Genomic DNA, 57,671 nt, shown 5'->3' with positions numbered 1-57,671 from the left:
CAGATGTATGTAATATTCCTGACCCTCTACCGTTTCAAGGGTCTGCGCTTCGTAAAGCTCGTTTCCATTGAGCATACGTTTTTTGAACGCACCATCGTACCCGTTGCGATTAGACAGCAATTGCAGCAGACTCTCAATGTCACTCGCCGATGAACCTGTGTCAAAGGTCAGTTCTCCTGAAATGCCGGCCGGCTCTTTTTTCTCTCCAAAACGTACGACCTCAAAGTCGTTTCCGTTTCTTTCGTAGCCCATCTCCGCCATTTTTGCGTTTTCAGGAAACCAGAAAGTGTACTTCCCTGTTTTTGAATGAAAGACGTGGTACCCGTCTTCCGTTTCCCCACCTTCCTTTATAAACTCCCGTGTAAACTCATCTTGAAAAGCTTCTGTATCAGGCACTTTTTCCTCTGAGCACCCAGCTGCAAGCAAAATAAACAATATAAAATAGAAATAACGCATGTTCGTCTCCTGTATTTCAATTTCCTTAATTTACAATTTACACATACCAATTCCCCAGTGGCAGGTATGATGAAACTCCTTTATTATCTCTTTTTTCCAGAAATGAGAAAATCCCGCATTGTTCCTAAAATGCGGGATGGGACTTTCTTCTTTAGTTTCGTTTGAATTCGATCGGGCCTTCGTCCATTTTGAAGGTGCCGTCCGGATAAAGCATGGGGGACCGTTCGGATCCGCTTTTTGAATAGGTTTCGACGTGGCTGACGCTCATGCTGGACGGATCCGTGAAGTCCAGGTGGGCAATGGCGACCCAGTAAGCGAACCAGTTTTTGTGAAAGAGAGGGGCTGTGACGACCTGACCCTGGTGGTTGTCTACGACCGCCCGAGCTTTCATGGATTTAAAGCTGCCGAATCCATTTGAGATGGCGCTGTAGGCGGCAAAAAGGGCGTAGCGCAGCTCTTCAGGTTTATGAATGATGATCGTTTCGCTGCCCGCTAGTTTTGAATCGCCGTCAAGCGTGATGAAAGGTGCCTGGTTCGCCTTGCCGAGTTCCTTATAGTAGACTTTTCCGGACTCACCGTTTTTCAGGACGTAAAAGCAGTAGAGGTCGAGGTCTTTTTTGCTGTCCCATTTGAGGACAGTTGTAACTCTGGCTGATTTTTTGATGGAAACGGTCTGCTTTTTTTCAAGATTGATCTTAAGGGGCTGGACGGGTTCGGGCTCTTTAGGAGGCGGTTCCTCTATGGCGGCTGCTGCTTCTTCCTGCGGCTCGTCTTTTACCTCAATGCCGAAGTTTGCGCACAATCCTTCCAGTCCATTGTGAAAGCCGCTGCCGATGGCGCTGAATTTCCATTCTCCATTATGCGCATAAAGCTCACCTGCCACAATGGCCGTTTCAAGCGAAAGCTCTTCTCCGCATTCAAATCGGATAAGCTCAGCACCGGAGGCGTCTTCAACCTGAAGATAAATGCCGCTCACATCTTTAAAATGATGGCCGCGTTCAGCGCCTTCGTGAATAGTTAGTGTAAACGCGATTTTCCGGACATCGTCTGGGATAGAGGAGAGGGAGATCTTCACTTCTTCCTGACTTCCTCCGCTTCCTGCAGAATGCTCCACTGCTCTGTTTCGGCTGAGCTGCTGTCCGTAAAAAATAAAATCCTCATCCTGTCCGCATGTGCCTTTTTCCCCCAGCAGAAAAGCCGCTCCGTCAATTTCCATGTCCGGATTTGCTGATTGAAAGCCCAGTCTGACAGTCAGACGGTCAATCTGTTTTCCTTTCGTGACATCCGCTTTTTGTCCCCTTTGTACAAGCACGTTTTCTCCTCCTATTTATCTGCAAGCTGTAAAAGGGATTCTTTTACTGTCTGCACCCCTTTTATACAGTCCGGCAGAGAGGTCCACTCTTCAGGAGAGTGGCTTTTTCCGTTTTGGCTCGGCACAAAAATCATACCAGATGGAACGTATTTTCCAAGTGTCATTGCATCATGCCCTGCACCGCTCGGCAGTGAGAGCGTCGAAAGGCCGCTTTTTTCTGCCGCTTGCCGGATGATGTCCTGAATGTCATCCGGGACAATGACCGGCGCAATGGAAATGCCGTCTCTGATTTCAACTGTCAAACCGCGGGATTCTGCAATGGTCTGTGCGGCTTCCTTCATTGATTGTATCACAGCATCCCGGGCCTCACGGTCGATATCCCTTATATCAGCCACTGCTTCTGTCCGGCCGGAAATCACGTTTGTGCCGTTTGGAAAAACGTTCAGTTTGCCGACTGTCGCAACCGCTGTTTCGCTGAATCTTCGGGGCATTTTTTCAACAGCCAGAATCAATTCGGCTGCCGCGGCTACTGTATCCTTTCGGAATTCCATCGGCGTGTTACCTGCGTGGTCGGTTTCGCCGATAAACGTGAAGGATGTCCAGGAAGGACCGGCAATGCCGCTGACAACGCCAATGTCATTCCCTTCTGATTCAAGCCGCTTTCCCTGCTCGATGTGAAGCTCGAGAAAGGCATAGATTTCTTCAGGAGCTCTCACATCCTCAGCTATCCTGTCAGGCTGATGGCCGTTCCGGATCATTTCATCATATAAAGAGCTGCCCTGTTCATCGTGAAAGGTTTTGTAATCCTCGGGGCCCGCTTCCCCCATCATCGCCCTGCTGCCGAAAATGCCGTTTTTAAACCTGGCTCCTTCTTCATCCACAAAAACCGCGAGTTCAATGGAGCGCTTATGTTTGCCGTTTTTTGCAATGGCCTTCATGGCAAGCAGGCTGCTCAGGCAGCCGAGCGGACCGTCAAATGCCCCTCCGTTCGGCACGCTGTCGAGGTGGGAGCCTGTCATCACAACGGGAAGCTCAGGCGACGTTCCGCGGAGGGTTCCAAACAGGTTGCCCACAGCATCCTCTTTCACCTCAAGACCTGCTTCCTCCATCCAGGAACGAAACAGCGCTTTTGCTTTGTTTTCTTCATCTGTATAAGGAAATCTTGTAACTCCGCCTTCTGGTGTTTTTCCTATTTCAAAAAGGGCAGACAGTTTTTCTGCAAGCTCCAGAGGATCAATTCCTTCATAAGAAGGGGTCTGATCCAGTTCCTTCAGCAGTCGTTCTTTTGAAAACATGCGCTCAGCTCCTATCAGTTATTTAAATGAATGTCTGCACCCGGACCGAGCGGAATGCCGAGGTAGTACCAGGCGATAAAGAACAGGATCCAGGCGATTCCGAAAAAGATTGTGTACGGAAGCATCACGGAGATAAGGGAACCGAGACCCATGTTTTTATCAAACTTCTTGGCACCGGCAAGCAAAATGGCGAAGTAGGCAAACATCGGCGTGATCGGGTTCGTGATGCTGTCCCCGATCCGGTAAGCCACTTGTGTGAATGCAGGATCATACCCGAGAAGCATAAACATCGGAACAAATACCGGCCCTACAATGGCCCATTTAGCCGATGCGCTGGCGATGAACAGGTTCAGCGTACCGCAAAACAGGATAAACCCTATCAGCAGCGGCAGGCCGGTAAGTCCGAGGCCCTTTAGCAAATCTGCTCCCGAGATGGCCATGATGATTCCTAAGTTGCTCCAGTTGAAATAGGCAATAAACTGGGCCGCGAAAAAGGCGATTGCCATATACATTCCCATTGTGCCTAATGATTTAGCGATTTCCTGTGCGATATCTTTATCCGACTGAATCGATTTCGTGGCTATGCCATAGGCAAGGGCCGGGAACAGGAAGAGACCCATGATGATCGGCACAAGGGAATTCATAAATGGTGATGTAATGACCGCACCGTTTTCACCGCGCAGCCAGCCGTTTTCAGGAACGATGGTGACAGCAACAAGCAGCAGGAAAACAAGTGTGGCAGCACCCGCATAGCGGAGCCCTTTCGCTTCCTCAGGCGACAGCTTGTCCATCGGCATACGCGGTCCTTTGTATTCAGGCAGACGCGGTTCTACAACCTTTTCTGTCACCCAGATGGCAAGCGGAACGAAGAACAAACATGACCCTGCAAGGAAATACCAGTTCATCGCAGGATTGGTCTGAAAGTCCGGATCAACAATCTCGGCTGCTGACTGTGTGAAGCCTGCAAGCAGGGCATCAAGCATATTCACAATTAAGTTCGCACTGAATCCTCCTGCAACAGAAGCGTAAGCGACGACCATACCTGCAATTGGATGTCTTCCTACACTCATGAAAACAAGCGCGGCGATCGGAGGCAGCACGATAAATCCTGCATCCCCTGCCATATTGGCAAGAAGACCTGCAAATACGATAGAAAACGTAATGATCCCCTTTGGTGCTCCGAGCACAAGCTTTCGAAGGAGGGCTGAAATCAATCCAACTCCTTCTGCAAGCCCAACACCGATCATGGTCACGAGCACAAGGCCAAGCGGCGGGAATTCCGCGAAATTTTTCACCATATTCGTCATGATTTTCTGAAAGCCTTCTTTCGTCAGAAGACTGACAGCCTCCACCGTTTCTTTTGTGGCAGGGTTAACTGCCTTAACACCCAGTACAGATGCAAGATGTGAGGCGAGAATAACGATCACCGCAAATAAAATAAACAGGGTGACCGGGTCGGGAAGTTTGTTCCCCGCTTTTTCTACTCCGTCAAGCATTCGGTTAAAGATGCCGCGGTTCTTCCTGTTTTGCACTGATGATGTGATTGGTTCCATAGACACCCTCCTGAATACTGAAAATTTTAATATTTCTTATTATAAAGTTTTCTTCTGTTTGCGCAACCTTAAAAAGCCTTTTCGGAAGCGCTTAATCCCTTGTCCCGCAGGCGAGCATATTCTTTTTGAAAAATTCTGCTTCATTTTCAAAAATATAGGGTAGAAAGTAGGATAACAGATACAACACAAGAAAAGGGGAATTCGGGATGGAACAGAATCACACGATGATGCAGTTTTTTGAATGGCATGTAAGGCCAACCGGCACACATTGGAACAGACTGAAGGAGCTTGCGCCTGAGCTGAAGGAAAGGGGCATTGACTCTGTCTGGATTCCGCCGGTAACAAAAGGGCAGTCCGGGGATGATGTCGGATACGGCGTCTATGATCTGTATGATCTCGGCGAATTTAATCAAAAAGGCAGCGTCCGTACAAAATACGGCCTGAAAAAAGAGCTGATCGCCGCCATTGAAGCGTGCCATAATGTCGGCATTAACGTATACGTGGACCTCGTCATGAACCACAAGGCCGGGGCGGATGAAACCGAGCTGTTTAAAGCCATTGAAGTGGACCGGGAAAACCGGACAGAAGAGCTGTCCAAACCTAAAAATATTGAAGGCTGGACGAAATTCACCTTCCCCGGAAGAAAGGGAAAGTATTCTGATTTCGAATGGAATTTCGAGCATTTTAACGGGACAGACTATGATGCAAAAAATGATAAAATCGGTGTATTCAAAATCGTCGGGGACAACAAAGACTGGAATGACAATGTCGACAGCGAGTTTGGAAACTATGACTATCTGATGTTTGCAAACCTTGATTATGACAATCAGGACGTTCAGGATGAGATGATTTCATGGGGCAAGTGGCTGGCGGATACGCTGAACTGCAACGGCTACAGACTCGATGCGATCAAGCACATCAACCATGAATTTGTTCACAGGTTCGCAGAAGAACTGTATGAAGACCGCGGCGATGACTTCTTTTTTGTCGGGGAGTTCTGGAAGTCCGACTTAAAGGCATGCCAGGATTTCCTGGATAAAATCAATTACAATATGAGTCTCTTTGATGTGTCTCTTCATTACAAGCTTCATGAAGCTTCGCAGGCAGGGAAGGATTTTGACCTCTCAACAATCTTTGAGGATACGCTTGTAGGATCCCACCCGAATCATGCGGTCACATTTGTTGATAATCATGATTCCCAGCCGGATGAAGCGCTTGAATCATGGGTAGAGGACTGGTTTAAACAAAGTGCCTACGCGCTGATCCTGCTCCGCGAACACGGCTACCCGTGTGTTTTCTACGGAGATTATTACGGAATTGACGGGGACAACCCTGTGGAAGGAAAAAGGGAAGCGATTGACCCGCTCCTTTATGTGAGACGAACGAGAGCCTACGGCGAGCAGGAGGATTACTTCGATCATCCGAACACCATCGGCTGGGTGAGACGCGGTGTGGATGAATTTGAGCGTTCCGGCTGTGCGGTCGTCATTTCAAACGGAGACGACGGTGAAAAACACATGTGCGTCGGTGAACACCATGCAGGCGAGGTATGGGTCGACATGACCGGCACGCGCGAAGAGCACATTACCATTGAGGAAGACGGCTTTGCGGTTTTCCCTGTGAATGGGCAGAGTGTATCTGTTTGGGCGCGTCCAGAAGAAGATGTAGAATAAATATAAAAACAGCCGGTCTCTCTTGAGATCGGCTGTTTTTTGGATGAGATTTGGAAAAATTCAAGTAAATCTGTATGCCCGACAAGTAATGTGCCTTGTTTTTCAAGTAACGCTGATTCTTTTTCAAGTAAGACGTGGATTTTTTCAAGTAAATGTATCTCTGCGGCCCAACTGAGCTAATTTCCAATAAAAATGCTGCAGATCTTCGTGCTAAACCGCGTCCAAAATCATCGTTACCTTGAAAAGATCGCCATCAACATCAATCTCAAGCTGGCCACCATGCAAATCGACTATCGATTTGGCAATCGTCAGGCCAAGACCGGATCCTTCTGTATGACGTGATGAATCCCCGCGCTTGAACCGTTCAAACAGCTCATCCGTGTTCTCGCTCAGCTCGTATTTTGTCACGTTTTTAAACGAGATGACCGCCTGGCTGCCTGACTGCTTCATGGTGATATAAACGCGCGTGTTTTCCATGGAGTATTTAAGAATATTTCCGAGCAGATTTTCAAACACTCTCCACATTTTCTGCCCATCGACTACCGCATACACCGGTTCATCCGGATATGTTACCCGAAAATGCAGACCTGATTCACTGATCGCTTCGTTGTACTCGGCAAGCGCCTGCTGCAGAAGCTGGGAGACGTCAACCTTCTGTTTGATGAGCTCAATGCTGCCGCTTGCCATTTTTGAAGCTTCGAATAAATCTTCAATCAGAATCTTCAGGCGTTGGGACTTGCGGTCAATGATTTCTATATAGGAAGCTCTTTCATCCTCGGTTAAAGCAGGATTTTTCAAAAGATCGGTGTAGCTGATAATCGAAGTGAGCGGTGTTCTGAGATCATGGCTGACATTTGTAATCAGCTCCGTTTTCAGACGCTCGCTTTTCACCTGCTTCTGCTGCGACGTTTTTACGCCGTGCTTTAAAGCATTCATATTTGACGCAAGTGCAGCCAGTGCTGATTTCCCTTTTACAGGAAGGTCTGTTTCCAGATTGCCGAGCATAATCTCATTTGAGTTTGCGACAATCTGATTAAAATAGCCGATGCGCTTGAACATAAACAGCACTGCCGGAATACCGATCAGGATGAAAGCAGGAACGTAAATGAGCACAAAGGCAGGCTCAAAAAGAACGGCAACGACTCCAATACCAAACCCAAATACAATGCCAAGCAGAATGACCAGCTGAATACCGACCTTCTGAATCAGAAAAGCATCTGCAACCGCTTTTGACAATCTGTAAAGAAGAGTCGTTTTCCATTCTTTTTTCAGATTTCCTTCGTTTTTCATTTGGTGAACAAGAAGGAAGGATTGAATGATCAGGGCAGAGATGAAGCATGCTCCCAAAATCAGAAAGATAAAGGAATAGAGCCATTCGTATCCATAGCGGAACGGATAGTAGTCGATTACTCCAAACAAGGAAAACATACTTCCGATAAACGCAATTCCGGCAAGCACAAACCTGACATCCAGCGGCAGACGGTTGTATCTGTCAGACCAGACGCTTTTCAGAATCGGATCAAACAGACGGCGTCTTCTTAAAAGAAGAACACTGATCAACAGCGCCAGCACTCCGCTTATAGAGTGGACATAGTAGATCGTCTGTGATTTTTGAAAATCACGAAGCTCGATCATCACTTCACTGTCTGACGGTGCGTTTTTAGGCAGGGCAATCTGGCCGGTGAATTTCTTTTCCTGAAGGCCATCAAATGAATTCAAAAATTCTCCGCTGCCGAAATAGTTGAAACCGTCAGTCGCATAAATATATCCTCTTGCTCCCGAATAGTTCTCAACATGGTACATGTCTTTTTTAGTAAAGAATGCTTTTGGATCATCCTTGGCGGATAATGGAAGGTTTGTATAAACCTCTTCTGAATTGATGCTTTTTAAATAATAGACAAACAAATCTTTATTGGCTTCATATTCAGCCTGAGTATATTTATAATTTTCTTCAAAAAACCGGTCAATTTCTTTCTGTTTATCTGCCAGAATCTTTTCCCTGACATGCTCATCATCTTTGAAATTCTTAGTGATATCCGCAATCTTTTTATTCTTTTCTTCCGTCAGGACTTTTTCAACTTCGGTGTTGCCGTTTTCCTTGGCAGCTGAAATATCCGAATCATACTGTCCTTCAATATTCATGATCTGCTCGCTTAAACTTCCGTATCTGTAGCGGTGTTCCTCAATCTCTTCCGCAGAAACGTTGATATTCTTTTTGGCTTCTTCTTTTGTCAGGCCGTTCAGTTCATATAAGCTTAAAAGATTCGCAAAGTAGTTTACACGTTCCTGATATTCAACAGATTGAAAATAGTTTTTGAATAAGTATTTATCTCCATTGGCTATACCGGTAAAAACCCCGCTGATTCCGTAGGTCAGCATCATGATGATGAAAAAAAACGCCAGACTACTTCTCCATTTTGTACCCAATTCCCCATACCACCTTTAAATATCTAGGATTTTTAGGATCGATCTCAATCTTCTCCCTGATTTTGCGGATATGGACAGCAACCGTTTTTTCGGCGTTGTAGCCCGGCTCATTCCATACGCGCTCGTAAATTTCATTAATGGAGAACACGCGGCCCGCATTCAGCATCAGCAGCTCGACAATGCTGTATTCAATCCGGGTCAGCTTGACATTCTCGCCGTTTACCGTTACTTCTTTGGCTGATTGATCCAGGGTCAGTCCGTTCAAATCAACGGTTTTATGTGCACCTTCATACGTGCCTAGCGTCACAAAGCGGCGAAGCTGGGATTTGACTCTCGCAATCAGCTCCATCGGGTTGAACGGCTTTGTCACATAATCATCCGCTCCGACCTGCAGGCCAAGAATTTTATCGGTATCTTCGCTTTTCGCACTTAAAATAATGATCGGTATGTTCTTTTTCTCGCGGATTTTAAAGGTTGTGGAAATACCGTCAAGACGCGGCATCATAATATCCAGCAGAATAAGATGGATCTGCTGTTCATTCAGTTTTTCAAGGGCTTCGACGCCGTCTTTCGCCTTGATGACGGTTATGTTTTCGTTTTTAAGGTAGATTTCTATCGCATCGCGGATTTCTTTTTCATCATCTACGACCAGTACGTTGTAATTTGTCATTTTTTCTCACGCTCCTTTCAAAAGTATAGCTAAACCAGTTGAATAACTATAGTGTAATTGGAAATTCTTAATAGGCAGTCAGTGGAATGTTTAAGAATTCCTTAAGAATCTTGCTGTTTTGTATAAAGAAGTCCTGGTATCGGCTGAACACGTTCCTTTCCGCTACAGTCATATGCTTTTCCGGGGAGTGCCGGAAACGATTCCTTCTTTAGCTTGACAATACTTCTTAACTCTTTTTAATGGCAGGGCTGTTTTTGTGTTGAATCTAGATCCCAAATCCTACCCGTTCCCTTTCGCTCCAGTCACTTGCTTTCCGCGGGGAGTGCCTGAAGCTTCCTCGCTGCGCTTGCGGGATCTTCAGTGCCCTCTTCATCCCGCAGGAGTCAAGTGACTTCCGCTGCAATCAACTTTATTGAAAGCTCTAAATAACATTCCATTAAAAAAAGCCCCCAAAAAGGGACTCTCAGCTCTGATTATTCTTTTTCGTCCCCGATATATAAGGGTTTCCGCTCACCCGGAATCTCCATGGATACTCCACTGCCTCTCCGCTGTTGTCAATGCCGATGCGGGGCCCCGCTGAAATTCCGTGCGGTCTAATACCTTCTGCAATATATAATGGGCTCTCCCACAGCGGATGGCCGTAATCCGCCATTGTGATTCCAAGTGCTTTCGTGAGTTTGCCTGGTCCGTTTGTCAGGTCCTGGTTTCTTTTAGCTCCGGGGCGTCTTTTTTTCATCAGCTCTTCTCCGGTGACCGGCTCGACTGCCCGGATCAGCACGGCTTCAGGAGCATCTTTTTCCCCGCTCACAACGTTCACGAGACAATGAGTATGCATAACGTAGGTGTAGGCGTATCCAGCGGGGCCAAACATTACTTCCGTTCTGGCTGTCCGGCGGTTATTAAAGCTGTGGGCTGCCCGGTCTCCCGGCCCGATATAGGCTTCCGTTTCGATGATGATGCCTGCAGCTGTTCCTTCAGCCGTTTCTTTCACGAGAATTTTCCCCAGCAGCTCCTCTGCAAGCTGAAGTGTCGGCATCAGGAAAAACGATGATTCTACCGGTTCAAATTCCATATTTCTTCCCTCCATCCATCTGTCTCTCTTACCATACCCAAAAGATGAAGATTGCTTCAAGCTTTACTGAACCCCATTTTTCTTAATATAATTAATTATCAGTAATCAGCAAAGGGGACAGGATATGATACAGGCAGCCATTATCGGCTTAGGGGCCATCGGACAACGCGTATTGAGCAACTTTATCAATCATCCGGAAATCAAAATTTCAGCTATTTGCGACAGGAATCCTGACGTTACACGTGAAACATCAGAAAAAATAGGAGACGTTCTGTCATTTACTGACCATGTTCTTCTTTTGAAAGAAGCAGATGTCGACCTGGTCTACATAGCCGTTCCGCCGAAATACCATCACCGGATTGCAGCAGATGTGATGCTTGCGGGAAAACATGTACTCTGTGAAAAGCCGCTGGCAAACTCGCTTGAGGAAGCGGAAAGTCTGGCAGCACTGGCTGATGAAAAAGGCATCGTTCATGCCATGAATTTCCCTCTGCTGTACAGTGCCGGCAGCAGCACCTTCGCCTCGCTAATAAAAAAAGGCTATATAGGAAAGCCCAGACGACTTGAGCTTAAGATGCATTTTCCTGCATGGCCGCGGCCGTGGCAGCAAAATGAGTGGGTTGCGGGCAAAGAGCAGGGAGGGTTTGTGCTTGAAGTCGGGGTTCATTACATCCATCAAATTCAAAGGATCTTCGGACCTGTTACTGTTTTGGACAAGTCCGTTCAATACCCCGAAGATCCGAACTCATGCGAAATCGGCATCATTGCCAGGCTAGAGCTTGAAGACGGTACACCCGTTGTTATAGACGGACTGAGCGGGATTGCCGGAGACGAAGAAATCCGCTTTACTGCCTACGGGACAGAGGGAACACTATCCCTGCTCAACTGGGCTGATCTCGAAGGCGGAAAGCTTGGGGAAAAAGTGCTGCCGATTGAAGCAGACGAGAGTCTGACCGGCTCACTTGTTTTGGAGCTCACAAAAGCGCTCAAAGGAGAAAAAGCAAATCTTGCAGACTTTCACGAAGGGCTTCATGCTCAAATGGTTTTGGAACAATTAAGAGGAGAGTGATAACTATGAAACAAGAAATAATTGAACGTTTTACTTCCTATGTAAAGATCGACACTCAATCAAATGACAGCAATGAATCCTGCCCGTCAACGGAAGGACAGCTTACACTCGGGAAAAAACTTGTGGAAGAACTGAAGGCAATCGGACTCGAAGATGCCGCTATGGACGAGTTCGGTTATGTGATGGCGACACTTCCGGCCAATACAGACAAGGATGTTCCGACAATCGGATTCCTGGCGCACACAGATACAGCTACTGATTTTACAGGGAAAAATGTGAACCCTCAGATTCACGAAAACTATGAGGGAGGGGACATTGCGTTAAACGGTGACGTTACCCTCTCTCCAAAGGATTTCCCGAATCTTGAAAACTATAAGGGCCACACTCTGATTACGACGGACGGCACGACTCTTCTCGGGGCAGATAACAAAGCAGGCATCGCCGAGATCATGACAGCTATGGATTATTTGGTGAAAAACCCAGATATCAAGCACGGCCGCATCAGAGTTGCCTTTACACCTGATGAAGAAATTGGCCGCGGCCCCCACAAGTTCGACGTTGCAGCTTTTGATGCCAAGTACGCTTATACAGTGGACGGCGGTCCTCTTGGAGAGCTTCAGTATGAAAGCTTCAGTGCAGCCGGTGCATCCATCACCATTAAAGGAACGAACATTCACCCTGGAACGGCCAAAGGAAAAATGGTCAACTCCATCAAAATCGGCATGGAGCTGCAAAACATGCTGCCAGCCGCGGAAGCGCCTGAGCTTACTGAGGGATACGAGGGGTTCTTCCACCTTCTATCCTTCAGCGGAGATGTGGAGCAGACAAAACTGAGCTATATTATCCGGGACTTTGACAAAGAGGCCTTTCTGCAGAAAAAACAAACGATGGCAGACGCCGTTGCCAAACTGAAAGAAAAATACGGAAGCGACCGCGTCCTGCTCGATATGAACGATCAGTATTACAACATGAGAGAAAAGGTAGAGCCGGTTAAACACATTGTTGACATTGCGGACCAAGCTATGGAAAACCTGGACATCCGGCCTGTTGTTGAACCGATACGCGGCGGCACGGACGGTTCCCAGCTTTCCTACATGGGACTTCCCACACCGAATATCTTTACCGGCGGAGAAAACTTCCACGGGAAGTTCGAGTTTATTTCTGTTGAAAACATGCTGAAGTCGGTTAACGTGATTATGGAGATTGCAAGGCTGTTTGAAGAACAGGCAGAATAATAACAAAACGCTTTGGAGCATGCTCCAAAGCGTTCTTCTTTTTAATTCTTGCCGTTTTCTTTTCCTTCACTTTCTTTTTCTCCGGCCTTTTCAGGTGCTTTTTCTCCTGCAGGCTCTTTCTCATTGCCTTCTTTTTCAGCCGGCTGTTTTTCTTCCTGTTCCTGGCCATCTTCCTCAGTGCCTTTTTCTTCTTCTAGCTCACCTTGTTCCGTTCCGTCTTCTTTTTCCTCTTCTTCCTCGCCAGCCTCACCTTGTTCTTCACCCTGGCCTTCTTCTTCTCCGGCTTCTTCACCTGTTCCGCCGCCCTGGCCTTCGCCTTCTCCGGCTCCTTCACCTGTTCCGCCGCCCTGGCCTTCGCCTTCTCCGGCTCCTTCACCTGCTCCGCCGCCCTGGCCTCCGCCATTGCCGCCTCCTTCACCTGCTCCTGCTCCGCCGCCCTGGCCTCCGCCATTGCCTGCACCTTTACCTGCTCCCGCTCCGCCTCCAGAAAGATTTTTAACTTTAGCGTACGCATATAGAAGAGACTGGAATGTTCTGTCATCTACAGCTCCGGTTACTGGCAGACCGTATCTCTTTTGAAAATACTTCACTCCCTGAACTGTCACGCTGTCATATTTACCGGTGATTTTTCCGGAATAGCTTCCTACTGATTTAAGCATCCCCTGAATGACAGATACATCAGATCCGCTTGCTCCTTTACCGACTGCAGAGCCGGAAAGAGGCATGCCGACTAATAGGATAAGAGCTAATAAAATACTGCTGACTGCTTTTTTAACTGCTGATTTTTTTGTGAACATAAAACACCTTCCATTTCTGATTTTTTAACAATCCTTACTATCCCCAAAAGCGGGCGGATTGTGCACTGAATTTGAAATTATTTCATGGAAGAAGCTTGACATATTTCCTTGCGGTCGCCTCAAAATGAGTTCATAATGTCATATGTGGCTTACAATTCCCAATTTGGATATACTTGTGTCCTTTCATGTATAATTATTCACGTATATACCCGCTGTAAATGAACGTTTTTTCGTATTTTATATAGATACCTGCTCTGCGCGTGAGCAGACGAAGAGGGAGAATGATCATGACAAACACCATTATTCAGTTTAAGCAGGTCACGAAGCAATACGATCATGACACTGCTGTCCTTAACAATGTCAGCTTTGAGATTGAGCGCGGAAAGTTTTACACCCTGCTCGGTCCATCGGGCTGCGGGAAGACGACAATCCTGAGGCTTATCGCCGGATTCACTGAAGCGTCTGAAGGCGAGATCCTTTTTAACGGCAAAAAAATCAACGATGTACCTGCCAATAAACGTCAGGTGAATACTGTTTTTCAGGATTATGCTCTTTTTCCTCACTTGAATGTTTTTGAAAATGTGGCATTTGGCCTTCGCATAAAAAAAATGAACAGCGCTGACATCAAATCAAAAGTGAAGGAAGCGTTAAGCTTCGTTAACCTTGACGGCTATGAAAACCGCGAGATTAAGGAGATGTCAGGCGGACAGCGCCAACGTGTTGCAATCGCGCGTGCGATCGTCAACGAGCCTGAGGTCATTCTTCTGGATGAACCGCTTTCTGCCCTTGATTTGAAGCTGCGTACGGAAATGCAGTATGAGCTCCGCGAGCTTCAGCAGCGCCTCGGCATCACTTTTATCTTTGTCACACATGACCAGGAAGAAGCACTCGCCATGTCCGATGAAATCTTCGTTTTGGATAAAGGGAAGATTCAGCAGAGCGGGACGCCTACAGACATTTATGATGAGCCGATCAACCGGTTCGTAGCCGATTTCATCGGAGAGTCCAATATAGTCAGCGGCACGATGGTAGAAGATTACCTTGTGGAGTTTACGGGCAAACAATTTGAGTGTGTCGACCAGGGTCTTAATCCGAACGAACCGATCGAAATTGTCATCCGTCCCGAGGATCTTGAAATCACGTCGAAAGAGCGGGGCAAGCTGCAGGTGCGCGTAGATTCCCAGCTCTTCCGCGGTGTTCATTATGAGATAAGCAGCTACGACGGCGACGGGAATGAGTGGCTCGTTCACTCGACGAAAAAAGCGGTTGTCGGGGATGAGATCGGTCTTTATTTTGATCCCGAAGCCATTCATGTCATGAGATTTAATGAAACAGAAGAAGAATTCGATAAGCGGCTTGAAGCTTATGAAGACGGAGAAGAGCATGGAAAATAAGCTGACCCGCAATTTGTACATGGTTCCTTATGCACTATGGATCGCTCTTTTTGTTATCGCGCCGATTGTTCTTGTTCTTTACTACTCATTTATTGATATCGAAGGCAACTTATCGCTTGCCAATTACCAGAATTTCTTTACACCTGTGTATTTGAAAATGACGCTCAGCTCCTTCTGGTATGCGTTTTTAATAACGGCTCTATCTCTGCTGATTTCGTATCCGACGGCTTATTTGCTTACCTATACGAAGCATAAGCATTTATGGCTGCTGCTGATCATTGTTCCTTCATGGATCAACCTTCTTTTGAAGGCCTATGCGTTTCTTGGGATATTCGGAACGTACGGTGTGGCCAACAGCTTCCTTGATGCGGTCGGAATCGGCTCTCAGCAGCTGCTGTTTACAGATTTCAGCTTTATCTTTGTTTCTGTTTATATTTTCATCCCGTTTATGATTCTGCCGATTTTCAACTCTCTGAATGAGCTGAACCCGACTTTGCTCGATGCAGCGAGGGACCTTGGTGCATCAAGCTGGACTGCTTTCCGGAGAGTCATTTTTCCGCTTACGATTGACGGCGTGAAGGCAGGCTGCCAGCTTGTGTTCATCCCGGCCCTGTCCCTGTTCATGCTGACAAGGCTGATTGCCGGAAACCGGGTCATTACGCTCGGAACGGCGATTGAGCAGCATTTCCTTGTTACGCAGGACTGGGGAATGGGTTCGACCATTGCGGTTTTCCTGATTATCTTTATGTTCCTGATTATTTTCCTTACTGGAAACAGAAAGCGGGGTATGTAAGTTGGATAAAAAAATATCCCCTTTGTCACGCATCTTTTTAGTGCTGATTTTCATGATTTTGTACACGCCGATCTTCTTCCTTGTGTTTTACTCGTTCAATAGCGGCGGCACGATGTACAATTTTGAAAGCTTCACGCTTGACTGGTATAAAGAGCTTTTCTCCGATACAAGGCTGCTGATCATTGTGCTGAACACGCTTGTCATCGCGCTGTTGTCCGCTTTGATTTCAACGATTATCGGGGTCATGGGTGCTCTTGCAATCCACTCGTTTAAAAGCAGGCAGACCAAAAATACGCTGCTTTCACTCAATAACGTCCTGATTGTAAGCCCTGACGTAATCATCGGTGCATCATTCCTGATCTTGTTCACGATGGCGGGAATCAAGCTCGGCTTTTACTCTGTTCTTCTTTCACACATCGCCTTCAGCGTACCGATTGTGGTCCTGATGGTGCTGCCGAAGCTGATGGAGATGAGCCCGACACTGCTTGATGCAGCACGCGACCTTGGTGCAAGCAGATGGAATGTGATGACAAAGGTTGTCCTTCCGTTCATCACACCCGGTATTTTTGCAGGGTTCTTTATGGCCCTGACGTTTTCGCTTGATGACTTTGCGGTAACCTTTTTCGTGACGGGGAACGGATTTACGACTCTTTCCGTTGAAATTTATTCCCTTGCACGGCGCGGCATCGCACTGAACATCAACGCGCTGTCCACCCTGCTGTTCCTGTTCACCGTTCTGCTTGTTATCGTTTACTACTTCATCACCCAGCGGAACAGACAAAACGGATGGGGGGTTAAAAAATGAAGAAGCTGGTTCGCGTCTTTATAGCGATCGCACTCGTTTCCGGCATTCTTTTATATACCATCTCTGAGCTGAATTCCTCTCAGGGATATTCAAGCGGCAACACCCTGACCATTTTCAACTGGGGGGACTACATCAATTCGGATTTAGTTGACCGCTTTGAAAAGGAAACCGGCATCAAGGTCATTTATGAAACATTCGATTCGAATGAAGCCATGATGACGAAAATTGAACAGGGCGGGACGACGTACGACATTGCCGTTCCGTCTGAATATATGATTGATAAAATGCGTCAGGAAGATTTGCTGATCCCGCTTGATCACTCAAAGCTTCCGAACTTGAAAAATATTGACCAGCGCTTTATGGATTTGCCGTTTGACCCTGAAAACAAGTACTCCATTCCTTATTTCTGGGGAACAGTCGGCATCGTCTACAACCCGTCCATGATCGGCGGGAAGAAAATCGAGAGCTGGAACGACCTTTGGGATCCCGAGCTGAAAAACCAGATTCTCCTGATTGACGGTGCGCGTGAAGTCATGGGGATGGGGCTGAACAGCCTTGGCTATTCCCTGAATGATACAAACCCGGAGCACCTCGAGGAAGCTAAACGGAAGCTTGATACCCTTACTCCGAATGTTAAAGCGGTTGTCGGGGATGAAAGCCGGATGCTCCTTGAAAACCAGGAGGCTGCCATCGGTCTTGTGTGGTCAGGTGTTGCATCTGAAATCATGTATGAAAACGAAGACCTGGAGTACGTTGTACCTGAAGAAGGATCAAATCTCTGGTTCGACAACATGGTCATCCCGAAAACAGCAAAGAACGTGGAAGCGGCTCATCAATTCATAAACTTCATGCTTGATGCCGAAGTGGCTGCGGAAAACACAGAGTACGTAAGCTACTCCACTCCAAACAAAGAGGCACTGAAATACATGCCCGAGGACATGGTCAGCGACGAACGCTTCTATCCTCCGCCTGAACTGACGGAAAAACTGGAAGTGTACGAAAACCTTGGGAAAAAGAATCTCGCTTATTACAATGAGCTGTTTTTGAAATTTAAGATGCATCCGAAGTAAAGATTATTTAGGAGAGGCGCCATTCTGGGGAATGGCGTTTTTTCTTGTGGATTAGTTGATGTGAGCTTGTGGAAGTTATAAAAAGAACTTGAAGAATAGGCCAGATATACTTCTATGAACCTGAAACATCACTTAGAATGGAGCATTAAATAGGAAGTCAGAACTCTATTTAAATCTGAAGGATGCATGTTGCCCCGAAAAGCAGGCAAATGCTGAATATTTAGGAGGGTTTGGGAATCTATCTGGGCATACGACATTTTAGAAAGGTTTGCGTAGTTCCAGAATGTGATTGGAATTCTGTGAGGGAATTGTGGTTTGGGGCCGGTGCCTGTTATTTTAATCGCAACAGCAAGAGCTTGTCCGTTATCAACCTTCAAAATAAGAGCAGGGCGAAGTTTGTATCCATGATCAGGAGGATCAAAGGGGAAGACGATATCATATATTTCACCCGGCTTCAATTAATCATCCATCCATTTTTTGTGAGATGGATTTTGCGGGTTAAAATTTTCCACTATGCCGCCTTCACCAATTATTAGTGGTTCCTGCTTAGATGTAATTGAATCAAAATCAATCGAGGCTGCAAGTTTTTCATTCAATTTTCTTAGCGCAGCACTGCCGTTTCGAAAGTTCCTCTTAGTACAATTTGCATTCATGCGAGCTGCCCTGCGGCTGGCAATTGTATTAAAAGAAGTTTTTTGTCTCATACGGGAAATCCTCCTTTTTGACACACCAACACCACCCTTAACTGAAAGTGTTATTAGTATATGTCATTTAGTAAAAAGTGATCTTTTTCTTATCCTATAAAAAAGGGCAGTATCTGTCAAATGAAGGAAAACTCTATTTCATACTCGTTTCGTAAAGTACGACTCGAACTCTCTACAAACACAAAACACCTCTTTTTCTAGCAATTTCTTGACCAATTGTCAGTTGATTTGCGGCCCTGAGCTGCGAAAATCAGCTAAATCATTACCTGCGCAAATCCTCCACACCCAAATAAAAAACCGGCAGGAACCACTTGGTCCCTGCCGGCTTGCTATATTTACACCATAATCTTGCAGATATCGTTTGTAAACTCTACCGGATCTTCGATTGTCAGTCCTTCGATCAGGAGGGCCTGGTTGAAGAGGAGGTTTGTGTACAGGGCCAATTTTTCTTTGTCGTTTGCGTGCGCATCTTTCAGCGAGGCAAAGACGTCGTGGCTGCTGTTGATTTCAAGGATTTTTTCGGCCTTGATGTTCTGGCTGTTCGGCATGGCTTTCAGGATTTTTTCCATTTCGGTTGTGACTTCGCCTTCTGTCGCGATGCAGACAGGGTGGCTTTTCAGACGCTTTGAGATGCGGACGTCTTTTACTTTGCCGCCGAGGATTGTTTTCATCTCTTCAAACAGCTCTTTGCTGTCCTGTTCGTCAGTCTCTGTGCTCTTGTCGCTGTCATCTGATTCAATGCCGAGGTCTCCGCTTGAGATCGACTTGAATTCTTTTTCTTTATAAGACATGAGCATGCGGATCGCGAATTCATCAACTTCGTCAGTGAAATAGAGGATATCATAGCCTTTATCTGCCACAACTTCCGTTTGCGGAAGCTTTTCTAGACGCTCGTGGCTTTCGCCTGCTGCGTAGTAAATGTGCGGCTGGCCTTCTGGCATCGCAGCTGCGTACTCATCAAGTGTGATCAGCTTTTTCTCTTTTGATGAGTAGAACATGAGAAGATTTTGAAGGTCTTCTTTGTTCGCTCCGAAATCACTGTACACACCGTACTTCAGCTGTCTGCCAAACGACTTGTAGAACGCCTCATATTTTTCGCGCTCATCTTTCAGCAGGGTTTGAAGCTGGCTCTTAATCTTGTTTTTAATGTTTTTCGCAATGAGCTTCAGCTGGCGGTCCTGCTGCAGGATCTCGCGTGAAATGTTCAGTGACAGGTCCTCTGAATCAACCATTCCTTTGACAAAAGAGAAATAGTCAGGAAGCAGATCCGAGCATTTTTCCATAATCAGCACCCCGTTGGAGTAAAGCTCAAGCCCCTTTTCAAACTCTTTGGAGTAGTAGTCATACGGAATCTGCTCCGGAATGTAGAGAATGGCATTGTAGCGCACAGCACCGTCGACGCTGATGTGGATATGCTTAAGCGGCTTATCAAAGCCGTAATGCTTTTCGTGATAGAAATTCTCGTAATCTTCATCCGTGAGCTCGTTTTTATTTTTTCTCCAGATCGGCACCATGCTGTTGATCGTCTGCTCTTCGACCGTCTCTTCAAACTCATCTTCGCTGCCGTCTTTTTTCTTGCTGACCGTTGAATCCATCTTAATCGGGTAGCGGATAAAGTCCGAGTACTTTTTAATGATGGCCTTCAAGCGGTACTCTTCCAAAAATTCATCATATGAATCCTCTTCTGTGTTCTGCTTGATGCTGAGGATGATTTCCGTGCCTACTTCCTCTTTTTCGCACGGCTCGATTGTATAGCCGTCTGCACCGTCAGAATGCCATCTGTATGCTTCGCTTGCGCCGATTGTCTTCGTTGTAACCGTAATCGCATCCGCAACCATAAATGCTGAATAGAATCCTACCCCGAACTGGCCGATGATGTCATGCCCGTCCTTCAGTTCATTTTCGCTTTTGAATGCAAGAGAACCGCTCTGTGCGATGGTTCCGAGATTGTTTTCAAGCTCCTCTTTCGTCATTCCGATTCCTGTATCGGCAATCGTAAGGGTGCGCTTTTCCTTATCCGCGCTCACTTTTATGTAATAGCTGCTCTGATCAAATGACAGGCTGTCATCTGTTAATGCCTTGTAGTAGATTTTATCAATCGCATCACTTGCGTTTGAGATCAGCTCGCGCAAAAAGATTTCTTTCTGGGAGTAGATCGAGTTGATCATCATGTCTAATAATCTCTTAGATTCTGCTTTAAACTGCATTTTTGCCATATTAAAAATCTCCTTTCAGCTTTTTTAGCACTCATCACCTTAGAGTGCTAACCCACTAAATAAATAACATATATTCCCGTTTCATGTCAACAATCAAACCGAGCAATCCGGTTTACACGGCTGATTTTCTCTGCTATATTAGTTACTTAGGATAACTGTTATCTAAGGTAACTATTTTAAGCGGGGTGTTTTCCATAAAAACGTATCAGAAATTTTTTCAGCAGCTTCTGCTTTTATACAGACCGTTTGAAAACAGGCTGAACCTGGAGCTTGCGAAGCATGATTTATACAGGGCGCAGTGGTCGGTTCTTCATTATTTGTCCAATTACGGGACGGCGACACTTGTTGAGCTTGCCGGCTATCAGGGCGTTGAAAAGCCGACTGTGACAAGGACCATCAGCAAGCTTGAAGAGCTGAACTATGTGGAACAGGTTGCCGGAAAAGATAAACGAGAGAAACGGATGCAGCTGACTGAGGAAGGGAAGAAGCTGTATGCGAAGGTGCGGATCACAATTGATGAATATGAGCTGGACATTCTTAAAGGCATTTCAGAAGAAGAGCAGCTCGCATGCATCCGGGTGATGGAAGACATCCGGAAAAATATTAGAGAGTAAGGTGAAGTCATTTGAATAAAGACAGACTGTGGACGAAGGACTTTATCGTTGTTTCGTCCATTAATTTTTTCCTAACCCTGATTTTTTACTTATTAATGGTCACCATCGCGGTGTTTGCGGTGGATGAATATCATGCTTCAACAAGTGAAGCCGGTCTTGTGACTGGTATTTTCATCATCGGAGCTCTGATCGGCAGGCTGTTCATCGGCAGGCTGATCGCAAGCTTCAGCCGGAGAAAAATTCTTTATACCGGGCTGATTCTCTTTACGATCACCACTTCTTTTTACTTTTTTGAGCTTGGACTCGGGTTCCTTTTAGCTAACCGTCTTCTGCATGGGATTACCCTGGGCATGGCAAGTACAGCGACGGGAACGATTGTGGCACAGATTATTCCTGCCTCAAGAAAAGGGGAAGGAATCGGGTATTACAGCATGAGTGCGACGCTTGCTACAGCGATTGGGCCGTTTATCGGTCTTTATTTGAGCCAGCACGCGAGCTTTCAGACAATCTTCACATTTTGTGTCGCGCTTGGCGTTCTCAGCCTGCTGATTGCCTTTTCCTTAACGATTCCGCCACTTGCCGGTCAGCCCAAGCATGCGGCCGTTAAAGGGTTCAGCCTCTCAAGCTTTGTTGAGCCCCGGGCACTGCCGATTGCATTTATTACACTGGCGGTCGCGTTCTGCTATTCAAGCGTTCTGTCTTTTATCAACTTTTATGCGATGGACATTGACCTTGTCAGCACAGCGAGCTTCTTTTTCATCGTTTATGCCGCGGCTGTTCTTGTATCGCGTCCGTTCACCGGCAGGCTGCTTGATCAAAAAGGAGCGAATTACGTTATGTATCCGGCGTTTGTGCTGTTTGCTGCCGGGCTGTTCCTTCTAAGCACGGCGAGCACGAGCACGGTGTTTCTTCTCTCCGGCGTTTTGATCGGACTCGGATTCGGCAATATGCAGTCAGCCACGCAGGCGATTGCGGTTAAACTGACGCCTCCGCACCGGATGGGGCTTGCCACGTCCACATTCTTCATCTTTTTAGATGCAGGACTCGGGTTTGGGCCTTACCTTCTCGGGTTCGTCATTCCGGTTACAGGCTACAGCACGCTTTACGTAATCCTCGGATTTGCCGTCATTCTCAGCATTGGGCTTTACTACATGCTTCATGGAAAAAAAGAGCACGCTTCACCTGCTGAGGTTCAGGCATCTCTTTAACGGGCACCCTTTATGGGGTGTCTTTTTTTTGCATGATGGAAAATGTCCAAAATTTGCTATAAACTTGAAGTATCTGAAATCTATCCTGAGTGGTGAGGCAGTTGTTTAAACTATTATTAATTGAAGATGACCTTTCTCTTTTCACGGAAATAAAAGACCGACTGAATCAATGGTCGTACGACGTATACGGCATAACCGACTTCAGCAGGGTGATGCAGGATTTCTCGGAAGTGAAGCCGGATCTTGTGATTATTGACATTCAGCTGCCGAAGTTTGACGGGTTTCACTGGTGCCGGATGATCCGGTCTCATTCCAATGTCCCGATCATTTTTTTATCCTCACGGGATCATCCGACAGATATGGTGATGTCGATGCAGCTTGGAGCGGATGACTTTGTCCAGAAGCCCTTTCACTTTGATGTGCTGATCGCGAAAATCCAGGCCATCCTGCGGAGGGTTTATAACTACAGCACGGAACAGGTTCACCTCAAGACGTGGTGCGGTGCTGCGGTTGATTATGAGCGGAATTCCGTTACGAATGAGCAAGGGACCGTCGAGCTCACAAAGAATGAAATGTTCATCTTGAAGCTGTTAATTGAACAGAAAAATAAGATTGTGAGCAGGGATAAGCTGATCAACAGCCTCTGGGATGATAAGCGGTTTATCAGCGACAACACGCTGACGGTTAATGTGAACAGGCTGAGGAAGCGCCTTGAGGATATTGGGCTCGGACGGTTTATCGAAACGAAAGTGGGACAGGGCTATGTGGCCCTGGAAGAGGAAATTCTATGATCCGTGTTTTTCTGAAAGAGCGCTTAAGCTGGATTCTCTTTTACCTGTTCATCCATCTTCTGTTCCTTTTTATCTCGTTTATAGACAATGCGGTCCCGTTTAAGAGCGTATTGTACATCGTCTTTTTATCCCTTCTGTCTTTTCTTGTGTTCCTGGCTGTCCGCTATCAGAAAGAAACGGCCTTTTTTAAAGCGCTTCAGGAAAGGGAAAAAAATCTGGATGTGACAAGCATTCCAGCACCAGGAAGTCCTTTTGAAGAGCTGGTTGAGGAGACGCTGGTTGATCACACCGGGCTCCTGAAGAAAGACGCGCAGCGCCATTACATCTCTCTCCAGCAGGAAAAAGATGATCTCCTGTCCTGGATTCATGAGGTAAAAACGCCGCTGACGGCGATGCACCTGATGATTGAACGGATGGAGGACGGACAGACGAAAACGAATTTAACCTATGAGTGGCTCCGCATTCACCTGCTGCTCGACCAGCAGCTCCATCAAAAGCGGATCCCATTCATTGAAAACGATCTATATATTGAGATGATCGACCTTGAAGATGTTCTCTTCAGCGAGCTGAAAACCCTTCAGGCCTGGTGCATCCAAAAGGGCATTGGCTTTGACATTGAGCTCCAGCAGCGGGACGTGCTCACAGATGCAAAATGGTTTGCGTTTATCCTGAGGCAGATCCTGACGAATGCGGTGAAATACAGCGAGGCGTCTGACATTGAGATCCGGAGCTATCTCGAACATGGAAACGCCAAGCTTGAAATCAGGGATTATGGCAGAGGCATTGAGGCGAGAGACCTTCCACGGATTTTTGACAAAGGGTTTACGTCCACCGCCAATCATCAGGATCAGGCGGCGACCGGAATGGGCCTTTATTTGGCCAAAAAAGCGGCTGCTCCGCTCCTGATTGAGATCCAAGCAGCTTCTGTCCCGGGTCAGGAAACCGTCTTTACTCTCTCCTTTCCGAAAAAGAACGATTTCGCAGCTGTCATGAGCATGTGACAACAATGTCACATGCTTTCTTTATTTGTTCGCACAATAAAAGGAAAAGATGCTTTCCCCTTTTTATACTAAAGGTATCGATTAAAGAGGAGGAACACACAATGGCCATTTTAGAAGCAGCCAAACTTCAGAAAAGCTATGGTAACAAGTTTAATAAACAAGACGTGCTGAAAGGCATTGACCTTTCGATTTCAGAGGGTGAGTTCGTGAGCATCATGGGAGCATCCGGCTCCGGCAAAACCACGCTTTTGAACGTGCTCTCTTCTATTGATAAAGTAAGCGGCGGCACCATCCGCATCGAGAACAAAGAGATGACAGGCATGAAGGAAAAGCAGCTGGCTGAATTCCGGAAGCACCATCTCGGGTTTATTTTTCAGGAATACAACCTGCTCGACACCTTAACTGTGAAAGAAAACATCCTTCTTCCGCTTTCTATTTCAAACGTACCCAAGAAGGAAGCAGATCAGCGGTTTGATATTCTTGCAAACGAGCTTGGCATTGCCGAATTGAAGGACAAATACCCAAACGAAATTTCAGGCGGTCAAAAACAGCGCACATCCGCAGCCCGCGCATTTATACACGAACCGAGCATCATTTTTGCGGATGAACCGACCGGAGCACTTGACAGCAAATCAGCTGCCGATCTGCTTAATAAACTGACAGATCTGAACGCCAAGCGCAAAGCGACCATCGTCATGGTCACGCACGACCCCGCTGCGGCGAGCTACTGCAGCCGCGTCATCTTTATTAAGGACGGGCAGATCTACACACAGCTGAACAAGGGCGGACAATCAAGGCAGGATTTCTTTAAAGACATTATGAAAACGCAGGGCGTTCTGGGCGGTGTGCAGGATGAGCGTTAATCAGCTGATTTTTAAAAATTTCAAGAAGAACCTGAAAAACTATTACCTGTACATTTTCGCGCTTCTTTTCAGCGTGGCGCTGTATTTTTCATTCGTCACCCTCCAGTATGACCCATCTATGGATGCGGTTGAAGGCTCCATCAAGGGAGGGGCGGCGATTAAATCAGCCTCTGTTCTGTTAATTGCTATTGTCACGATCTTTTTGCTCTACGCCAATAACATTTTCATTAAGCGCCGCAGCAAAGAAATCGGGCTGTTTCAGCTGATCGGGATGACAAAACATAAAATCTTCCGGCTGCTGACCGCTGAAAACTTCATGCTGTATTTCGGTTCACTTGCCCTTGGTATTTTTGCCGGATTTGCCATCTCCAAGCTGGTGATGATGATTCTCTTCAAAATTACAGGGACAGATGATGTGGCAAAGCTTCACTTTTCGAGTGAGGCCCTCGTACAGACGCTGATTGTCTTTACAGTCATTTACACGCTGATTATGCTGATGAACTATCTTTTTATTAAAAGACAGAGCATTCTCTCGCTCTTTAGAGTGCTTTCATCAGCAGAAGAGAAAGTGAAGAAAATGACCGCAGTTGAAATCATTATTGGTCTTTTAGGCATCGCCATGATTGCTGCAGGGTACTATGTTTCCTCCAGACTATTCGGCGGAGACTTCAAATCGACAACCGGCCTTTTCATGGCGATGATTTTCATTTTAGGCTCCGTTATTTTGGGAACCTACTTCTTTTACAAAGGGTCTGTCAGCTTTCTTTTCCATCTGATCCGAAAGAAAAAAGACGGATACCTGAAGGTTGATGAAGTCCTTTCACTCTCATCCATCATGTTCCGGATGAAATCAAACGCCCTGCTTTTAACCATTATCACAACCGTCTCAGCTCTTGCGATTGGGCTGCTGTCATTAAGCTATATCTCCTACTACTCAGCTGAAAAAACAGCACAGAATCAAGTGCCGGACGATTTTGCTTTTTCAAACGGCGAACATGCCGCGCAATTTGAAAAAGCTCTGGATGATGCGGGGATCGCTTATGATACGTCCTCTATTGAAATTGTGATGGCAGGGGTGGATATCTCTGATATATTCACATCGAACATTGAAGAGATTAACTATGAACCGAGTAAGATGGTACTGGCTGTCATAAGCGATGCTGCAGCCGGCAAAGAGCTTTCAAAGGAAGAAACCCTCTTTTCCGGCTACAGTGACCTGCTGCAGAAATTCATGCCGCTTGATGACAGCGGAAAGGTTACATTTCTCGGAAAAACAAGTGAAATCCCGCAAACGTATTTGGGAATGGAAAAAGAAGCTCCCGTCTTCTGGTACTTCACCTCAGGCGGATTGCCGGCAGCCATTGTCGATGATTCCGTCTTTCAGCAGCTGAAAAGTGATAAAAATCCAGAGATCCAGCTCCCTGAATCCTTTTACATCGCTGTGAACATTTCGGACAAAGAAGAGCTAAAAAGCGCCAATGACCTTTTCGTATCGATGAAGCTTGGAGAAGATGCCCCTAATGACTCCCAGCTTGAAACACTCAACACCCAAAAGCGCAACATGGGTCTTGCCATGTTCATAGTAGGCTTCCTTGGCCTTTCATTCCTTGTCACATCAGGATGCATTCTGTACTTTAAACAAATGGGCGAAAGCGAAGAAGAACAGCCAAGCTACACGATTCTGCGCAAGCTCGGCTTTACACAGGGAGACCTGCTGAAAGGCCTGCGCGCAAAACAGCTTTTCAGCTTCGGCATTCCGCTTGTAATCGGCCTGCTCCACAGCTATTTCGCTGTTCAGTCCGGCTGGTTCATCTTCGGGGCCGAAGTTTGGACACCGATGATCATTGTAATGGCCCTTTACACAATGCTCTACTCAATCTTCGGTGTGCTGTCTGTCCTATACTCTAAAAAAGTGATTAAAGAAGCATTATAAGAAGAACCTCCGGGTGGCCGGAGGTTCTTTTCACTTATTTTCAATTCCAAAGCATCGTCTTAGATCAGCCGCATTTTTCAGCACACTTGCCTTGCAGGATTCCGTGCGGCTGCCTGCCTCGATGAAGAGATATACCTGTGCATCACTCATGCCGTTCTCTCTTAAAAGACTGATTGCTCTCAACAAATTTTCCTCATTGTAGTTTTCTGTTAAACTCAGTGAGATTTCTTGATCGTAGTATCTTTCCTCGCCCTCTTCAAAACGCTCACTAAGAAATGAAAGTCCTGACAGTCCGAATGGTTCCAGCTTACTTTCGACAGACGTTTCAAAGGTGTGATGGAGTTTGAAGGTCTGCAGATATGTTTCAAGGGCATTCTTCAGCTCCGCTGTCTCACCGCTGCTGTAGGCAAGTGTCTCAATGGTTTCACCCGGTTCTTCTGTCTCCATGTTCAGAGACAGACTGTACGGCACATCCTTTATTATCATCTCGGACATTCCGGTAAGCGCATCCATGATTTGTCCGGCATTTGCGCTTTTGGGCCTTATTTTCCCGCTTGCTTCGATTGTTGACTCAAATCCCTGGCCCAGCATGATATCACTGATTCCATTCTCTTCGAGTATGCCGGCAAGCTTCTGATACACTTCATTTTCTTTCAGGAGAGATTTATGCTTTTCGGAAACGTAATAAACATGAAATTGAGTCAGTTCCCCAGTAACGGACGCACTGAAAGTCAGATCATCCTCTGTTTTCAGCGTAAGGTTATAGGTATCTCCGAAAAGCGATGCCAGAACGATAACAATTGTTGAGCCATACCCCTGCTGCTCTTCTATTTTGACTGTTTTGGATTCAACGCCGTACAGCTTTTCAACTTGCTGCTCCGTATAAGCTGCCGCTTCTTCTTCTTCTGACCCGCATCCGGCAAGCAAAAGGACGGCGAGGACAGGAAGGATGAGCTTTCTCACAAGGTAATCCCCTCTCAAATTGGAATGTTTCTCCAAAAAGTATAGCTTGTATTTGAGGGGGCGTCTATCATCACGTTCAACTTTATTTTATTATGACAGGTATCCAGATCTCACTCTTAAAATCCGGTGATGCCGTATCCTTCTGCTCATTCCAGAGAATTTCCGGACCCTCTGCCAGCTCATAGGACGAAGAAGGAAACCACTCTGAATAGATGCGGCCCCATATCTCCTGAAGCGTTTCCGGAAAAGGGCCGCAAGCTTCAAAAACAGCCCATGTCATAGCCGGAACATTCAAGTGATCGAGGTGATCAGGAACCTCCCTCGTTGTGGCTGCGCCAATATAATGATCGAGCTCGCCTTTTTCCTCCATCCTTCCTTCAGAAAAATTTGCAGATGCGCTTATAATACCTGAAGGCTCTGCATTAGAAAGGTTTTTTAGATCTTGAATGGCATCCATGGTCAGGCTTTGCCACATGGCGGCAATCTCAGGGTTCACCCCATTGAATATAATGGGTACTCTTTTTTTGATGCCTGCAATCTGAAAAGCTTCCTTTTCTTCTAAACGGTATTTCATTTCGCTGCCTCCCTTAATGATTAACTGGAAGGTCATCCTCGGAAAAGCTTTAAGCGTATGTCTGCCTGTTCTCGCTTCAGACGGCGTCAGTCCGTGCAGCTGCTGAAACGCCCGCGTGAACGAATCCGGAGAAAGATATCCATACTTGATTGCGACATCAATCACTTTCACTTCTTTGTTCTTCAGTTCAAATGCCGCAAGGGTCAGCCTTCTTCTCCGGACATATTCAGACAGAGAAATGCCCGCAAGAGATGAAAACATTCGTTTAAAATGGTACTCCGAACAGAGAGCAATCCTGGCTGCCTCCTTATAATCAAGCTCTTCTTCCAGATTTTCCTCAATATAAGACAACGCCTCATTCATGTGTTCCAGCATTCCCATCAGATGACCTCCTTTGATAACAGATTAGCAGGAATTTCGTGCGGGCTACCGACCTTTTTGCATTCAGTTTTGCAGGATTTTTATTATTGTTACAAAAAAACTCCCTCCCCATAAGGGAGGGAGCAAAGGACTTACTGATTACCGCCCAATACCTGCTTTGCCATTTGCTTGTATTCTTCCAGTCCTGATTTCAGCGCAAACTCAGCAATACCAATCGGATATGCTGCCGTTAATTCAATAATGTGTTTTTCCATGTTGGGCCAAACATAGCCACCCGCTTGTTCATACTGCAAAATAAGATCCCTCAAAGCCTGTTCACCAAAGGTGCGTAAGTGCGGTACAAAATCATTTGCAGGATCTGTCACTGAGGCCTCTGTCCAGTCAATGATACCGGTCACTCGAGCGGATGAATGAATTAAAATATGACCCGCATGCAGATCACCATGAACAAGGCACGTTTCAGCAGGCCATAGCGTGTCGTTGTTCACCCAGTCCTGCCACCTTTTCCACAGCTTTTCGTTCACATCAAACTCAGCTCTTACGTTTTCCATTCGTTTCATCATATTCTTTCTTGCCTCTTCAGCGTTTTCTACTGGCAAATTCACTGTTTCAACTGCTTTACTCTGAATGCGATGAAGCGATACCATTGCCTCTGCAAGGGTTTTTGTAAATTCAGACGGCACATTCTTTTCGTCAATTTCCCACACATAAGCCATTGCCTCGTGATCAATGGTTCCAGCAGGCACACCCGTTAACTGTCTGTATGCAATTAACTCATCGGTATATACGCGCCACTGCGGAACTTCAACAGCAATACGCGGCACAATCAGGTCCAATGTCCGTTTTTCCTTATCCGCAGATGTCAGAACATCTTCTCTTCTCGGAAGGCGCAAAACCCACCTTTCACCTTCTGCATCCTCTGCAAAAACGACAAGAAAATCAAGTCCTGACTGATTAAATGTCAATGAATCCTCTTTAACATGAATAGCATGTTTATGTGCGATTTCTATCACTTTATCTTTGTTCATACCAGCTTCTCCTTTTGATTCGTATTTTTTATAAATACAGACAATCAAAGAGGGAAATGGTGATAGAAAAAGAAGCCTTTCCAGGCGCAGCCATTAAAAAATGCCCCTTCTTCTTATACGTATCGCTAAATAAAGGTTTCCTTAAGCAGGCAGACCACTTCCATTTACTCTGCTTGTGTGCAGAGCCTTTGATTGTATGCTAGCAAGCGTTCAAAGCCTGGAATCGAAGTCTAATAGATGCTGTCATTAAGAAAACCCCCATTTCCTGAAAGATAGATTTAACGTATCACACAAATGAGATCAAATCAACGATTGGGAACGGTATCATAGTAGCTCAAAACCGTGACAAAAACGCACCCGCTGCAAGCCCCGAACGAATCGCATGCTCGGCTTTAGAAGCAGAGGACTTGCTGTCTCCCTTACATGCATCTCCTCCAATGAGCAGCGGTTTGTTCCCTCCCACATTCAAAAAAGAACGATTGATCTGCTCAATAGCCTGAGCATAGCGCCATCTTTTCACCTGAACGCTTAGCATGTCAGGTTCATCGCCTAAAACGGTGCGAATCGATGGCATCGCCTGTGCCAGAATCTCTTCATCAGGCAGGTCGTAATGCCGCGATGACCACTCGTTATCCATATGAACGGTTAATGCCCCGGTTTCACTGATGCCTTTTGCTCGGTTATCAGCCATCCAGGATATTACACCTGGAACAGGCTCCTTTTTATAGGTAAGGCCTGATTCTCCGGAAAGCTCCATCAAAATGGCGAGGCAGGGAACGTATTTGACTCTTTCAAGCTCGTTTCGCTGTCCGGTTTTCAGCTGCACATTTCCCGCATCAAGAAGCTTCAGAGTTTGAGGGAGAGGACAGGTCATGAAGAGGGAGCGGGCCTTCAGGATAAACGGCTCATTCGTTTTCTTATTCAACCCTTCAGCTGCATAATACTCTCCATGATCCACAATTCTTTCAACCTCGTACTCACACTCAACGCGAAGACCTTCAGCCACCCGCTTTGCCAGACCGTTCATTCCTTTATCAGCCACAAACCTTACGGCGTTTTCCTCAAACCACGGCCGAATCCACCTGCGCTGCTGCCAGTCCTCCAGAAGATTTTGGCATTCCCCGTTTGAAGCAGAAAGGAACTGGGCGCCATGATCAAACGTACCGCTTCCAATCCTCCTGGTGGCAAACCGTCCCCCGGGACTCCTGCCTTTATCAAGAAGAAGCACCTTGTTTTCAGAAAGCTTCTGCACGTTTTGGGCAGCAGCCAGACCGCTGATTCCCGCTCCGATGATTAACACATCTTCAAGATTCATGAGGCACTCTCCTTTTTGCTTTTGTTTTTATTATAGGAGAGTAAAAGACTTGGGCAAAATTAGAGTGTTTTTTTGAAACCTGCAGACTGCTTTACCACCTTTTCCGCCCGATCCCGCCTAGAAAAAACCGCCAAAAACCCAATACCCAATATCAAACAGGAAACCCCAGCCCATGAAAGCAAATCCAGCTGTTCACGAACCAGCACCACCCCAAGCATGGCAGCGGTCAGGGGCTCTGCCAGTGCCAGTGTGACAGCGGTCGAGGAGGGAACGTGCACGAGCGCTTTGGCAAAAAGAAGATACGCAGCGCCTGTCGCAAGCAGGCCGAGGTGCAGGCTAACGGCCAATCCGCGCGGCTCAGCCATCCAGCTCATATCATAGAAAAAGAGAACCGGAGATAATAAGACGGCACTCAGCGTAAAGACGACTGCGACAACCGATAGGGAAGATGCGGTGTGCACCAGCCCTTTGCTGACGATTGTATAGACAGCAAAGGACAGACCGGCGCCAAGAGCCATAAGTATGCCCGAAGGATCTGCATTTGCGGCACCTTTATTGAAAAAGAGCAGAAAGCACCCGATGATGGACAGCAATGTCGAAATCCACCAGCCTTTTGACGGCGTTTTTCTAAGCAGCAGCCACTCTAATGCACCGGATAAGAGAGGAGCGCTTCCGATGGCGATGACAGTTCCGACAGCCACTCCTGTCTGCTGCACGGCGGTAAAAAAGAGCGGCTGATAGGCAGCCATGCACAGTGCAGCCGCAACGGTCACTTTAATGGGCCAGTTCCGCAGATTTAATTGCCCAAGCAGTATGGCGACAAGCAACAAAGAAAGACCTCCTACCGCAAGCCGCGCCGCCCCGACAGCAATCGGATGCGCCGCATCCGGTGCATACGTCTGTGCCGTGCCCGTTGTTCCCCATAGTACCCCTGCGAGCAGCACCCACAGAGGAGCAAGTTTTTCTTTCATCCCAATCACTCCAATAAAAAAGACCTTATCCTCATCATAAAGAAGAACAGGACGTTTTTCTTTACAGAGAATAAGGTTCTTTTTAGCCGTTTTGCCTGAAGGTTTTCGGAGAGACGCCTTCCCGCCCCGTAAACCATCTCGTAAACGAAGAAACGTGTTCAAACCCGATGTCTTCACTGATGCGGGAGATGGATAAGTCCGTTCCTGAAAGCAGCCGTTTTGCTTCCTTCATCCGCAGTTCTGAGAGATACGTTTTTGGACTTTTCCCCGTTTGCGCTTTAAACCAGGCCGCATAATAATTCGGATGATAATGCTCAATCTCCGCCAGCATTTCCAATGTGACCGGGCGGTTGTAATGCTCATGAAGCCAGGCAATGGAAGGCGGCAGAGTCTTGTGCAGTTTCTGAGTCACGTATCGCGTAAGCTCGTTCAGCCCTGACCTGCTTCCCGAAGCCTCTTCCAGCAGCAAAAAGCGGATGGCGGACCACTGCTGATCCAGATTCAGAAACAGACTCTCCGTTTCATCCGGCAAATAGTACGTCGGAATATCCAAAATCAGAAATTCATTCCTATCATTTGAACGGTACACATGATTATATCCCGGCGGTATGTAAAAGCATGAATCCTCGCTTAAATGGATCTGCTGACGGTCTGTCCGGATCTCAAGCGAACCCTGCAGCGGAAAAAGAAACTGCCCGAAGTCATGCTTATGGGAGTGAAACTCTCTCGAATACGTTCTTTTTTCGCAAATTACCTGCCTGCCGCTTTCCATGCCCATCACTCCTTCTCCCCCTATTATATAGGAAACATCCAAACTGGAGTCCACCCCAAAAACGTTCTATAATGTGACATATTCCAATGAACGGGGTGTCAGCACATGCAGCTTCAGCAAATCGCCTATCAGTTTAATGACTATCCTTCTCTCTTGTTCGTACCGGCAGGCCGCAAGTATCCGGAGATCCGCTCGATCGGCCATAAAGAGGAACGCGCGGCACTGTCAAGGCTGCAGCAGGCAGCCGCGCAGGAACTCCAGTCAGTTCCTGAAGAAGAGATGACCCTTTTGAAAACCTTTCTCGGAACAGACCGGCCTTCTATTCCGCTTCCGGTCTACAAACAGGAACGGCTCTATCCGCACCTGATCAGGCCTGAAATGTTTCTCTGGAAAAAACATTCCGTTCAGCGCGGACTCCCCATCAACAGCAGCTATTTTTATCCGGAGGTCTATGGCACCTTATCAGCTCAAGACCTCTCCAGGCATGTGAAAAAAGTGGTGCAGGAATACCTATTTTGCGCACGTCTCAACAAATTAGAACGCAAACATTGGCTCGAGAAAATAAACTCCGCCTACACGCAGCATCCTTTGATCAGGCTTGCATCAAGCAAAGAGGCTGTCATACAAGCGGTCGAAATCATGAATAAATCCTCCCTGCTCGGCGTTTTGAAATATCCGGAGGACATCTCCTATTGGCGGCACCGCGTCGAAATTGTCATGCGTCCTTACCGCAGCATTCCGCCGGCATGGCAATGGACGGTCTGCAGCCATGAAAAAGAGCTCACACTGCATGCGGATACAGATTCAATCATCTGCACATGCAGCGCCTGCCGCTACTCGGTTTCCTATCACGTTTCAAAGGATGAGGCTTCCCTTCCAGATGAAGTCAATATCCCACAGGCAACGAAGAGGATTGCAACCATCGAACGGCAGTTCAATGAAATCGCCGTACAGTCTGAAGAAACCATGGAGAAGCTGCACGCGTTAAAAGAGATCCAAACCGAATTAGCACAGCACGCTCCAATCATCACACACATTCAAGACTTCCAAACCCGGCTTGAGAACGCTTCGGAAACACACCCTGCAGCAGCAATCTACACAGAGATTGAGAAGCTTGACTTTCCAAATGCGATTCGGCCAGACCTGCTAAGTCTCGCAAACATCTCTGTGCCGGATGCATCTGTCCTTAGAAGAGCAGAAAGCTGGAGTAAGCAGCACTCTCACGATTTGGGCGAAAGCCTTGCCCGTCATCTCCAGAAGCTTCAGGAGCTTGCAGAACAACACAAACCGCAGGCAGATGACGTCATGTTTGTAATCAAAGAATTCCGGCTGCTTCGGTCCCACCTTGAAAAAATCCAGCTTTTCCTGCAGGAAGAAACTGTTCCAAACCATATGCTCGTGCAGATCCTGAGGGGAGAAGCCACAAGCAAAATCCGGCGCAGCGGCTTCCATGAAGCTGAAGTCTTCGGTCTTTTAAACGAATGGCCGGCGAAATATATCACAAAAGCCATCATAAAAAGCTGCTGAGGTCATCAGCAGCTTTTTACTTTAAATTTTTCTCCTGTCTCATGACATAAAGCCACATAGACCCGTATGTCACAAAAAGCAGCAGGAGAAACACGGGTACAGATAAAACATCGCGTATCAGCATCTCGCATCCTCCTTTACTTTAGGTTTCCCCATGAAAACGGGAAGAATAAGTAAAAAAGAATGACGGCTAAAACAGATAGTAAAATAGCAATAGAAGGCTTCCTGTAATGGATGGTCAGGACGATAAACAAGAGCAGATTCAGCGGGATATTCAGCCAGCCGTTCCATCCGTTGTCATACACATACATGCCCTTATGCGAAAAAATCCACTCCAGCGCGGAATAAAAGGCCGTCCAGACCGCTATGTAGATCCACTGATTTCTTCTTTTAGCAGGAAATCTCTGCAGATAAATAATCAGCCCCATCGGACAGATGAAAAAGGTAAAAGCGGCATTGATGATTGAATGATTCAGCCATTCTGCCGTCACCCCTCTGAATGCCCAAAGCGTGTGGTCGTAATAAAAATAATTGTACGTCATATTCACGACAATAAAAAAAAGCACCGTCGGATACTGCTTTTCCCATTGTTTCCAGTCGATAAATTTATAAGCAAATAAGATCCAGACTGCGATTACAAGCAAGAGATACATCGATTCACCCCAAACGTTTAATCATACTTGCATTCTTAACGCATTATGGGGCTTGTATACACGCTCACAGCAAAAAGGTGCATTGCCCGGGGCAATGCACCTTTTCCTGCTTATAGTTGTCCAAATCCCCTTCTTTTTGGGGTCCTAGCTATAAACGAGTTCTTTTTTTTTCACAAGACCAAGCGTTTGCCCGGTCGACTCCTCCATCTTGCGGAAAAGCTCAGGATGATCCGACAGGGACAAGCCGTAGGAAGGAATCATTTCCTTAAGCTTTGGCTCCCATGCTGTCATATGCTGCGGGAAGCATTTTTCAAAGACCTCGAGCATGACATGAACAGCCGTTGAAGCACCAGGAGATGCTCCGAGAAGGGCGGCAACTGAACCGTCTCCGGCACTGACCACCTCTGTACCGAACTGAAGTGTTCCTTTGCCGGCATCCGTATCTTTGATAACCTGTACGCGCTGGCCTGCAACGACGATGTCCCATTCCTCGTTTTTGGCGTTCGGAATGAATTCGCGCAGTTCATCCATGCGTTTTTCATGCGACAGCATGACCTGCTGAATCAGATACTTGGTCAGCGCCATTTCTTTCACGCCTGCAGCAAGCATCGTCATCAGGTTGTTAGGCTTGACTGAACTGATCAGATCCATGTTTGAACCCGTTTTTAAGAATTTCGGCGAAAAGCCTGCAAACGGTCCGAAAAGCAGGGATTTCTTCCCGTCAATGTAACGTGTGTCAAGATGCGGAACAGACATCGGCGGTGCGCCGACCTTTGCTTTTCCGTAAACCTTCGCATGATGCTGCGCGATGACTTCCGGATTTTTGCAGACGAGGAACAGTCCGCTGACAGGGAAACCGCCAATCTGCTTCGACTCCGGAATACCTGTTTTCTGCAGCAGATGCAGACTGCCGCCTCCGCCTCCGATAAAGACAAATTTCGCCCGGTGGCGCTCAACCTGTCCGAAACCGTTCTTCACTTTCAGTTCCCATGAACCGTCACGCGTCCGCTTTAAGTCCTCCACGCTGTGCTTGTAGTGGACCTCCACATTTTTTCTCTCCAAATGATCGAAAAGCATCCGCGTCAGCGCGCCGAAATTCACATCCGTACCTGAATCGATTTTCGTCGCTGCAATCGGCTCGGACGATGTACGGCCTTCCATCATAAGCGGAATCCATTCCTTCAGCTTTTGATGGTCGCTTGAAAATTCCATTCCGTGAAACAGCGGACTTGCTGATAACGCTTCCAATCTCTTTTTCAGGAACGCGACATTTTTTTCCCCTTCCACAAAGCTCATATGCGGAATCGGCATGATAAAATCCTCAGGATTGCGGATCAGATTTCGTTTAACCAAGTAGGACCAGAACTGCCTTGAAAGCTGGAACTGCTCATTCACCTTCACAGCCTTGCCGATATCTACCGAACCGTCCGCTTTTTCCGATGTATAGTTAAGCTCGCAAAGCGCAGCATGACCCGTTCCTGCATTGTTCCACTCATTTGAACTCTCTTCACCCGGACTTCCCAGTTTTTCAAATACTTTAATGTTCCAATCCGGCGCTACCTCTTTCAGCATCGCTCCAAGCGTTGCACTCATGACCCCGGCACCAATTAGAACCACGTCTGTTTTGTTCTTTAAGCTGCTCATACTACCCATCCTTATCCCCTAAATTTGCAAAAACGAGCAGGCTCCCGCATAAACATGCAGGCAGCCACCTTTGAACATACACAAGTCTTCTGAATATCAGTTTATCACAGTCTATTATGAATAGATTAAATTTTACTATTATCTGATAATTATAAACCATTTCCGGGCGGTTAAAAAGGATAAGTTCTCAGCGGATATGCAATTCCCTAATAAATGTATGAATTTTCACGGCAAAAAAGACTGATTCGAATATCCCGTGACGGGAAACCGAAATTTACATATATTGTTTATTTTAAAAATTTGTGTATAATGTATCTAAATGATATATATCTTTTAGATAGGGTGAAAAGATTTGAAAACCTACAACGATACAACCTACGCCATTCTTGGAATTTTAACGACAGACTGCAGATCCGGCTATGATATTAAACAGCTGATCGACAGGAGTTTAACTCATTTTTGGAAGATCAGCTACGGGCAAATCTATCCGACTCTTAAAACCATTGTCGAAGATGAACTGGCAACCGTCACGATCTCCTCTCAGCCATCGAAACCGGAACGAAAGGAATATCATCTCACGGCACAAGGGAAGGAAACGCTTAAGAACTGGCTTGAAGAACCAATTAAACAAATTCCGGCCGAGCGCAATGAAATTCTGCTTAAATTGTTTTTTGGACGTCATCAGTCAAAAGAAAACACGGTATCCACTCTAGAGGATTACAAGAAAAAGTTAGAGGCACGATACCTTACATATATAAACATCGAAGAAAGCATTACGGCCAACAAAGAACACGCAGAAGACGCCCTCTATTGGCTCTTCACACTGGATTACGGAAAACGGATGACAAAGGCTGCGATTGAATGGTGCACAAACACTCTTGAACAATTACTGAATGAGGGGGATTAAAGATGGCTGATAAAACGTTTGCAGGGCGGTACACAACGGAAAATCAGGACGATCTCGTTGTCTTTCTGATCGGAATGAGGGTAAACAAGCGACTCGCCCTGCACAAGTGGCTTCCGGTCTTTTTTGCCATGCCGGGGATGATCAGAGAGCTCTATATGAACAAGGACGAACTGGGCTTCCTGTCCATGGAAAGCTATTTCGGACTGAGAACAACGGTCATGATTCAATATTGGCGCTCGACGGAGGATCTTCTTGCCTATGCAAGAAGCGAAAAGCACATGGCGGCATGGAAAAACTTTAATCAGAAGATCGGCAGCAATCCTTCTGTAGGCATATACCATGAAACGTATGAAGTAAAAGCCGGAAACTACGAATCAATCTATGGAAACATGCCTCCCTACGGCTTAGGTAAAGCGCTCAGCTTTATTCCTGTTGAATCAAGCCGCGCCTCGGCAAAACAGCGGCTAATGAAAGCCGGTACTACAACCAACTGAAACGGAAAAGAGGCTGCCGACAATTGTCATGCAGCCTCTTTTTATCAGGTCAGAGACCTTTTTCTCGCAGAATACAGCACATACAGCAAGATAAACCACACAGGCGTCAGCATCAGAGCAGGACGTGTCTCATCCGCCACTAGCATCACCACTAGTATCAGCCCGAACAGCGCCAGCACCGCATAGTTGATGAACGGCGCAAACGGAGCCTTGAATGCGGATTCCGCATGCAGGTCCCCGCGGTTTCTGCGGTATTTGATGTGACAGATCAAAATCACACTCCACACCCAGATAAAGCAGATAGCGCTGATTGTCGTCACAATGCCGAAGGCCTGCTCGGGAATCAGCTTGCTTAAAAGCGCACCAGCTGACACCACGGCAGCTGACAGCCACAGTGCATTGCCGGGCACATGCTGCTTAGTCAGCTTCTTCATGGAGGACGGCGCCTGGCCGCGTTTGCTCAGCGTGAACAAGATCCGGCTTGTCGAAAACAGCCCGCTGTTGCAGGCAGACGCAGCAGACGTCAGAACAACAAAATTAATGATTCCCGCCGCAAGCGGAATGCCGATCAGACTGAACGTTTTCACGAATGGACTTTCAGAAGCATTCAGCTCCGTCCACGGATTGATGCTGAGCAGGACAATTAAAGCCCCGACGTAGAAAAACAGAATCCGAAGGGGAATTTTATTGATGGCAGACGGAATGTTTTTTCGCGGATTAGACGTTTCCGCAGCCGACACCCCGACCAGTTCCACACCGACAAATGCAAACACAACCATCTGGAATGAAAGCAAAAATCCGGTCATGCCGTTCGGAAACAGGCCGCCGTGCTCCCACAGGTTGCTTACAGACACGGTTCCCGCATCCGTCTTGAATCCCACCACAATCAAAATCACCCCAACGACGATCAGCCCAAGAATCGTCACCACTTTGATCAGGGCAAACCAAAACTCGAGTTCCCCAAAAAGCTTAACCGTCAGCAGATTGAGCCCAAGCAGAAGAAGCAGGCACACAATGGCAGGAACCCACTGCGGAATGTCATACCAGTACTGCACATATACACCAACCGCAATGACATCGGCCATCGCCGTCATGATCCAGCAGAACCAGTAGGTCCACCCTGTTACAAACGCCGCCCGCGGGCCCAGATAATCCTCGGCAATATCCGTAAACGACTCATAGCCCGCCTTTGACAGAAGCAGCTCCCCAAGCGCCCTCATCATAAAAAAAAGGGCAACCCCGACTATTAAATAAGCGAAAATAATGGATGGTCCAGCAAGCTGAATTGCCTTGCCCGACCCTAAAAACAACCCCGTTCCAATTGTTCCGCCTATTGCAATCAGCTGCACATGGCGGTTTGCCAAATCTCGTTTCAATTCCTGCTGTGCCATTTTTGATTTCCTCCTTCTTAGATGTAAAAAACCCAATAAAAAAAGAGACGGGAAGACTCCCAATCTCTTTTTTGAAGAATACCAAAATAGCATTTGCCGACCGAAAAACGGGTACACCAAACTCTAAATCTATACTCTTCTGTCCTTTTGCCTGAGATTGTGAACCCTTCGGCGCCGCTAAAGCGGTCTCTCCAGAAGCTGCTCCGGCTGTAGTGTGATCCACAGCCATCATAGCCTGCTCTATTTAAATTTGAGTATTTCTGAATAATGATTAATTGTAGGCGGTGAGGCAAGCATTGTCAACAGTCATGCAATGACAGGGAGAATGTCCCATATTCTAATTGATAATTATTTTCATTGACAACCTGACATATTGAGGATAAATTAATGATAATGATAATTATTATCAAATAAACTAGTGCTAAGGAAGGAACGACAAATGAATACAAGACGCAGATTTTTAACACTGGCTGTTTCTCTAATAGCTGTCCTTATGATTGCCCTTGCAGGCTGCTCAGGCGGTCAATCGGGCAGTTCGGAAAAGGCATCTGATAAGAAGGCTGATTCAAAAGAATCAGATACGCAATATCCAATCACGATCAAGCATGCATTCGGCGAAACGGTCATTGAAGAGAAGCCGGAACGCGTTGCGACCATTTCATGGGCAAACCATGATGTTGCACTTGCTTTAGGTGTAGTGCCGGTGGGTTTCTCGGCAGCAAACTACGGCATTCAGGATGACAGCGGCATGCTGCCATGGACGAAAGAGAAAGTGAAAGAGCTTGGAGAAGACAGCCCGAACATCTACCAGGATACGGACGGATTGGACTTTGAAGCGATTTCTGACTCACAGCCGGATGTCATTTTGGCCGCCTACTCAGGCATCACGCAGGAAGAATACGATACATTGAGTGAAATCGCACCGGTTGTAGCTTATAAATCGGCCCCTTGGGTTGCTTCATGGCGCGAACAGGTCACCTATAATGCAATGGGGATGGGAATGGAAGAGGAAGGCAAGGAACTGATTGCGGATACCGAAAAACTCATCCAGGAAAAAGCAGGCGAACACCCTGAACTTAAAGGGAAGAAAGCCGCATTCGTCAGCATTTCAGCTGATGATCTCTCTAAATTCTACATATACACTCCAGCAGACCCGCGCGGAGAGTTCCTGAGCGAGCTTGGGATGGAATACCCTGAAAGCATTACGAGCCAGCTTAAAGATGAAGACGGTTTCTACGTGGAATTAAGTGCAGAAAATGCGGATATGCTGAACGATGCTGAGATCCTTGTATCTTACGGAAACGAAAATACGTTAAAAGCCTTGCAGGAAGACCCGATCCTTGGAAAAATTCCTGCGGTTCAAAATGGATCTGTTGTGATCATCGGAGACAACACTCCGCTGGCAGCTGCAGGTAATCCAAACCCGCTTGCGATTGAATATTCCATTGATGAATACTTAACATTACTTTCAGAAGCTGCAGGCAAAGTAAAGTAACATGATGAACCAGTCCGTTACAGAAAAGAAGCAGCTGATGATGCCCAGAAATTTCATAAAGGTTTTGATCTTTTCCCTCATTTTGCTCGGCTTATGCACAGCGGCTTCTCTTATGTTCGGGTCCCGTACGGTTGGATGGAAGGAACTCATGGACGGACTGTTTCATCCTGACGTACAGTCCCACGGAGCAAATGTTGTCCGCCAGAGAATAGCACGGACGGTATTCAGCCTTATGTGCGGCGCGGCCCTTGGCATCTCAGGCGCCCTCATGCAGTCTGTCACGCGCAATCCGATTGCAGATCCGAGCATACTGGGAGTAAACACAGGGGCGGCACTCTTTGTCGTCTGCGGCATGACCTTTTTAAATATCAGTACGGCAGGCCACTATATCTGGCTTGCACTTGCTGGGGCAATCATAACGGCCATTTTTGTATTCGGAATCGGTTCAATGGGGAGTGGCGGAGCCACGCCCCTTAAACTCGTTTTAGCGGGTGCGGCCACAAGTGCAGCCTTATCATCGCTTGTGATGGCCATCATGATTCCCCGTTCAAGCGTCATGGACCAATTCCGTTACTGGCAGGTAGGGAGTGTCGGGGCAGGGAACTGGGATTCTATCTCTCTATTTGTTCCGTTTCTTCTCACCGGTGTTCTTATTGCCGTTTTGTCGGCCCCTGCACTGAATGCACTTGCTTTAGGCGATGAAGCTGCGTCAGGTTTAGGCGTTCGCACAGGCACGCTCAGGCTGTTTGCTGCATTTGGCGGCGTTCTGCTGTGCGGTGCAGCAACCGCGCTCGCAGGTCCAATCGGCTTTATCGGTTTACTTTCCACTCACGTCATACGGCTCGTCATCGGTCCTGATTTGCGGTATGTGATTCCGATGTCAGCTCTTTCAGGAGCCATTATTTTAACGGTATCTGATGTGTGCGGAAGACTTGCCGGAAGACCCGGCGAGCTTGAAGTCGGCGTAGTGACAGCCTTTATCGGGGCTCCCATCTTAATCCTACTAACTATGAAAGCGAAAATGCGTGCCTTATGATGAACGAAACGATCAACCTTATTATGACAGGCAGAAAAAAGAGACGGCTCCGGTTTATCCTCGTGACTTCCCTTCTGGCAGTCATTGCGCTTGCTCTTTGCTGCGCCATGCTGATGCTCGGGAATACGATTTATCCCGTTCAGGATGTCATACGTGTCCTAATGGGAGAAAAAGTACAAGGAGCCACGTTCACAGTAGGCACACTGCGCTTCCCGAGGATGGTTGCAGGCTTATTTGCAGGTTTTGCTTTCGGCGTTGCTGGAGCAGTCTTCCAAACCATGCTGCGAAACCCTTTAGCGAATCCGAATGTCATCGGAATCACTGCCGGCTCAAGTGCAGCCGCCGTTTTTTGCATCGTTGTCCTTCACGCGAGCAATACCGTCGTTTCCATTGCTTCAATCTTTGGCGGCCTTGCAGCAGTATTCGTTATTTTCCTTTTATCAAAAGGCTCCTCTTTTTCAATCGGCCGGCTGATCTTGATCGGCATCGGTATTCAGGCCATGCTTGACGCTGTGATTTCCTATCTGCTCCTGATCGGCCGGGAGAATGATCTTCCTGCTGCGATGAGATGGCTGAGCGGAAGTCTCAACGGTGCAAAGATGGAGACACTCTATCCTCTGATTATCGCTGTTTTGGTGTTCACTCCCGTCCTTGTAGGACTCGGAAAACGTCTGGACATGCTGGAGCTTGGGGAAGAGGCAGCGTCCTCTCTCGGAGTAAATACGGATCAAACACGACTGGTCCTGATTATCAGCTCTGTTCTGATCATTGCGCTTGCCACCGCTGCAACAGGACCAATCGCCTTTGTCGCATTCCTTTCCGGACCAATCGCAAAAAGACTGACGGGTGCCGGATTTTCGCCAATTATTCCCGCAGGTCTTACCGGCATCATCCTGGTGCTGGCATCGGACCTTGTTGGACAGTTTGCCTTTACTGCCAGGTACCCAGTCGGTGTCATCACAGGCATTCTTGGGGCGCCGTACTTGATTTACCTGCTGATCCGAATGAACCGGAAAGGAGATTTATAATGAAACCGGCACTTACCTTTAAATCCGAACAAATCACTGCTGGATACGAGAACAACCTCATCCTTCATGATGTCAGTCTCTCCATTCCAAGCAATAAAATCAGCATCATGATCGGAGCAAACGGCTGCGGGAAATCCACCCTGCTCAAAACAATGGCCAGGCTCATAAAACCCGCTTCAGGACAAGTCACCCTTAACGGGAAACCCATCAGCAAAATCCCACCTAAACAGCTTGCAAAAGTGCTTGGGCTACTGCCTCAATCCCCGATTGTACCAGAGGGGATAACTGTTGCAGACCTGGTAGGACGCGGAAGGTACCCTCATCAGACGTTTCTGAAAGGCTGGACAAAAAAGGACTATGAAGCCGTCGCCGAAGCCATGGAAATCATGAACATCACGGAATTTGCAGACCGCAGCATCGACGAGCTTTCAGGCGGCCAAAGACAGCGTGTCTGGATAGCCATGGCTCTCGCACAGCAAACAGACATCCTGTTTCTCGATGAACCGACAACCTATCTGGATATCACCTATCAGATCGAAATTCTTGATTTGCTGACAGACCTGAACCGCAAGCACGGCACGACCATCGTCATGGTTCTCCATGATATCAATCTGTCCGCCCGCTATGCCGACCACATCTTTGCGCTTCAACAAGGACGGCTTGTAGCGGAAGGCGCACCGTCAGAGGTCATCACAAGCACGTTGATTAAAGACATTTTTGGTCTCAACTGCACGGTTATACCGGACCCTGTCTCTGGATCTCCTTCCGTTGTCCCGATTGGACGGCATCATGTGAAGAGGGAGTGCAGTGTTTACTGACGGCATTTTAGAAATGAAAAGGGATCAGCTGAACAAAAAAAGGAAGGAAACCGTTAATTACGGGTTTTCTTCCTTTTTTCAACCGCTAAAACGATGAATCCTAAAAATCTACGTGAACAATATCAGGTTCTCTTCCTTGTTTTGTCAGGGTGACTACAGCTTCATAATCGCTTTTCCTGTCATTGTCATTCCAATCCAATGCCTTGTCATTTCTTCTCATTACATGATCTTCCAAAACAAAAAAGCCACAACCATTTTACTGTGACCCTGATTTCTTTTCATTCTTTCCGGCGAAATATGCTGCACACAAAAGGAATAGCATTCCCATCCCCCAGCCCGCTATCGGTGAATACTTAAACAAATCCTTTGCCGCCATTCCGCCCGTAATAGATGCTGTAAAAAGCATAATAAACATAACTGTATAGTTTTTCTTCATTGATCCGCTCACCTCTTTACCATAATTATACTAGTAACAGCGGAATAGCCCAACCTGAAAACCAGAACAATTTAAAGTTTCAGCAACTTGAATATGTGAAACTTTCACCGCACAGAAACGTATTTCCAGTACAACCATCGAAGCAATAAGTTTCGGAAGGGCAGGGAGCACCGTAACTAGACATATTAAGACGTGTGCATGATCCTAAGCCAGCCATAGGTTAATAATTGTTCTAAATAAGGAGAAGACACTATGAATGCTCCATCTAATTCCCAAAAAGACGGAAGAGCAAAGCGCGCTCTATCACTTGATCTTGCAAGAGGTGCTATGCTGCTGCTGATTGCACTTGCTCATGCCCCGCTATACTTGTACACCTCTGAACCCGGAATCATGCAAAGAGTTGAGGCTGTCAATTCCTTTGATCAAATTGTGAATCTCATCGGCCTTTTCCTGATTGATAACCGCGCAAGGGCGATGTTTGCCGTTTTGCTTGGCTATGGATTTGTTTTGGCATATGAAAGTCAGCTCTCTAGAGGAAAAACAGAAAAAGCTGCCATTAAGACGATACGGCGCCGTTCCTGGTATTTGATTTTATTCGGTGTTTTCCTGGCCGTCATCATTGGAGGACAGGATATCCTTATGGCCTATGGGATAGCCGGACTTATCGTCTGCGGGCTTTTGAAACGCAAAATAAAAACTTTAATCAGAACCTTTGTTTTTATTACATTGTTTTACGCGGCGACAGTACCGATCGCATGGGGCTTTAATATGCAGGAAATCGGTAGCTATGGTTTCCCCCCTGAGGTTTCAGCCGCAGATACCTACCTTGACACTGCTTTTGCTGCGCTGCTTTCATTTCCGATTACTCCTTTATTGATATATATCATGTTCCCGATTCTTCCGTCCGTTCTGCTTGGCATGTGGATGGCGAAATATCGCTTGTTAACAGAACCGGAGCAGCGGCTAAAAACACTCTATGTCATGACCTTTGCAGGATTATCTGTCTCGCTGGCAGGCGCTCTCCCATTATCTCTTTTAGGAACTGTCTGGCAGCCTGGATTCTTTACAGCCGGTATCATGAACGGATTGCACATTTTAACAGGAATTGCCGGAGGACTCGCTTATGCCTCGCTATTTGGAATCATCGGGGCAAAATTAGTCGTTCCGGGACGATTCACCTTTTCATTAGCGGCTCTGGGAAAACGTTCCTTAACCTTCTATATTTGGAATGAAGCGATGCTTGTCCTTCTTTTATCGCCAGCAGCACTTGATTTGGGAGGAAAGGTAAGTAACGGAATGGCTGCTGTGATTGCTGTTTTAGTCTGGCTTTTTTCAGTCCTGCTGGCCAATATCTTGGAGAAACAGAATCTTAACGGTCCTATGGAGGTTTTGTTAAGCAGACTGGTGTATAAAAAATAAGCAGAAAAAACCACACGGAGGCAATTGAAGCCCGGTGGTTTTTGTTTTTTACTGCTGACTTTTACTTCCCGCCGAGCTCCGCATACGTCTTCCTGCTAAATTCCTTATACGGCGAATCCGGCATTCCCTCAAACCGCTCCACCGCTGTACTTGCCGCCGCTAAAGCTTTTGCTGAATCCCCCAGCTTCTTATAGCACATGGCTTTGTACGTATCCCTCAAGTAAAACTGGGACAAATCAAACGGGTGGTGATGATAAGGCGGAACTTCCGCCAGATCCAAATAGCGGATGGCTTCTTCATATTCCCCGAGGCCATGCAGGGCTTTCCCCTTTTGGAGGAAGAACCATTCTTTGAATTTCAGGCCAGTTTCTGCCTTCTCCAAGTACGGATTGATCAGATCAAGCGCCGCCCTGTAATCATGCTTGACCAAAATGAAAGATTCAATTTGAAACAGCTGATAGCTGAGCCAGGAGCCTTCATCTTCCGAGAATTCAGCGTACTGCTTCAATTTCATGATGTAGTAGGTATACAGCTCTGTATCCTCAGCCATCAGGGCCGAAGCAGCTGCCATCCGGTACAAATCATCAATCAGGTAATACATTTTATTTTCTTTTGAAAAGGCGATCGCCTCATTCATCACGCGTTTTGCAGACATGGTATCGCCGACTGCAAAGTGCATGATGGCTTCATGATAATCGAGATCAAGCCTTGTGATCGGGTCAATATAGGCAAACCTTTTTTCGATTTCTTTCCGCTCAAAAAGCAGCACCTCCAGCGCCTTTTCGTAATGGTGCCCTATAAAATGGACAATGCTCCGGAACAGACCCGTGCTCGCCCTCTTTTGTGTCAAATTCATCTGTTCATAAAGCGCGGTCGCTTTGTCAATTGAACCCTTCCACTCTTTTTTCTCGCTGCACATGCTGCGGCCGTACAGTTCCAGCAGCCTTGCCGCTTCATAGCCCTGATTGAGTTTATGGACATGAGGCTCAATTAGCTGAATAAGTTTCTCATACTTATCGCCCGGATCTTCCTTGTTCGCGCTGTATATTCTCTCTGCCTCATCAAGCACCTCTCTCAGCTCAACCACATTCACTTCATTCACAAGCTGTGACACATCCACCTCAAGCCGCTTCGCGATATAGGCCAGGCTCTCCATGGACGGATTCGCTTTATTGTTCTCGATCAGGCTGAGCATCCCTTTAGTAAGTTCGGATCCCGCAAGCTCTGCAAGTGTCAGTTTTTTCTGCTTCCGCAGCTTTCGTATTCGTTCGCCAATCATGGTTAACACCCCAATTTTTCTAATTAGTTTAATTTTATTAAACTTTTGCTTGAAATGGAAGAGCAGAGTGCGGTATAATTTGTTTAATTAAATTAAACTTTTGATACTTGGAGGGTTTTTAATGGATGAAATAAGAAAATTAAAAATGGCGACCTACCATTTGTTCACCTTCACCATCAGCAAGCTCATCTCAACGTTCGGCGCACAGGTGTATGCCTTTGCCATCAGCTTCCACATCCTGCAGATTACGGGATCGGCCACAAGCTTCGCCGCAAACCTGCTTTGCAACATTCTGCCCCGGACGCTGATTTCACCATTTGCAGGATATATAGCAGACAAATATTCAAGGAAAAAAATCGTCATCCTCGCACAGATCTCAACCACCCTTGCTATCAGCGGACTTCTTTTCGTAAGCCTGACACACGGACTTTCATTGACCGCCATCTACATTACAACTTGCATCCTTGCCATCGCATCCACTTTTTCTTCCGTCACGTTCTCGTCCTCCATCACCGGCTTAGTCGACGAAGCACGCATCCAGCGGGCCATGTCACTCAACCAGATCGCCATGTCCTTCGCCGCCATCGGCAGCCCGGCAGCAGGAGGATTGTTATATGGAGCCGTTTCAATGGAGACTTTTCTGATCATCTACATCGCCGCTTCCATCGCAGCCGTACTTCTTGAATCCACCATGAATTTCACCCTTTTTGCAAAGCGCAAAACCGAAGGAAAGCCAAAAGAAACCATGTGGCAAAGCATGAAAGCAGGCGTAAGTTATTTGAAAACTAAGCAGGTGCTCATGACTATGATCTGGCTCTGTCTCATCGTCAATTTCCTGTTTGGCGCCTTTGAGGTAGGCTACTCCTACGTCCTAATTGAGAAACTAAACCTGGCATCACAGCATTTCGGATTCACCCAGGGAGCCTTCGCCGCCGGCATGCTTGTCCTATCAATTTACTTTTCAGTCCGAAAAGAAGTCAAGTATCCGTTTCTCGTCTCAAAGCGCGGTATCTTTGCCATTGGCTTCATCCTCGGAGCCACATCGCTGCCGCTAATGATTGATTTGTCCTACTGGACCATCTTCACCTTTTATATGATTCTCATGTTCAGCTTCGGCGCCATGATCATCATCATCAACACACCTATTCAGGTCATGATGCAGAAAATGATCGAAGACGACTACAAAGGCCGCGTTTTTTCCCTGATCGAAACGATGGCCATGGCCCTCATGCCGCTCGGAATGATCCTATTCGGATTCCTATACGACGCCGTACCGGGCCAGTACATCCTGCTTGCCTCAGCAGCAATCCTGCTCGGAGTGGTTGTCACCCTGGCAAGACCGAGCGTTGTAAAGAAGGTGCATCCGGAGCTCGGCGAGGAAAAGAGAGTGCTGTCTGAAGCAGGGACAGCTGTGTAAAAAACAGGGACCTGACCCTCAGCGCATTAAAGCGCCGGGGGTCAGGTCTTTTTATCTATAAAGTGGAAAAATTTGTCCTTATTTGTCCTTAATATGAAACTATCCTTTAGAAAATAATGTATAATAATAGATGGAAGATATAAAAATAGTAAATTATACCCAAAATGACAGCAGCGGGTGATTGCATGTTTAAATTTATGAAAAGCGAAAAGGGAGTTACCTTAATTGAACTGATCAGTTCGATAGCCATTCTATCGATTATTTTGGTAAGCTTTATGTATTTTTTTATTAACTCTGCTCAGTATAACGGGGTTTCAGCGGATAAGATGAATGCTGCCAATATTGCGAGGGAAGTACAGAAGGATTTTAAAGAAGATCCGGACAAAAATCTGGCATTGAAGAACCTCATTGCCTATTCCAGAACATCAGCCGCGACAACCATTTCAAAATCCAGCTACCCCGATTTGCATGTAACGCAGGACATTCAGGATAACAGCGGCCTTTTGACATTAACCACGACGAATCAAACCTTCACTGTGGTCGTCACCGTCGATACAACGGGTGACCCCAACGTAGATCTGTCCCTGTCCGAACTGCACGTCCAGGTTAAAAAGGACGCAAAGCTAGTATCAGAAACGTATACGTACTTCGAAAACTAAAAGCGAGGAAACAGGATGCGCACACACCTCCAAAAAAATGACGGGTTTACCCTTATTGAACTTCTTGCCGTACTGGTCATTCTTTCGATTGTCGGCACTCTCGTATCAAGTGTTTTGCTAAACGGGATCAACTACTCGAAAAAATCGGAAGAGCAGGTATCCATCCAGCAGGAAATGAATCTTTTTTTAACAACCATCACCAAATCACACGAGACTTTGACATCATATGAGCTTGTTGCTGACCATAATCCTGCCGCAAACACCATAAAGCTTATAGGAAAGGACGCGTCCGGGAAAATTGTCCGAACCGCAGAACTATCTAATGAGAACTATGTCTATTCCCTGTACAATTACCAGGGAGGACGCGACGTTCCTCTTCCTGCTTCAACAACCATTCAAACATCAAAGCCCTTCTACATACACATCATCATTACCAGCAAAAAGCAGCCGAATCAAACTTATGAGATAAAAACCATTATTTCCAGGCTATAGGGAGGGAATACACGTGCCGAATCTAAAGAATGAACGGGGGATGACCCTCGTTGCTGTACTATTGATCATGACGATGTTTACTATTTTAGGTTTGGCCGTCATGGCCGCTTCCATCAATAACATGAAGCAGGTCAGCAAGTCTGAATTCGACGTCAAACAGACGGATATCGCTGAAATGGGAGTCGTCTATTATAAAACTCAGCTCAAGGAGTTTCTAAGCCAGCACCTTCTTGATACAGCTGCACAGAACACGCTCATGAACAGCCTGTTTTCTGCAACAGCAACTAAAGATCAGCTGATTCAGAGCTTTAAAGCTCAGTTTCCAACTACGTTAAACAGCCTTTATAAAGCTGATCCTTCTCTGTACTCGGCAAACGGGTACCTTCCGGATAAAACAGTTGGTTCAAATAACTCCTTTAAGATTAAAATCAACTCCAGTGGGATCATACAGGTTACATGCAAATCGAACGTTCCGACAAGTTCACAGTGTTTCGAGATCCGTTTTACGAGTGAGGGCTATCACAATCAAAAGCAAAAGCCTGAAAAAACTTTAGATGCAGTGTATTCCTTTTCCTATTCAGTTAACACCGGCAGCATAAGCATTTCCACTGCGCCGACATCTGCACCCCTGTACAAAAGCATTTTGGACAGCATTCCCGGCAAAAATTTGAGGCAGTGCACCACGGCTGATTTTGGAAGGAACAACACGACGGCAACCTGCACAACAAACCTGCCGCCTGCAGGCATTCCAAAGATGAATGGAATCTCCAATTCATTTATTGTGTTCAACAACGGGGCCAATTTTCAGCATCTGTCTCATGCTGTGTCCCGTTCCACACTGGTCATTTACAGTACAGACAGCAATAACCCAACCACAATCGGGAAGTTTAATCCAAACGGTTTTACTTATTCACAGATTGTGATTGTCGGCAACGCCAGATTGGATGATCAAATCATGAAGCCCGTCAATTCAAGCATCTACATAACCGGTGATGCAGACCTCAAAGATTTTTCTTTCAAAAACCGTGATAACCTCACGAAAGTTTGTGTAGATGGGACCATCACTCCGTCTAGCAAGGCAGCTTACGAAGGAGTTTATTCAAAGAAATCAAATCCCTCAGCCTACCAGAACAGCTGCATGGGAGGCTCGAACACAGGCGGAACGGCATTCCTGAACATTAACGGTACGATCATTAACCCTCTATTAGAAGAAAAACCTGTGGTGATTTATAACCCAAAAACGGACTAGCCTCAAACCGGCAAGTCCGTTTTTTCATGTACGTCTTTTATTTATAATTATTGATCGGCCCAGCATCCATCACAACCTCAACCATATTGTCAGCGCCCATTCTAAGCATTGGTCTGTACTCTGAGTTTGGTAAGCTGTACAGCTCAAGCGGGCTGATAATCACGCCGTCCGGGGTATTATGGAGAATTCCAGGCACGCACGTATAAATCCGGTCGTTGTCATTGGCATTCTTGGCGGAAATCGTAACGGAGGTTCCGCTGTGGTTATCGATGCTCATCGACACCTTGTATCTGTAAAAAGAACCTGTCCCATTGGACTGGGCAGAGTAAACGATAGGTACGACGGCAAGGATGTCGTTTGTCAGCCTTAATTTAATGACCTCTTTCTTTGTTGAAAAGCTGTTGCGCCCGACATCTCCCATGTGCTCCACGGCTCCGCCTGCGAACTTCTTGAGCGGAGGTACACCTGCAGCACCGAACATTGCCACATCGACTTGCCTGCCGTCCTTCGTGTAAACGAGCGCATAGATATCATAATCCGTTCCGGTCTTCCAGGACACCGTAGCCGTGATTTCCGGCGTCTTTTCAATCATAATCGACTTCTGGCCCTTGTCCAGATTGATCTTGCCCTTTACCTTCTCAAGAACGATTTTTTTCTCAGGAGCAGGCGGCGCCTTTACAGGTTCTTTAACGGGCGGAGCTTGAACAGCTTTTGGAGGCGCGGTTTGCTCCTCCGGCTCCACTTCCACACCGAAATTCCTGCATAGACCATCAAGGCCCGAAACAAAGCCGCGCCAGATGGACTTCGCCTTTGTCTGGCCATTTCGCACATACAGCTCCAGCACCACGATCCCATTTTCCTTTGAAAAACTTGAAGGTGTTAACTCGATCACCGTATCACCCGAGCGCACCTGTGCCTTTAAATTCCGCACATTCGCAAACCCTGTGTGGTTGTCTTCTGTCAGCGTAATGGCAATCTTGCTGATTCCGGCAGGAGCTTTGCTCAAATCAAACTGAAGGTTATGTATGACCGTATTCCCTGCATTCTCAGACGGCAGCAGCGTCGCAACACCGGCAGGGCCATTTGGCTGATTGTAAAAGATAATCCCGCTGTCTCCCTGCACTTTATCTGTATCTGTTAACAGAAAGGCTGTTAACGAAATGTCGATTGTATTTGACCGGTCAAAACTCACTGTTACATATCCTTTTGGAGAGCTTAATACCGTATTCCCGCCCATTTGAAGCATTGCGTTCATTTGTGACCACCCCTTGTTTCTATTCATCTATCATCACCGCAGAAAAAGTCTTCTGCGTACAGCTTGCTTGTCTATTATTTCACTGTAAATTATACCATTTTATTGAAATGATGCGGGTGAAAATGACTAGATCACAAAAAAGAACTGCCGTGCAGCAGCCTCTCAATGAATTCCTATTAAACTATTGAACTATGTAAGGAGCGATTCCACCAAACAATTACCAAACGTTTTATACCGTTCGCAAAGCGCTTCTGTGTTATCATAATTAAATTGTTTATTGCGCAAGTTCACCTATGAAGGAAGGTCATTATGAACACTACAGAACTGACTAATCGCCACTGGCTGCTTATTTTAACACTATCTTTATTAACATTTGTCCTCGGAACAAGCGAATTTGTCATCGTCGGAATTCTGACAGACATTTCCTCGAGTCTCGGAATTACAAATTCAAAGGCAGGCACTCTTGTGTCCGCCTTTGCAATCACGTTTGCCATTGCCACACCTATCGTCATGTCAACAACAAGCCATTTTTCAAAGCGAAAATGGATGCTGTTTTTAATCGGAGCGTTCATCATTCTGAATGCTTTGTGCATCATTTCATCAAACTACCTCCTGCTCCTTGGGCTCCGCATGCTGACGGCCATTGTAACAGGGGTCCTGATCTCGCTTGCTATGATGGTTGCCAGTGAAACGATGCCGGCAGCAAAACGCAGCCTTGCCATCTCCTTTGTGTTTGGCGGGTTTACCCTTGCGAACGTAGTCGGCGTTCCTCTTGGTACGCTTGTCGCTGGCTGGTTCAACTGGAATGCAACGTTTATGCTGACGACGCTTCTCGGGGGAATCGCCTTTTTAGCGGCATTCTTCGTCTTACCTGACCTGCAGAAGCAAGCCCGAAGCTCGATGCGTGACCAATTCTCATTATTGACGCACCCGAGAATTCTAATGGCATTTTTCATTCCGTCTCTTGGATTTGGAGCAACATATGTTGTCTTCACGTATCTCGTCCCAATCCTGAAGGAGATGGAAGCACCGGGCGGCTCCATCAGCCTGATCCTGTTCGGCTACGGATTCATCTCGATTTTCAGCAACATACTCGCCGGCAAAATCGCGAGCCGCAACGCCATTGGACGACTCAGATTTGTCTTTCTCATCCAGGCCCTTGTCCTGATCAACCTCTACTGGACAACCAATCAGTTCACGCTCGGTTTGATTAACATCGGCCTCATGTCCCTGATGGCCATCTTGTTAACCACATCCACTCAGCTTTACCTGATCGACCTTGCCGGCATCTACCAGCCAAAAGCAACAGGCCTTGCAGCATCCCTCATGCCTGTCGCAAGCAACGTCGGCATCGCATTTGGCTCCGCACTGGGCGGAATCGTTTATCATCAAGGAGAGTTGATGAATGTAACGTGGGTAGGAGGAATTGTTGCCGTCGCCGCAAGTCTGCTGACTTTCCTGAGCTATCGTTTGGACCAGAAGCAGAAACAGGTAGTAAGGGAAGAGCTGCGAACTGGTTGAAGGATTATAAATTTAAAAGAAGTACCATGAACATTGAGTGTTCTTTGGTACTTCTTTTTAGTTGATTCCCTGCATATACTTGCTAAGCTGACAAGTTGTTCCTTTCAATTACCCGTCTATACTCTGTTTGAATTTATACCGTGCGAAGCAACAGGACGGTTCTTTTCCATGGGTCCAATTAAAGAAAAGCACGAGAACCGCCCTTGACTTTTCGTAAATCCCCCCAAAAAAAGACCTTTAATTCAGGTCCTTTTTATGTAAACTCATTTCCAATCCTTTTTAAACCAATCCCCTAGTAATTGAGCCTTTCCTCTATCTCCATTGTTGGAAAGTAATCCCCATATTCATTTGTTTCTTTCTCACTGCGATTCATGCTAACGGTGCCCACATTTATAAAAGTAACAGTGAGAGTTTCCCAGCCGGTATAGAATAAGAGCTCATCCGATAAATTAGCATAACTGGATACTGCCACATCTTCTGGAGAGCCTATATCATATCCTGATATGTCAGCTATTGCCTTTATCTCTCCATTTTCAAAAGAAAATTCGCCACCCAAGTGGTTATCGACAATTTCTTTTATTCCATCTTCATTTATTTCTCCCCCTGGTATCTCCAGTTCATCCAATAGCTCATCTTCCTCTTTAGACTCAGCCTCAGCTTGTAGTTTCGCCTCTTGTTCCGCTGCTTCTGCTTTGGCTTTCGCTTCTGCTTCGGCTTTGGCTTTCGCTTCTGCTTCGGCTTTTGCTTTCGCTTCTGCTTCAGCCTCTGCTTTGGCTTTTGCTTCTTCTTGTTCTTTAAACCAAGGTGCAGCTTCATCTACTTGGTGCTCTAAGCTTTCAATCTTCTCTTCCAAGACTTTCTCTGCTTTAGTTTTCTCACCAAGCTGTTCTTCCAAACCGGTTATTTTCGCACCAGCAATATTCAATTGTTCCTGAGAAGGTCCAATGAATGATCCAACAGTAAGCGCAATTATTACGGTTATTACGTATGTCCATCTCTTTTTCAAAAACTTAAATATGATATTCAAAATTTTATCCCCTTACCTTTAGTCATTTATACAAATCCCATTCATTTTACCAGAATCATAGTTAAAAAGGACTACCTTTACGACATATCTCGAGATGAACAGATAAATTATTTAATAGATCACAGACTACCCTTGCAGTAGAACGTTTTTTACGATTCACTTATCTAAAAAATTGAAATATTGAATTTTTTTAAAAGGTGTTATACAATCTCACAAACAGTGAATGAGGATGTGGGGAATGAAAACGTTAGAAAGATTTAGTCAGTTTGTATCAATTACCTTTGCTTATTGGGTCATTTTGTTTGCGGTCGTAGCTTTTATACTTCCGGCAGGATTCACGTGGATTGTTCCGTTTATTACCCCGCTGCTCGGAATCATTATGTTTGGTATGGGTTTGACTTTGTCAGCAAGCGATTTTAAAGGCGTAGCAAAACGGCCATTTGAGGTTATGGCAGTTGTAGTGGCACAGTTCTTAATCATGCCGCTGCTTGCTTTTGTTTTGGCAAAAGGGCTGCAATTGCCTCCAGAAGTAGCTGTGGGTGTGATTCTTGTAGGCTGTTGTCCTGGCGGAACGTCCTCTAACGTCATGACCTTCCTGGCTAAAGGTGATGTTCCCTTATCAGTATCGGCTACAGCAATAACAACAGTACTCGCACCAATCGTGACACCTGCACTCATTCTATTGTTCGCGAGCGAATGGATTGAAGTCAGCCCCGTCTCCCTATTTATCTCGATCGTGAATGTCGTCATCATCCCAATAGCTTTTGGACTGCTAGTAAAACGGTTCTTCAACAGACAGGCCGAAGCGAGCGTGAAAGTATTGCCCCTGGTCTCAGCTGTAGCTATTATAGCCATCGTAGCAGCTGTCGTATCCAACAGTCAGGAACAGATTGCACAGACCGGACTCGCAATCTTCGGTGTCGTGGTGCTGCATAATTTACTTGGCTATCTACTCGGATTCACCTTCGCTAAACTTCTTCGAATGGATCTGTCCAAGGTTAAAACCACTTCCATTGAAGTGGGCATGCAAAACTCTGGTTTAGGTGCTCAGCTTGCAACCGCTCACTTCTCCCCGCTGGCAGCTGTACCAAGCGCGATCTTTAGTGTCTGGCATAATATTTCAGGTTCCATTTTGGCTAATATCTTAGCGAGGATGGGAAATGTTGAGGAAGAGGGAGTTCCTAAGCAGGAGGTATCGTTATGAAATCAGCCATTCTCCTATTGGAGGATGGTAGTTCCTTTAAAATCAGTTCCCTGTCATCTCAAATAAAATGCTACAATATATTCCATATAACCCCAAAGAGGTGGCACTGATTTGATCATATACGAAGCAACAAAGACTGAATTCATATCGGATGTGACGAACGAGCTTATCATTGAACGTCTTCATGAGTCATACCAAAAGAAGATTTGGCCGGGAAGCAACGGGACGGTTCTCGTGCTTCCTTACTTTTTTATAATACGGTGATCTTGCGGTATATAGAGAAAAAAGGATTGGATACCGATAAAATGTACGGCAAACATGCCAATTTGGAATAGATGTGATAACCTCTTAGGCAGAGATAACTTTTTGTCTCTGCCTTATTTTCTTTACTGGGAGTGAATCGTTATGGCTTCAATAAAAGGAAAAGCAGCATTAATTACAGGAGCAGGAAGAGGCATTGGGCGATCCACTGCCATCGCTTTGGCTAAAGAAGGCGTAAACCTCGGGCTGCTGGGACTGAACCCGGACAACCTTGAAAAAGTGAAAACCGAATTACAGGAATACGATATCAAGGTTTCAATCGCATCTGGTGACGTTGCTGACCTTGAATCCGTCACACAGGCTGTCGAGCACATCAAATCCGAACTTGGATCCATCGACATTCTCATCAACAATGCAGGAATTGCTCAATTCGGCGGTTTTCTAGAGTTATCACCCGAAGAATGGGAAAAAATAATACGTGTAAATGTAATGGGCGTCTACAATGTCACACGGGCTGTTCTCCCTGAAATGATCGAAAGAAAAACAGGCGATATCGTGAATATCTCATCCTCTGCCGGTCAAAAAGGAGCACCTGTCACCAGCGCCTACAGCGCGTCAAAATTCGCAGTATTAGGGTTGACTGAATCCTTAATGCTGGAAGTACGCAAACACAATATCCGTGTGACAGCACTAACTCCAAGCACAGTAGCCACTGATTTAGCCTATGATGCCAACCTGATCAATGGAGATCCGGAAAGGGTCATGCATCCAGAGGATCTGGCTGAACTCCTTGTTTCCGGATTAAAACTAAACCGCAGAGTATTCGTAAAAACAGCAGGGTTATGGTCGACGAATCCATAAAATAGGTATATTAAATAAAGGATAGATGAACAGAGTATTTCTGTTTTGATCTATCCTTTATCTATTTATCCTTCTATCATGCCAATGTCACCCTTGAACTGAAACAGCATACACAGCCTTTACGGATCTGTATCAATTCTGTTATTGATTTTCTTACTAAAAGACACGGCGCTTCATTCACTGTGATTCTTATAGTCCCCCGTCTATACCCCTGTTGAATTTATAGCTGTTGAAATGCAGGATTTGCACGTTGACTTTCACCTCTGTGAGAGATTCCTGATCAAGATAAAAGGTGTGGTTTTCCTTTAATCTTTGAAACTGCTTCGGGTGCTTTCTGTACCATTTCCCTCCTGCATTCAGGATATCAAGCTCGTTTTCCACCCCTTCATAGTAGATGGATTCAACCTTTGCTTTGATATCTTCTTCTACCTGCCTTTTCAATGAATTCAATGTGAGGTTCTTTTGTATTTTTTCCAGGAGATCCGCACTGACGGAAATTTCTATGGAAAACTTCGGTTTTTCTGCCGTTTCATCATACTTGATTTTCATCTTCGGCTCCCCGAGCTTGACTGCAGCTGCAAGCTTTCCCTCTTTTTCGGCCCTCTGATTCATAGAAATTCCCTTTTCTGTCAGCCAATTAATG

Annotated in this window: 53 protein-coding genes, 1 pseudogene and 1 riboswitch (2 of these 55 cut by a window edge); of the genes and pseudogenes, 30 read left to right on the top strand and 24 right to left on the bottom strand. The window is 46.4% G+C overall.

The genetic code is table 11. The annotated features are described in order from the left end of the window. The 4 genes from AZ46_RS21015 to AZ46_RS13705 form a co-directional block, all read right to left on the bottom strand. Positions 1-456: the 5' portion of a hypothetical protein gene (locus AZ46_RS21015; protein ID WP_051865548.1), read on the bottom strand. It extends 147 nt beyond the left edge of the window; only the first 456 of its 603 coding nucleotides appear in the window; its start codon is at positions 454-456; its stop codon lies off the left edge, out of view. Positions 457-607: 151 nt separating this feature from the next. Beyond that, positions 608-1,768, bottom strand: coding sequence for a TerD domain-containing protein (locus AZ46_RS13715; RefSeq protein WP_029283093.1), 1,161 nt, complete (start codon positions 1,766-1,768; stop codon positions 608-610). An 11-nt stretch (positions 1,769-1,779) separates the two neighbouring features. Continuing rightward, positions 1,780-3,063 carry a Zn-dependent hydrolase gene (locus AZ46_RS13710; protein WP_029283091.1) on the bottom strand — a complete coding sequence of 428 codons (1,284 nt, stop codon included), beginning with the start codon at positions 3,061-3,063 and terminating at the stop codon, positions 1,780-1,782. A 14-nt stretch (positions 3,064-3,077) separates the two neighbouring features. Continuing rightward, on the bottom strand, positions 3,078-4,616 hold the full coding sequence (locus AZ46_RS13705) for an AbgT family transporter (protein WP_029283089.1): 1,539 nt from the start codon (positions 4,614-4,616) through the stop codon (positions 3,078-3,080). A 206-nt stretch (positions 4,617-4,822) separates the two neighbouring features. On the opposite strand from AZ46_RS13705, the gene AZ46_RS13700 reads away from it, so the two are divergent. Beyond that, complete coding sequence (locus AZ46_RS13700; RefSeq protein WP_029283087.1) at positions 4,823-6,289, top strand: alpha-amylase; 1,467 nt, start codon at positions 4,823-4,825, stop codon at positions 6,287-6,289. Positions 6,290-6,499: 210 nt separating this feature from the next. Here AZ46_RS13700 and AZ46_RS13695 read toward each other — a convergent pair whose 3' ends face one another. The 3 genes from AZ46_RS13695 to AZ46_RS13685 all read right to left on the bottom strand — a co-directional run bounded on the left by AZ46_RS13695 (position 6,500) and on the right by AZ46_RS13685 (position 10,458). After that, positions 6,500-8,716 (bottom strand): sensor histidine kinase, encoded by a 2,217-nt coding sequence (locus tag AZ46_RS13695; protein WP_029283085.1) that lies wholly within the window; start codon positions 8,714-8,716, stop codon positions 6,500-6,502. Continuing rightward, positions 8,694-9,386, bottom strand: coding sequence for a response regulator transcription factor (locus AZ46_RS13690; RefSeq protein WP_029283083.1), 693 nt, complete (start codon positions 9,384-9,386; stop codon positions 8,694-8,696). The genes AZ46_RS13695 and AZ46_RS13690 overlap by 23 nt, the downstream gene beginning before the upstream one ends. A gap of 463 nt (positions 9,387-9,849) precedes the next feature. Beyond that, complete coding sequence (locus AZ46_RS13685; protein WP_152554751.1) at positions 9,850-10,458, bottom strand: DNA-3-methyladenine glycosylase; 609 nt, start codon at positions 10,456-10,458, stop codon at positions 9,850-9,852. Between the two features lie 124 nt (positions 10,459-10,582). Between AZ46_RS13685 and AZ46_RS13680 the strand changes: the two genes are divergently transcribed. Then, positions 10,583-11,527 (top strand): Gfo/Idh/MocA family protein, encoded by a 945-nt coding sequence (locus tag AZ46_RS13680; protein ID WP_029283079.1) that lies wholly within the window; start codon positions 10,583-10,585, stop codon positions 11,525-11,527. Between the two features lie 5 nt (positions 11,528-11,532). Continuing rightward, positions 11,533-12,762, top strand: a complete 1,230-nt coding sequence (gene pepT / locus AZ46_RS13675) for a peptidase T (RefSeq protein WP_029283077.1) — start codon at positions 11,533-11,535, stop codon at positions 12,760-12,762. Positions 12,763-12,803: 41 nt separating this feature from the next. Here pepT and AZ46_RS21010 read toward each other — a convergent pair whose 3' ends face one another. Then, the gene (locus AZ46_RS21010; RefSeq protein ID WP_051865545.1) at positions 12,804-13,559 is read right to left on the bottom strand and encodes a peptidoglycan-binding domain-containing protein; all 756 of its coding nucleotides are present in this window, start codon (positions 13,557-13,559) and stop codon (positions 12,804-12,806) included. Positions 13,560-13,840: 281 nt separating this feature from the next. Here AZ46_RS21010 and AZ46_RS13660 point away from each other — a divergent pair, with 281 nt between their 5' ends. From AZ46_RS13660 to AZ46_RS13645, 4 genes are read left to right on the top strand one after another with little or no spacing between them, the layout of a single operon-like run. Next, the gene (locus AZ46_RS13660; RefSeq protein WP_029283073.1) at positions 13,841-14,953 is read left to right on the top strand and encodes an ABC transporter ATP-binding protein; all 1,113 of its coding nucleotides are present in this window, start codon (positions 13,841-13,843) and stop codon (positions 14,951-14,953) included. Continuing rightward, the gene (locus AZ46_RS13655; protein WP_029283071.1) at positions 14,943-15,746 is read left to right on the top strand and encodes an ABC transporter permease; all 804 of its coding nucleotides are present in this window, start codon (positions 14,943-14,945) and stop codon (positions 15,744-15,746) included. Before AZ46_RS13660 ends, AZ46_RS13655 begins: the two co-directional genes overlap by 11 nt. Before the next feature lies 1 nt (position 15,747). After that, a complete protein-coding gene (locus AZ46_RS13650) occupies positions 15,748-16,551 on the top strand; it encodes an ABC transporter permease (RefSeq protein WP_029283069.1) in 804 nt (267 codons plus the stop codon). After that, on the top strand, positions 16,548-17,621 hold the full coding sequence (locus AZ46_RS13645) for an ABC transporter substrate-binding protein (RefSeq protein WP_029283067.1): 1,074 nt from the start codon (positions 16,548-16,550) through the stop codon (positions 17,619-17,621). Before AZ46_RS13650 ends, AZ46_RS13645 begins: the two co-directional genes overlap by 4 nt. A gap of 458 nt (positions 17,622-18,079) precedes the next feature. Here the strand turns inward: AZ46_RS13645 and AZ46_RS13635 are convergent, their stop codons facing one another. After that, a complete protein-coding gene (locus AZ46_RS13635) occupies positions 18,080-18,325 on the bottom strand; it encodes a hypothetical protein (RefSeq protein ID WP_029283063.1) in 246 nt (81 codons plus the stop codon). Between the two features lie 335 nt (positions 18,326-18,660). After that, positions 18,661-20,541: a molecular chaperone HtpG gene (htpG, locus tag AZ46_RS13630; protein WP_029283061.1), complete on the bottom strand. Its 1,881-nt coding sequence runs from the start codon at positions 20,539-20,541 to the stop codon at positions 18,661-18,663. Positions 20,542-20,726: 185 nt separating this feature from the next. On the opposite strand from htpG, the gene AZ46_RS13625 reads away from it, so the two are divergent. From AZ46_RS13625 to AZ46_RS13600, 6 genes are all read left to right on the top strand, one after another. After that, positions 20,727-21,155 carry a MarR family winged helix-turn-helix transcriptional regulator gene (locus tag AZ46_RS13625; RefSeq protein WP_081414217.1) on the top strand — a complete coding sequence of 143 codons (429 nt, stop codon included), beginning with the start codon at positions 20,727-20,729 and terminating at the stop codon, positions 21,153-21,155. A gap of 11 nt (positions 21,156-21,166) precedes the next feature. Beyond that, a complete protein-coding gene (locus AZ46_RS13620) occupies positions 21,167-22,363 on the top strand; it encodes an MFS transporter (RefSeq protein WP_029283057.1) in 1,197 nt (398 codons plus the stop codon). Positions 22,364-22,464: 101 nt separating this feature from the next. Further along, positions 22,465-23,154 carry a response regulator transcription factor gene (locus AZ46_RS13615; RefSeq protein ID WP_029283054.1) on the top strand — a complete coding sequence of 230 codons (690 nt, stop codon included), beginning with the start codon at positions 22,465-22,467 and terminating at the stop codon, positions 23,152-23,154. After that, positions 23,151-24,155, top strand: a complete 1,005-nt coding sequence (locus AZ46_RS13610; protein ID WP_029283052.1) for a sensor histidine kinase — start codon at positions 23,151-23,153, stop codon at positions 24,153-24,155. Before AZ46_RS13615 ends, AZ46_RS13610 begins: the two co-directional genes overlap by 4 nt. A 101-nt stretch (positions 24,156-24,256) precedes the next feature. Then, positions 24,257-25,018: an ABC transporter ATP-binding protein gene (locus tag AZ46_RS13605; protein ID WP_029283050.1), complete on the top strand. Its 762-nt coding sequence runs from the start codon at positions 24,257-24,259 to the stop codon at positions 25,016-25,018. Further along, positions 25,008-26,951 carry an ABC transporter permease gene (locus AZ46_RS13600; protein WP_029283049.1) on the top strand — a complete coding sequence of 648 codons (1,944 nt, stop codon included), beginning with the start codon at positions 25,008-25,010 and terminating at the stop codon, positions 26,949-26,951. Before AZ46_RS13605 ends, AZ46_RS13600 begins: the two co-directional genes overlap by 11 nt. 30 nt (positions 26,952-26,981) lie before the next feature. Here AZ46_RS13600 and AZ46_RS13595 read toward each other — a convergent pair whose 3' ends face one another. The 6 genes from AZ46_RS13595 to AZ46_RS13570 all read right to left on the bottom strand — a co-directional run bounded on the left by AZ46_RS13595 (position 26,982) and on the right by AZ46_RS13570 (position 32,961). After that, positions 26,982-27,914 carry a hypothetical protein gene (locus tag AZ46_RS13595; RefSeq protein WP_029283047.1) on the bottom strand — a complete coding sequence of 311 codons (933 nt, stop codon included), beginning with the start codon at positions 27,912-27,914 and terminating at the stop codon, positions 26,982-26,984. An 82-nt stretch (positions 27,915-27,996) separates the two neighbouring features. After that, a complete protein-coding gene (locus AZ46_RS13590; protein ID WP_029283045.1) occupies positions 27,997-28,869 on the bottom strand; it encodes an AraC family transcriptional regulator in 873 nt (290 codons plus the stop codon). Between the two features lie 131 nt (positions 28,870-29,000). Beyond that, positions 29,001-29,897: a macrolide 2'-phosphotransferase gene (locus tag AZ46_RS13585; RefSeq protein WP_029283043.1), complete on the bottom strand. Its 897-nt coding sequence runs from the start codon at positions 29,895-29,897 to the stop codon at positions 29,001-29,003. A 334-nt stretch (positions 29,898-30,231) separates the two neighbouring features. Next, a complete protein-coding gene (locus AZ46_RS13580; RefSeq protein WP_029283041.1) occupies positions 30,232-31,212 on the bottom strand; it encodes an NAD(P)/FAD-dependent oxidoreductase in 981 nt (326 codons plus the stop codon). Positions 31,213-31,271: 59 nt separating this feature from the next. After that, entirely contained in the window at positions 31,272-32,183 is a 912-nt protein-coding gene (locus AZ46_RS13575; protein ID WP_029283039.1) for an EamA family transporter, read from the bottom strand. A gap of 82 nt (positions 32,184-32,265) precedes the next feature. Beyond that, the gene (locus tag AZ46_RS13570; protein ID WP_235728223.1) at positions 32,266-32,961 is read right to left on the bottom strand and encodes a helix-turn-helix transcriptional regulator; all 696 of its coding nucleotides are present in this window, start codon (positions 32,959-32,961) and stop codon (positions 32,266-32,268) included. 99 nt (positions 32,962-33,060) lie between these two features. On the opposite strand from AZ46_RS13570, the gene AZ46_RS13565 reads away from it, so the two are divergent. Beyond that, entirely contained in the window at positions 33,061-34,482 is a 1,422-nt protein-coding gene (locus AZ46_RS13565) for an RQC-minor-2 family DNA-binding protein (protein WP_029283035.1), read from the top strand. Between the two features lie 137 nt (positions 34,483-34,619). On the opposite strand, the gene AZ46_RS13560 is transcribed toward AZ46_RS13565, so the two are convergent. Further along, positions 34,620-35,135: a CBO0543 family protein gene (locus AZ46_RS13560; protein WP_029283033.1), complete on the bottom strand. Its 516-nt coding sequence runs from the start codon at positions 35,133-35,135 to the stop codon at positions 34,620-34,622. Positions 35,136-35,279: 144 nt separating this feature from the next. Continuing rightward, positions 35,280-36,779 carry a malate:quinone oxidoreductase gene (locus AZ46_RS13555; RefSeq protein ID WP_029283031.1) on the bottom strand — a complete coding sequence of 500 codons (1,500 nt, stop codon included), beginning with the start codon at positions 36,777-36,779 and terminating at the stop codon, positions 35,280-35,282. Between the two features lie 352 nt (positions 36,780-37,131). On the opposite strand from AZ46_RS13555, the gene AZ46_RS13550 reads away from it, so the two are divergent. Both AZ46_RS13550 and AZ46_RS13545 read left to right on the top strand, forming a co-directional pair. Beyond that, positions 37,132-37,686 carry a PadR family transcriptional regulator gene (locus AZ46_RS13550; RefSeq protein WP_029283029.1) on the top strand — a complete coding sequence of 185 codons (555 nt, stop codon included), beginning with the start codon at positions 37,132-37,134 and terminating at the stop codon, positions 37,684-37,686. A gap of 2 nt (positions 37,687-37,688) precedes the next feature. Continuing rightward, positions 37,689-38,180: a DUF4188 domain-containing protein gene (locus tag AZ46_RS13545; RefSeq protein WP_029283027.1), complete on the top strand. Its 492-nt coding sequence runs from the start codon at positions 37,689-37,691 to the stop codon at positions 38,178-38,180. Between the two features lie 44 nt (positions 38,181-38,224). On the opposite strand, the gene AZ46_RS13540 is transcribed toward AZ46_RS13545, so the two are convergent. Continuing rightward, positions 38,225-39,571 carry an amino acid permease gene (locus AZ46_RS13540; protein WP_029283025.1) on the bottom strand — a complete coding sequence of 449 codons (1,347 nt, stop codon included), beginning with the start codon at positions 39,569-39,571 and terminating at the stop codon, positions 38,225-38,227. A 129-nt stretch (positions 39,572-39,700) separates the two neighbouring features. Then, positions 39,701-39,776, bottom strand: a riboswitch (glycine riboswitch). Positions 39,777-40,010: 234 nt separating this feature from the next. Between AZ46_RS13540 and AZ46_RS13535 the strand changes: the two genes are divergently transcribed. Genes AZ46_RS13535 through AZ46_RS13520 form a run of 4 tightly spaced genes read left to right on the top strand, consistent with a single transcriptional unit; the run spans position 40,011 to position 43,948 of the window. Beyond that, a complete protein-coding gene (locus AZ46_RS13535; RefSeq protein ID WP_029283023.1) occupies positions 40,011-41,066 on the top strand; it encodes an iron-siderophore ABC transporter substrate-binding protein in 1,056 nt (351 codons plus the stop codon). 1 nt (position 41,067) lies between these two features. Further along, positions 41,068-42,102 carry a FecCD family ABC transporter permease gene (locus AZ46_RS13530; protein WP_029283021.1) on the top strand — a complete coding sequence of 345 codons (1,035 nt, stop codon included), beginning with the start codon at positions 41,068-41,070 and terminating at the stop codon, positions 42,100-42,102. Continuing rightward, positions 42,099-43,130 carry a FecCD family ABC transporter permease gene (locus AZ46_RS13525; RefSeq protein ID WP_029283019.1) on the top strand — a complete coding sequence of 344 codons (1,032 nt, stop codon included), beginning with the start codon at positions 42,099-42,101 and terminating at the stop codon, positions 43,128-43,130. Before AZ46_RS13530 ends, AZ46_RS13525 begins: the two co-directional genes overlap by 4 nt. Then, on the top strand, positions 43,130-43,948 hold the full coding sequence (locus AZ46_RS13520; RefSeq protein WP_029283017.1) for an ABC transporter ATP-binding protein: 819 nt from the start codon (positions 43,130-43,132) through the stop codon (positions 43,946-43,948). The genes AZ46_RS13525 and AZ46_RS13520 overlap by 1 nt, the downstream gene beginning before the upstream one ends. A 256-nt stretch (positions 43,949-44,204) precedes the next feature. Here the strand turns inward: AZ46_RS13520 and AZ46_RS13515 are convergent, their stop codons facing one another. Then, entirely contained in the window at positions 44,205-44,384 is a 180-nt protein-coding gene (locus AZ46_RS13515) for a hypothetical protein (protein ID WP_029283015.1), read from the bottom strand. Positions 44,385-44,636: 252 nt separating this feature from the next. Between AZ46_RS13515 and AZ46_RS13510 the strand changes: the two genes are divergently transcribed. Beyond that, positions 44,637-45,803, top strand: coding sequence for a DUF418 domain-containing protein (locus tag AZ46_RS13510; protein WP_029283013.1), 1,167 nt, complete (start codon positions 44,637-44,639; stop codon positions 45,801-45,803). A gap of 61 nt (positions 45,804-45,864) precedes the next feature. On the opposite strand, the gene AZ46_RS13505 is transcribed toward AZ46_RS13510, so the two are convergent. Beyond that, a complete protein-coding gene (locus AZ46_RS13505; RefSeq protein ID WP_029283011.1) occupies positions 45,865-47,082 on the bottom strand; it encodes a helix-turn-helix domain-containing protein in 1,218 nt (405 codons plus the stop codon). Between the two features lie 121 nt (positions 47,083-47,203). On the opposite strand from AZ46_RS13505, the gene AZ46_RS13500 reads away from it, so the two are divergent. From AZ46_RS13500 to AZ46_RS13485, 4 genes are all read left to right on the top strand, one after another. Then, positions 47,204-48,499: an MFS transporter gene (locus AZ46_RS13500; RefSeq protein ID WP_029283009.1), complete on the top strand. Its 1,296-nt coding sequence runs from the start codon at positions 47,204-47,206 to the stop codon at positions 48,497-48,499. A gap of 185 nt (positions 48,500-48,684) precedes the next feature. Continuing rightward, positions 48,685-49,158, top strand: a complete 474-nt coding sequence (locus tag AZ46_RS13495; protein WP_029283007.1) for a prepilin-type N-terminal cleavage/methylation domain-containing protein — start codon at positions 48,685-48,687, stop codon at positions 49,156-49,158. Between the two features lie 15 nt (positions 49,159-49,173). Beyond that, positions 49,174-49,650, top strand: a complete 477-nt coding sequence (locus AZ46_RS21005) for a PulJ/GspJ family protein (RefSeq protein ID WP_051865541.1) — start codon at positions 49,174-49,176, stop codon at positions 49,648-49,650. Between the two features lie 13 nt (positions 49,651-49,663). Next, positions 49,664-50,899 carry a pilus assembly PilX N-terminal domain-containing protein gene (locus AZ46_RS13485; RefSeq protein WP_029283003.1) on the top strand — a complete coding sequence of 412 codons (1,236 nt, stop codon included), beginning with the start codon at positions 49,664-49,666 and terminating at the stop codon, positions 50,897-50,899. Between the two features lie 37 nt (positions 50,900-50,936). Here the strand turns inward: AZ46_RS13485 and AZ46_RS13480 are convergent, their stop codons facing one another. Further along, positions 50,937-52,154 (bottom strand): TerD family protein, encoded by a 1,218-nt coding sequence (locus tag AZ46_RS13480; protein ID WP_029283001.1) that lies wholly within the window; start codon positions 52,152-52,154, stop codon positions 50,937-50,939. Between the two features lie 309 nt (positions 52,155-52,463). Here AZ46_RS13480 and AZ46_RS13475 point away from each other — a divergent pair, with 309 nt between their 5' ends. Continuing rightward, a complete protein-coding gene (locus tag AZ46_RS13475) occupies positions 52,464-53,675 on the top strand; it encodes an MFS transporter (RefSeq protein WP_029282999.1) in 1,212 nt (403 codons plus the stop codon). 292 nt (positions 53,676-53,967) lie between these two features. Here AZ46_RS13475 and AZ46_RS22260 read toward each other — a convergent pair whose 3' ends face one another. Next, complete coding sequence (locus AZ46_RS22260) at positions 53,968-54,702, bottom strand: hypothetical protein (RefSeq protein ID WP_051865538.1); 735 nt, start codon at positions 54,700-54,702, stop codon at positions 53,968-53,970. A 238-nt stretch (positions 54,703-54,940) separates the two neighbouring features. Between AZ46_RS22260 and AZ46_RS13460 the strand changes: the two genes are divergently transcribed. The 4 genes and pseudogenes from AZ46_RS13460 (at position 54,941) to AZ46_RS13455 (ending at position 57,028) form a co-directional block, all read left to right on the top strand. Beyond that, positions 54,941-55,906 carry a bile acid:sodium symporter family protein gene (locus tag AZ46_RS13460; protein WP_029282995.1) on the top strand — a complete coding sequence of 322 codons (966 nt, stop codon included), beginning with the start codon at positions 54,941-54,943 and terminating at the stop codon, positions 55,904-55,906. Between the two features lie 111 nt (positions 55,907-56,017). Next, on the top strand, positions 56,018-56,170 hold the full coding sequence (locus AZ46_RS22080; protein WP_162472516.1) for a hypothetical protein: 153 nt from the start codon (positions 56,018-56,020) through the stop codon (positions 56,168-56,170). Then, positions 56,149-56,241, top strand: a pseudogene (locus AZ46_RS22355) (6-phospho-3-hexuloisomerase); the annotation flags it as partial. The gene AZ46_RS22080 and the pseudogene AZ46_RS22355, both read left to right, overlap by 22 nt. A gap of 70 nt (positions 56,242-56,311) precedes the next feature. Beyond that, positions 56,312-57,028: a 3-ketoacyl-ACP reductase gene (locus AZ46_RS13455; RefSeq protein WP_029282993.1), complete on the top strand. Its 717-nt coding sequence runs from the start codon at positions 56,312-56,314 to the stop codon at positions 57,026-57,028. A gap of 189 nt (positions 57,029-57,217) precedes the next feature. Here AZ46_RS13455 and AZ46_RS13450 read toward each other — a convergent pair whose 3' ends face one another. Continuing rightward, positions 57,218-57,671, bottom strand: the 3' portion of a protein-coding gene (locus AZ46_RS13450; protein WP_029282991.1) for a Ger(x)C family spore germination protein. Its footprint extends 707 nt past the window's final position; 454 of the gene's 1,161 nt are visible here — the last part of the coding sequence; its start codon lies off the right edge, out of view — the gene reads right to left on this strand; its stop codon occupies positions 57,218-57,220.

Origin of the sequence: Metabacillus indicus LMG 22858 (genome assembly GCF_000708755.2) — a bacterium.
GTDB lineage: Bacteria > Bacillota > Bacilli > Bacillales > Bacillaceae > Bacillus_P > Bacillus_P indicus.
This window is presented reverse-complemented; position numbering and strand designations above follow the sequence as displayed.

Coding starts and splice junctions, on each gene's coding strand:
- AZ46_RS13710 (WP_029283091.1), bottom strand. CDS start 3,063: ATGTTTTCAAAAGAACGACTGCTGAAGGAACTGGATCAGACCCCTTCT.
- AZ46_RS13705 (WP_029283089.1), bottom strand. CDS start 4,616: ATGGAACCAATCACATCATCAGTGCAAAACAGGAAGAACCGCGGCATC.
- AZ46_RS13700 (WP_029283087.1), top strand. CDS start 4,823: ATGGAACAGAATCACACGATGATGCAGTTTTTTGAATGGCATGTAAGG.
- AZ46_RS13690 (WP_029283083.1), bottom strand. CDS start 9,386: ATGACAAATTACAACGTACTGGTCGTAGATGATGAAAAAGAAATCCGC.
- AZ46_RS13685 (WP_152554751.1), bottom strand. CDS start 10,458: ATGGAATTTGAACCGGTAGAATCATCGTTTTTCCTGATGCCGACACTT.
- AZ46_RS13680 (WP_029283079.1), top strand. CDS start 10,583: ATGATACAGGCAGCCATTATCGGCTTAGGGGCCATCGGACAACGCGTA.
- pepT (WP_029283077.1), top strand. CDS start 11,533: ATGAAACAAGAAATAATTGAACGTTTTACTTCCTATGTAAAGATCGAC.
- AZ46_RS21010 (WP_051865545.1), bottom strand. CDS start 13,559: ATGTTCACAAAAAAATCAGCAGTTAAAAAAGCAGTCAGCAGTATTTTA.
- AZ46_RS13660 (WP_029283073.1), top strand. CDS start 13,841: ATGATCATGACAAACACCATTATTCAGTTTAAGCAGGTCACGAAGCAA.
- AZ46_RS13655 (WP_029283071.1), top strand. CDS start 14,943: ATGGAAAATAAGCTGACCCGCAATTTGTACATGGTTCCTTATGCACTA.
- AZ46_RS13645 (WP_029283067.1), top strand. CDS start 16,548: ATGAAGAAGCTGGTTCGCGTCTTTATAGCGATCGCACTCGTTTCCGGC.
- AZ46_RS13635 (WP_029283063.1), bottom strand. CDS start 18,325: ATGAGACAAAAAACTTCTTTTAATACAATTGCCAGCCGCAGGGCAGCT.
- htpG (WP_029283061.1), bottom strand. CDS start 20,541: ATGGCAAAAATGCAGTTTAAAGCAGAATCTAAGAGATTATTAGACATG.
- AZ46_RS13610 (WP_029283052.1), top strand. CDS start 23,151: ATGATCCGTGTTTTTCTGAAAGAGCGCTTAAGCTGGATTCTCTTTTAC.
- AZ46_RS13605 (WP_029283050.1), top strand. CDS start 24,257: ATGGCCATTTTAGAAGCAGCCAAACTTCAGAAAAGCTATGGTAACAAG.
- AZ46_RS13600 (WP_029283049.1), top strand. CDS start 25,008: ATGAGCGTTAATCAGCTGATTTTTAAAAATTTCAAGAAGAACCTGAAA.
- AZ46_RS13590 (WP_029283045.1), bottom strand. CDS start 28,869: ATGGGAATGCTGGAACACATGAATGAGGCGTTGTCTTATATTGAGGAA.
- AZ46_RS13585 (WP_029283043.1), bottom strand. CDS start 29,897: ATGAACAAAGATAAAGTGATAGAAATCGCACATAAACATGCTATTCAT.
- AZ46_RS13580 (WP_029283041.1), bottom strand. CDS start 31,212: ATGAATCTTGAAGATGTGTTAATCATCGGAGCGGGAATCAGCGGTCTG.
- AZ46_RS13575 (WP_029283039.1), bottom strand. CDS start 32,183: ATGAAAGAAAAACTTGCTCCTCTGTGGGTGCTGCTCGCAGGGGTACTA.
- AZ46_RS13570 (WP_235728223.1), bottom strand. CDS start 32,961: ATGGGCATGGAAAGCGGCAGGCAGGTAATTTGCGAAAAAAGAACGTAT.
- AZ46_RS13565 (WP_029283035.1), top strand. CDS start 33,061: ATGCAGCTTCAGCAAATCGCCTATCAGTTTAATGACTATCCTTCTCTC.
- AZ46_RS13560 (WP_029283033.1), bottom strand. CDS start 35,135: ATGTATCTCTTGCTTGTAATCGCAGTCTGGATCTTATTTGCTTATAAA.
- AZ46_RS13555 (WP_029283031.1), bottom strand. CDS start 36,779: ATGAGCAGCTTAAAGAACAAAACAGACGTGGTTCTAATTGGTGCCGGG.
- AZ46_RS13545 (WP_029283027.1), top strand. CDS start 37,689: ATGGCTGATAAAACGTTTGCAGGGCGGTACACAACGGAAAATCAGGAC.
- AZ46_RS13540 (WP_029283025.1), bottom strand. CDS start 39,571: ATGGCACAGCAGGAATTGAAACGAGATTTGGCAAACCGCCATGTGCAG.
- AZ46_RS13535 (WP_029283023.1), top strand. CDS start 40,011: ATGAATACAAGACGCAGATTTTTAACACTGGCTGTTTCTCTAATAGCT.
- AZ46_RS13530 (WP_029283021.1), top strand. CDS start 41,068: ATGATGAACCAGTCCGTTACAGAAAAGAAGCAGCTGATGATGCCCAGA.
- AZ46_RS13525 (WP_029283019.1), top strand. CDS start 42,099: ATGATGAACGAAACGATCAACCTTATTATGACAGGCAGAAAAAAGAGA.
- AZ46_RS13520 (WP_029283017.1), top strand. CDS start 43,130: ATGAAACCGGCACTTACCTTTAAATCCGAACAAATCACTGCTGGATAC.
- AZ46_RS13515 (WP_029283015.1), bottom strand. CDS start 44,384: ATGAAGAAAAACTATACAGTTATGTTTATTATGCTTTTTACAGCATCT.
- AZ46_RS13510 (WP_029283013.1), top strand. CDS start 44,637: ATGAATGCTCCATCTAATTCCCAAAAAGACGGAAGAGCAAAGCGCGCT.
- AZ46_RS13505 (WP_029283011.1), bottom strand. CDS start 47,082: ATGATTGGCGAACGAATACGAAAGCTGCGGAAGCAGAAAAAACTGACA.
- AZ46_RS13500 (WP_029283009.1), top strand. CDS start 47,204: ATGGATGAAATAAGAAAATTAAAAATGGCGACCTACCATTTGTTCACC.
- AZ46_RS13495 (WP_029283007.1), top strand. CDS start 48,685: ATGTTTAAATTTATGAAAAGCGAAAAGGGAGTTACCTTAATTGAACTG.
- AZ46_RS21005 (WP_051865541.1), top strand. CDS start 49,174: ATGCGCACACACCTCCAAAAAAATGACGGGTTTACCCTTATTGAACTT.
- AZ46_RS13480 (WP_029283001.1), bottom strand. CDS start 52,154: ATGAACGCAATGCTTCAAATGGGCGGGAATACGGTATTAAGCTCTCCA.
- AZ46_RS13475 (WP_029282999.1), top strand. CDS start 52,464: ATGAACACTACAGAACTGACTAATCGCCACTGGCTGCTTATTTTAACA.
- AZ46_RS13460 (WP_029282995.1), top strand. CDS start 54,941: ATGAAAACGTTAGAAAGATTTAGTCAGTTTGTATCAATTACCTTTGCT.
- AZ46_RS13455 (WP_029282993.1), top strand. CDS start 56,312: ATGGCTTCAATAAAAGGAAAAGCAGCATTAATTACAGGAGCAGGAAGA.